The following is a 57671-nucleotide window of genomic DNA, read 5'->3' on the forward strand; positions in this document are numbered from 1 at the left end:
AAACTGATAAATCTTGTCGAGAAGTTGAAATACTTCGAGACTTTATCCAGGATTCTAATGCGTATTCTTTATCGGTTTGATATTTAACTGGTAATGGTAAATATTCTTCATTATATATTTTAATAATTTCTTTTATGCGGCCAGATATATTATTTATATTTAATTCTATTACAGGAATTTCTTTATCCATAAGTATAATTTCCATTTTATACCCTTAAAAATTAAAATTTCTTTATTAATCAAAAATTAAAAGATATCTATAAAAGTCATTGAGTATTATATACTCGCATATTTTTCATAGGATGTCCATAATGAACATCCTATTTTATATCACTCACCTCTAATACAATCATATTTCTATTAACTTAAGGAAGGAACTATTTTTTATGAAAGTTGCAATTTACGCAAGATATTCATCCAACAATCAAAGAGAAGAATCAATCACAGCTCAATTACGTGCGGCTAAAGCATATTGCTATAATAAGGGTTATAGTATCATTAATGAATATTGTGATGAAACCTTTAGCGGCACTAATGATCACAGGCCGGCTTTTCAAAAAACTTATAAAGATGCTAAGTCATGTATGTTTTCCGCAGTCATTTTTCATAAAATTGATCGTAATGCACGTAATGAATATGATTACTACTATAATAAGGCACAATTACAAAAATATGGAGTGCATTATGAATATGTCACTCAAAACATAGATAGCAGTCCAGAAGGTCAAATGATGGAAACTGTAATGGTCGGTATGGCTGCGTATTATAGCCGTAATCTAGCTAAGGAAGCATTGAAAGGGCAGAGGGAAAACGCATATAAGGCACGCCATAATGGTGGTACTCCACCTTTAGGTTATGACGTTGGGCCAGATCTTAAATATATTGTAAATGAAAAAGAAGCGCCTATTGTGCGCTTGATCTTTAAACTTCGAGCTGCCGGATTTGGATATAATCATATCCTTACAGAATTGAATCAAAATGGCTATTGAACTAAACGCGGTATCCATTTTGGCAAAAACAGTTTATATGACATTTTGCGTAATAAAAAATATATAGGAATATATACCTTTGGACGTGTTTCAGGTGGGAAATTGCATACAAGAAACAATCATATGAATGATTCAAGCGATATGATAGAAATTCCAAACGGTATGCCAGCTATTATTTCACAGGAAATATGGAATAAAGTTCAAACCCGCATGCTTACCGACAAACATGCAACGGCTAAATTTAAAGCTAAAATTCCTTATTATTTAACAGGTAAAGTATTTTGTGCAAAATGTGGATCACGAATGACTGGAGGTACATTTATATCAACCAAAGGAACTAAATATTCTTATTATCGCTGTTGCAATAACAATAAAACAATGAATGGATGCAAAGGAATAAGAATCAAAAAAGAGTGGCTTGAAACTGCCACTTTAAATTATATAAATATTCAATTATTAAATCCTAAACTAATCCCTCTGCTTACCACTGAAGTACAAAAACGAATCAATATAATATCTTCTGGAGATAATAGAGAAAAAAAATTACTCGAACAACAACGTAACGAAATAACAGGTAAAATTAACAATCTGCTTGATTTAGCTGAAGATGGACAAACCGGAGATATAATACGCGAGAGAATTTTAGCAAATAAAACGCGCCTTAATAATATTGACATGCAAATAAACAAATTTAAAAGTTCTGATAATTTTGTGCCAACAAAAAAACAAATAATTAATTTGGTAAGATCCTTTATTGAGAAAGGTAAAAAAGTTAGTCAGTTAAGAGAAATTATAGATACCTTTCTCGAGAGCATAATAGTATCAAAAAAAAATTTTATAATTAAAGGTTGATTGTAAAATGAAAATGAACAGTTAGCAAAAAGTCCACAGTGACTTTTCTTTAAATGGTAAAATGGAGTTCTCACAGCACCATTAACCAAAGAGGAGACAATCACTATGGACTGCCATAATTATATCACAGTATTCCCTGAACGAAAACGTGGTCAGCATTTGGGACGGGAAGAACGCGGAGCGATCCAGCAACTAAACAAGCAAGGATACTCTCTGCGGGCAATCGCCCGAGAAATCAATTGTTCGCCAAGTACTATCATGTATGAATTGCGCCGCGGTACACCGCTGCGCAAAAGCCATAGAGGACGTACACCAGAGTACAGCGCCAAACGAGGTCTTGCAGTATATGAAATGAATCGAATGAAGTGCAAAAGGCCGCATTATATCACACATTGCTCAGATTTTGTTAAGTGGGTGGTTGCGCAAGTTAGGGCAAAAAAGTGGTCGTTAGACGCTTGCGTCGGTCATGCGCGCCTGCACCAGCTCTTTGCTGATAAAGAAATGGTATGCACGAAGACCCTATATAACGAAATGGCTGCTGGTAATTTGCCGCTATCGCTGTTCGAGCTGCCTGAAATTCTAAAGCGAAAGCAAAACAAAAAAGGAACCCGAAAGCATAAACGTCTGAAAGGTCGCAGCATTGACGAACGTCCTGACATCGTAGATTTACGCACGGAATTCGGCCATTGGGAAGCTGACACGGTGATTGGCAGAAAAAAAGGCAGAGAAGCTGCTGTTTTAACTCTGATTGAGCGTGTTACAAACAATTACCTGGCTATTCGCATTCCTGGTAAAAACAGTGAGTCTGTCATGGCTGCGATGAAAGAACTACACGCTGAATATGGTGAGCGTTTCAGTTCTGTTTTCAAAACCATTACAACCGATAATGGCTCTGAATTCGAGGAATTTTCCAAGATTGAAGCCTGGGGTTCCAGTGTTTATTATGCACATCCTTACTCCTCTTGGGAGCGACCAGTAAATGAACGGCACAACGGCTTCTTGCGTCAATATATTCCAAAGGGCGTTTCGATTGAGAAATATACTTATGAAGATATATTACATTTTGCCGATGAATTGAATAGCCGTCCGCGCAAGCGACTTGCCTACCAGACACCGGAAGAATTGTTCGACGCTTTTCTCGATAAACTTTATATTGCCTGAGATCATCGGCATTTTACCAAAGTGTTCAATTTGCTATTGCAATTTACGTTTTATAATTAAAATACGCCTACCATACAGTAGAAATATTTGTCATACGACTGGTGGAGACGAGGAGAATCGAACTCCTGTCCGAAAACATTGTTGCACAAGTTTCTCCGAGCGCATTTTGTGTTTAATTTTCAGTCAACAAATCTACACAAACAAAGCTTCATTTTCCTATCTCGATAAAATTCCCCAACATCCTCCGAGAATTGGATACTGGGTATCTCGCAATTGTCCTCTTTTTGCTTCGCGCGAGAAAAGAAACAAAAGAGGTTAGCATTAAGCTGCTAAAGCGTAATCTTCGTTAGCTTTTATGTTTAATAAAAGTGTTCACCTTACTAACGGGTTGATGACCCCCCGGCTCGCTTCTTGTACATCATCTGCCCCCGTCGAAACCATTACGTCCCCGTTACATACTAGTACATTTATTACTATAGCATAAGATTTTTTGCTTGTCAAATAATACTGTTTTTTTAGTATAAATCATTATCTTCTATTGACCGCCTTATCGTTTCGGTAGATAACACCTGGGACATATTATAACATAATATGTTTATATTGTCCGTATACCTTGCAGTATTTGCAAGGATTTATTTTTTTGCCTATTTTTAAACACAAAAAACGCCCAACTACTTTACCATTTAATTGAACGGCGTCAATCTGCTGTTTAATTTCTTTATTTTACCATCTATTTTACCATCTATTTTTCCAAAAGATGGCAAGTGCAAATCATAGAAAATTACTGGAAGAAACCTACGGCCAACGCAATTTTTGATTCATGAGAAAGCATCAATCCTTTTGTTTCCCATCTTTCAATAAATCATAATGATATTTTATTACATCTTTTCTTGTTATAATTCCTATAAATTTTTCTCTGTCATCGATGACCGGAACAAAATTTTGATCCATAATACGCAGCAGAAGTTCATCCATGGTCGCATCAATTTTTACAGCAAGGTTCCATTTGCTTCGAAGTATATCTGAAATAAAATAGTTTTCCTGTGATTTCATAGCATAAGTTTCATTTACCAGGATATGCCATAAAAAATCCCCTTCGCTGACTGTTCCAACATAGGTTCCGTCTTTTTCAATGACGGGTATCGCTGAATACCCATGAAATCTCATTTTTTCAAGTCCCTGCCGCAAAGTACAATGAGCATCCAAAAGTGCCACAGATGCTTTAGGTATCAATAAATGAATGATACTTTTCCCCGTATTACATTTCAAGCTATCATTATTATCGGGATAGGAATCCCGATCTTTAAAAGAGTCTGAATCAAATGGCATACATCTGTCCCCCTGATAAATTTAAAATTTACATTAATTTTTATACGTCTGAAGCATCCATTGAATTTCCATCTGTATCATACGGTATGGCATTTTTCTCCGTAAATGGAGTGATCATTCCCAATTCTTATTATAATTTCTTTTTAATAAGAATAGTATAAAAATAAAATGGGCGGCATAAATATTACATCAAAATTAACCGGCCCCGCTGCCGCAGATATAAAAAGAAGCAACTTCATTTCGGTAAGCATATATTCTAGTATTTCATCATTCTTACAGCCATCCTAATGTAATCTTAACATTATTGATAAAGCCGTAATGCTATCCTAATTCTCTTTATGCTATACTTTTATATATAATCTTTATAAAAGAAGGGCGGATCTTTATGCCGATCAAACAAGCTGATTCGGAAGCATTGCCTGGACAGCCTGACGAAGCTTTTCCGGGGAAAAAACACGGCAGATTAAAGATATACCTGGGTTATGCCGCCGGAGTCGGAAAAACCTTTACTATGCTGAAAGATGCTCATGGGATAAAAAAGGATGGCATTGATATAATCGCCGGGTACATTGAACCCCATAGCCGTCCGGAAACTATGGCACTGTCAAATGAGTTAGAAATACTGCCTACCTTGCAAATATCCTATAAAGGCGTCACATTTAGGGAATTTGATCTGGATCGCGCTCTTGAGCGAAAACCTGATATCATTCTCGTTGATGAGCTGGCTCATACCAATGCGGAGGGATGCCGCCATAAAAAAAGATATCAGGATATTGACGAATTGCTGCGGGCAGGCATTGATGTTTTTACTACGATCAATATTCAGCATATTGAAAGCTTAAATGATATTGTAGCCTCTATTACCGGTATTTCCGTTCGGGAGACCATTCCTGACAATGTCTTCGACAGTGCTGATAAGATTGAACTTATAGATATCGAACCGGATGATCTGATAGACAGACTGCAAAGAGGAAAAATTTATCATAAGGAGCAGGCAAAGCGCGCGCTTGTTAATTTTTTCAAAAAGAACAATTTGATTGCCTTGCGTGAAATTGCTCTGCGCCGCACAGCAGATCAGGTCAATCGCACAGCAATACAAAACAGCGGACCTTTGAAAGACAGCAGTACCTATGTGCGTGAACACATTTTGGTTTGTCTGTCTTCAGCGCCTTCCAATGCCAAAGTCATCCGTACTGCGGCAAGAATGTCATCCGCTTTCCACGGTATATTTACAGCATTGTTTGTGGAAACATCCGGCACACAAAAATCAGGAAATAAAAACAAGGCTGCTTTGAGAAAAAATACCAGACTGGCTGAACAGCTGGGTGCGCAGATCGCAACAGTGTACGGAGATGATATTCCCGCTCATATTGCAGAATATGCCAAGGCAGGCCGGGTTTCAAAAATTGTCATGGGACGCTCCGGGCATCTGCAAAAATGGCTGAGAAAAACCAATTATGTGGACAGATTGACTTCTCTTGCTCCTGCGCTCGATATTTATATTATACCCGACACGCAGTCATCTTTCCGCATAAAATATCCCGGAATTGCAATGTCCATGAAAATATCATTTATTGATTCGGCTAAATCCGCCGCTGTTTTAATTTTTTGTACTTTAATAGGCTTATGGTTTGAATATCTTGGCTTCAGTAATGCAAATATCATCACAATTTATATTTTAGGTGTTCTGATCAATGCCATGATCACAAAAGGCCGTATATACAGTGTTTTATCATCGGTGTTTTGCGTACTTATATTTGATTTTCTATTTACTGAGCCTGTCTTTTCTTTCCAGGCTTATAGCTCCGGCTATCCTGTCACATTCATGGTTATGCTGTCAGCCGCCTTCATCACCGGTACACTGACCAAACGTGTAAAAAATCAGGCCCGCCAAGCCGCACAAAAAGCATATCGTACAGAGGTGCTTTTGGAAACAAGTAGGAAATTGCAACAGGCAAGAGATGAAACAGATATTTTACGTGAGACTGCATTGCAAATGTTAAAATTGCTGGACAGAACAGTGATCTTTTATTCTGTTCAGGGAAATATACTTTCAAAACCATTTGTTTTTCAAAAAGATGACTCATCGGATAACCCGCAGGTTTATTTCGGAGCTGATGAGCGTGCAGCGGCCGAATGGGTTTATAAAAACAACAAAAAAGCCGGTGCCACCACCGATACTTTTACCGCTGCAAAATGTCTGTACTTTGCAGTGCACGGAGATGACACAGTTCTTGCAGTGGTGGGAATAGCCATGGACAGTAAATTCCCCTTGGAGCCTTATGAAAATAATCTGATGATTGCCATGCTCGGAGAGTGCGCAATGGTTCTTGAGAAGGAACGGCTTAATGAAAAACAAAAACAAATCTCTATGCGGATACAGCAGGAACAGCTGCGTGCCAACCTGCTTCGGACCATTTCTCACGATTTGCGTACTCCGCTTACCAGTATTTCCGGTAATGCCGGCATTCTCATGAGAAACTCTGCAGTTCTGGCTGAAAGGCAGAAAAAAGCATTATATACCGATATATATGATGATTCAGCGTGGCTGATTAAGCTTGTGGAAAATATGCTTTCCATCACCAGAATTGACAATGATATGCTGAATTTAAATATGCAGCCGGAGCTTTTGGAAGAGGTTATCGCTGAAGCACTGCTCCATGTCAGCCGCAATAGTGCGGAGCATAATATCAAAATGATTTTGGATGATGAGCTGCTGATGGCAAAAATGGATTATCGCCTGATCATACAGGTTCTGATCAACATTATAGATAATGCCATTAAATATACACCGGCAGGATCTCACATTTTTATTTCCGCCAGACATGAAAAAGAAACAGCAGTCATAGAAGTTGCTGACGATGGCCCCGGCATACCCGATAAAGACAAAATCAATCTGTTTGACATGTTTTACACTGCCGGCAATATCCGCGGAGATGGTAGACGGGGACTGGGACTGGGGCTTTACCTCTGCAAATCCATCGTTGAAGCCCACAAAGGTGAGATTTTTGTAAAAAACAATATCCCGCAGGGTACTATATTCGGCTTTACTCTGCAGGTTGAGGAGGTGGATATGCATGAATAAACCTTTGATCCTTATTGTTGAGGATGACAGAGCCATCAGGAAACTGATATCTACAACGCTGAAAACACAGAATTATCAATACCATACAGCAGAAACAGGTGAGGGTGCTATTCTTGAAGCCGTTTCTAAAAAACCGGATATTATGATTTTGGATCTGGGACTTCCTGATATGGACGGCGTCAGTATTATCAAAAAAGTCAGGACATGGTCCAATATGCCTATTATCGTAGTCAGTGCCCGCAGCGAGGATCGGGATAAAATTGATGCGTTGGACGCCGGAGCAGATGACTATCTGACAAAACCCTTTAGCGTGGATGAATTTCTGGCAAGGCTGCGGGTCAGCCTTCGAAGGGTCCGCTATGATAATGAAAGACTGCAAAGCGATGCTTCATCCTTTATCAATGGGAATTTGAAAATTGATTATGCAGCAGGCTGCGTTTGGCTGGATAAAGAAGAAATACATTTGACTCCCATCGAGTATAAACTTATATGTTTGTTAGCCAAAAATATTGGAAAAGTACTGACACACAATTTCATTATAAATGAAATTTGGGGTAATTATGCCAATGATATTCCTGCCCTGCGTGTTTTCATGGCAACTTTGAGAAAAAAGATAGAAAAAGTACCATCCCAGCAGCCGAAGTATATTCAAACGCATATCGGTGTAGGGTACCGGATGCTGCGAGTTGGTGATGCCAACAGCCTTTCTGATTTCAATTCCTGAATTTCAGAATAAAATAGCTTGTTTTAAGGATGCTGACCTATGTCTCAAAAGGACAAAGGTCAGTATTTTTTTTGTCTAAATATATTGTAAAGGACAATCTTTATGTAATTTTAATCAGTCCACGAAAACCCTAACACTAAATCAACGTAAGAACTGGTAAACTAAGTAAACAATAAAGTAAAAGGAGGGTTTAAGTATGGATATTTTAATGGTCGGTATACTGGTAATCTGCTTTTTTTTGATCAAAATCTTTGCCGATTGGTGCGAACAGCAGGTCAGTAAATTATAAAGGAGACGGATAAAAAATGATAATTCTTGGAATTCTGATCGCAGGACTGGCTGTATACCTGTTTTATGCTTTGATCAATCCCGAAAAATTTTAGCAGGAAGGCGGAACGAAAAATGTTGCAGATACTCATATTTTTAGCAGTTTTTGTTGTTATTATTTTCCCGATGGGGAAATATATGTATCACATCACTGCCAGTCAGCATACTTTTGCCGATCCGATTTTTGACAGAGTGGATAACGTGATTTATCGGTTATGCAGTATCGACAGAAAAGGTATGCAATGGAAGCAGTATGCCATGGCCATGCTGACAACAAATGCAATCATGGTGTTGATCGGTTATCTGATTTTAAGAATACAAACCGTTCCTTTTTTCAACCCCAACAGCATTGGCGGCATGGAACCAGTTCTGTCGTTTAATACAGTAATCAGCTTTATTACAAATACTGATCTTCAGCATTATTCCGGAGAATCGGGACTTTCATATCTGAGTCAGATGCTGGTCATTACCTTCATGATGTTTACTTCCTCGGCTACCGGATTTTCTGTTGCCGCAGCCGTTATACGAGGCTTTGCCGCCAAAACAAAAACCGTGGGTAATTTTTATGCCGATATTATTCGCATCACTACACGTGTTTTTCTGCCGCTCTCTCTTGCAATTGGTTTGCTGCTGGTATCCCAGGGTGTTGTACAGAATCTGTCGCCCAATACAACTGTACAGACGATCGAAGGAAAATATCAGGACCTTTCAATGGGGCCTGTCGCTGCACTGGAGTCCATCAAGCATTTAGGAACCAACGGCGGCGGTTTTTTCGGTGCAAATTCAACGGCGCCTTTTGAAAATCCAAATGTATTGACAAATATGATAGAAATGCTTTCCATGATGATCCTGCCGGGAAGTGTCGTTGTAATGTTCGGTTTAATGGTCCGCAGCCGCGGAAAAAGCAGTGAAAAAGACATGGAAAGAAAGAGGTTGTTCAGCAGAGAGGCTAAGCCTGTTTTTGCGGTTATGTTCTTCCTCCTTGTCATAGGGATTGCCGTCTGTTTTTGGGCCGAACAGGCAGGCAACCCGGCATTACAGCAGGTGGGGCTAAATCAGAGCATGGGCAGCATGGAAGGCAAAGAAATGCGTTTTGGCATTGCCCAATCTGCCCTTTTTACTACTGTGACTACCGCTTTTACTACAGGCAGCATAAACAATATGCATGATACCCTGACGCCGATCGGCGGCATGGTAGCCTTGGTAAATATGATGCTTAATCTTGTGTTCGGCGGCAAAGGCGTAGGTCTGATAAATATGCTGATGTATGTAATTTTAACAGTATTCATCTGCGGGCTTATGGTCGGACGCACACCGGAATATCTGGCAAAAAAAATTGAGGGTCGGGAAATGAAGCTGACAGCTCTTGCTATCATTATCCATCCACTGCTGATTCTTTCCTTTTCTGCATTGGCCATAGCTCTGCCAGCCGGTCTGGCGGGTATCAGCAATCCCGGTCCCCATGGATTTACCCAGGTGCTGTATGAATTTTCTTCGGCGTCTGCCAACAACGGTTCAGGCTTTGAGGGCCTTGGTGACAATACCTATTTCTGGAATATTACAACAGGATTGGCTATGTTTTTCGGACGCTATCTGTCCATGATTATTATGCTGGCCGTCGCAGGCTCGCTGATGCTTAAGCGGCCTGTCAGTGAATCCATAGGTACTTTAAAGACTGATACCGGAACATTCACCATAGTTTTATTTATGGTCATTATCATCATTGCTGCATTGACATTTTTTCCGGCATTGATACTTGGCCCGATTACCGAGCATATGGTCTTGTGGAATTGAGGAGGATACTTTTATGAATAAAAAAACTAAAACAAATTTTATTACCGGAGATATTCTAAAAGCCTCTATTCTTGGGGCGTTTAAAAAACTGAATCCTCTATATATGATAAAAAATCCTGTCATGTTTGTAGTGGAATCAGGATTTATTATCACTCTGCTGCTTGGTTTTGTTCCCGATTTATTCGGCGATGAGGGAGCTGATCTTTATCTGTATAATTTTACTGTATCGGCCATTCTTTTGATTACAGTGCTGTTCGCCAATTTTGCAGAAGCAGTAGCTGAAGGGCGGGGAAAAGCACAGGCGCAAAGCCTGAAAAAAACACAGAAAGATATGCATGCCCGTATCCTGAAAGATAACGGAGAAGATGAAATCATAAGTGCCGATGGATTGAAAAAAGATGATATCGTTCTCGTGAAGTCAGGAGAACTCATCCCCAATGACGGCGAAGTGATCAAAGGGATTGCCTCGGTGGATGAATCTGCCATAACGGGAGAATCAGCTCCTGTGGTAAAGGAAAGCGGCGGTGATTTTGCCTCTGTCACAGGCGGAACAACAGTTGTCAGTGATTGGCTTAAAATACGGATCACATCTGATCCGGGGGAATCATTTCTTGATAAAATGATTTCTCTGGTAGAAGGGGCATCCCGCCAAAAGACACCAAACGAGATAGCCCTGAATACCCTGCTGGTCAGTCTGACTATTATTTTTTTAATCGTTATCGTCAGTCTCTACCCTATTGCTCTTTACAGCGGCATACATCTGCAAATCTCCACGCTGATTGCCCTGATCGTTTGCCTGATTCCCACAACCATCGGCGGATTGCTTTCGGCTATCGGAATTGCCGGTATGGACCGTGTTACACGTTTTAATGTTATAGCTATGTCGGGTAAAGCCGTAGAAGTTTGCGGAGACGTGGATACCATGATTCTTGATAAGACCGGCACTATTACTTACGGTAACCGCATGGCCGCAAAATTTATTCCTGTGGGGAATGCAAGTGAAGAAGAGCTTATTCGCTATTCTGTCATCAGCTCTTTAAAAGACGATACTCCTGAAGGGAAATCAATCGTAAGTCTGGGAGAAAGCCTGAGCGGAAAACGGCAACAGGAAATTCCCGGTATGAAATCAGTAGAGTTTACCGCCCAGACGCGCATGAGCGGTATCGACCTGCCTGACAGCATAAAAATACGCAAAGGAGCCTCCGATGCAATTCAGAAATATGTACGGGAACTTGGGAGTGTCATACCAACTGATCTGGAGGGCAGCGTCAATGAAGTTGCCAGACTCGGCGGTACGCCGCTTGTCGTATGTCTAAAGGAACAGATTCTGGGTGTCATCTACTTGAAAGATACCATCAAGCAAGGTCTGACAGAACGTTTTGCCAGACTCAGAGCCATTGGGATAAAAACTATCATGTGTACAGGCGACAATCCCCTGACCGCAGCAACCATCGCACAGGAAGCCGGCGTAGACAGCTTTATAGCTGAATGCAGACCGGAAGATAAAATTGCCGCTATCAAGGCAGAACAGGCAGAAGGCAAAATTGTTGCCATGACAGGAGACGGCACAAATGACGCACCTGCTCTTGCACAGGCCAATGTTGGTATTGCAATGAACAGCGGCACTGCTGCCGCAAAAGAAGCTGCAAATATGGTAGACCTTGACTCCGATCCCACCAAGATTCTGGATGTAGTTGAGATCGGCAAGCAGCTCCTTATCACGAGGGGGGCATTGACAACTTTCAGCATTGCAAACGACGTTGCCAAGTATTTTGCTATTATCCCCGCAATGTTTATGGCGGTTATACCACAAATGCAGATACTGAATATCATGGTATTATCCACTCCTTACAGTGCCATTCTCTCTGCTTTGATTTTTAATGCCATAATTATTCCGATACTGATTCCTCTGGCTATGAGAGGTGTAGAGTACAGACCAATGAGTGCAGAAAAAATGCTGACCCGCAATATGCTGATTTATGGTCTTGGCGGTATTATTGCACCATTTGCAGGTATTAAAATAATTGACTTGATCATAACTCCGCTGCTTACTGCCGCAGGATTATAATTACGTACTTGCTCTGCCGCTTTTGAATTAAAACAGGAGGCTAAATAATGAGTGCATTTTTAAAAGAAATAAAAACTCAATTCATGATAACAATAGTGCTGCTTTTGTTATGCGGTCTGGTCTATCCTTTGCTGCTCACTGGAATCAGCCAGCTTTTTTTCCCGAGTCAGGCAAATGGCAGCCTGATTGTCGAAAATGGCCATGCTGTCGGTTCTGAGCTTATAGGACAGGATTTTTCAGATCACCGGTTCATGAAAAATCGTCCTTCCGCCGTGAATTACAATACCTATACACAGGAGGAAAAAGACGGCGGTGATTACACAGGAGTCAGTTCAGGCTCCAAAAATTTTGCTCCGACCAATCCTGATCTCACCGAACGTGTGACAGCAGATATTATGAAATTTACGGCAGTCAATCCGACTATAAACAAAGAGGATATTCCCGCGGATCTGCTGACATCATCCGGTTCAGGCCTTGATCCGCATATCAGTCCGAAATCAGCTGCCATTCAGATACCGGCTTTAGTCCAATCGACCGGTTTATCCCGGGAAATATTGGAAAACATAGTCAAAAAAAACACTCAAAATAAATTATTGGGCATTTTCGGAGAAGAAACAGTCAACGTATTAAAAGTAAATCTGGAAATAGCTAAGGTTCTGAGGCTGTCCGGGCAGCATGCTGATTAAAACACGGTCATTTTTTACGGATAATATTGTATTATAAAATACAGAAACCGGATATCTGATTAAAGATGTCCGGTTTCTGTTTATTTCTGTCTATTTTTCTTTATTTGCCAGTATATATTTCTATTACGCTATATCATCCAAAAATTGTCATTGAATAATATATGGCGCCATTTTGTACAATCGAGCCACTTATTCCAAAAAGCAGCCTGATTTTTACCATCCGCATATTCTGCCCGGAATTTATCAAGTTCAGCCTGATCATTAACATTAATAGCAAAGCCGCGGGAGTCAATAAGCGGTGCGTTATACTGCACATCAAAACTATACTGTGCAAATGGCACAAAGTCTATTATTTTCCCGTTTCGTACACGGATAACTGCTTTTTCCGCAAAAGCAACAATATCTGTTTCTTTTGGATAGTTATAGGTTCTTCCCTTCAAGGGCAGTACATCGCCTATAGTGAATGTTTTATAATCTTTCTGAGCAGTATCTATTTTCATATCGCCCATATTATAATAATATTCATCAAAAAGAGTTGCCGATATTTTTGTATTGCCGCTGACAAAACTATAATCATCGTCAGTAACCTGCCGCGCTTTCCGGATAACACCGCATGCCGAGGTCATATTGCTCAGCCTGTCCACTAATATAAAACTGCCCAATACCGGATATGCAGTGAATTCAGCTGCCGTGATTCTGTCAGACAATGCGATCGTACAACTGGCAAGTTCATTTTTATGAAGAACAGAAGCAGTCAGCTCATTGCCCGTATTGACATCAGTTTTATAGTTTATTTCCTTTATCACGGCTATAGTGCTGCCAGAGCCAAGCTGGAATATATATTCGTGATCAAGGAGCAGCGGTTCATCATCCATCCAAAGGATATCAGATGTTATTGATTTTGTTATAACTGCTTTTATATCTTTAGTGATGACACAGCCGCGTGATACATCAATTTCTTTAGACAGCTCTATTGTCAACGCTTGACCGGCAGCAGCATTATCTGTTTTTGCACCGGCAGTATGAATGCTTTTCACATCAGCCGTTTCACCGCTTGGCAAAACAGTCACCGTATCGCCAGTATAAAGCTGCCCGCCTTCACACTGCCCCTGAAAACCGCGAAAGGTTCTGTCCGGTCGGCATACTCTCTGTACAGGCATATAAAAACCGCTGTCCTCAATATTGTCTTCTGCATCTACATTTTCCAGTGCAGGAAGCAGGGCATCGCCTTTATACCACGGCATATTCAATGATTTTACAGTTACATTGTCACCCTCGGTTGCAGATAACGGTATTATATCAACATTTTCCAAACCGATCTGCCCGACTAACTCATTTATCTGCGCTGTTATTTCCTGAAAACGCTTTTCGCTGTAATCAATAATATCCATTTTGTTGACAGCAAAAATAAAATGTTTTATTCCCATGAGATGACAAATGCGTGCATGACGTCTTGTTTGTACAAGAACACCTTTAGCAGCATCTGTTAAAATAACGGCAAGATCGGCGAATGACGCCCCTACCGCCATGTTTCTCGTATATTCTTCATGTCCCGGAGTATCCGCTACTATAAAGCTTCTTTTTTCGGTAGTAAAATATCTGTAAGCCACATCAATAGTTATACCTTGTTCATGTTCAGCCATAAGTCCGTCCAAAAGCAGAGAATAATCCAATTTGCCGCCGCGACTGCCAGCCTTGCTTTCAAGCTCCAGTGCTTTTTCCTGATCCGCATACAAAAGCTTGGAATCATATAATATATGGCCGATAAGTGTCGATTTGCCGTCATCAACACTGCCGCAGGTTATAAACTTCAATAGTCCGCTCATTAAAAATACCCCTCTCTCTTGCGCCGTTCCATGCTGCCAATTGAATCTTTATCTATAGCGCGGCTGGCTCTTTCGGAAGTGACTGCCTGCAAAGTTTCGGCAATTATTTTATCAAGAGTGTCTGCCTCAGAAGCAAAACCGCCGGTGAGCGGATAACAGCCGAGTGTGCGGAAGCGGACTTTCTCATTAATTATTTTTTCATCTGGGCGAAGCTTCAGCCTGTCATCATCAACCATGATGATCATGCCGTCCCGTTTTATGACAGGACGTACCTTTGCAAAATAGAGAGGAACTATTTCTATATTTTCCCGTTTTATGTACTGCCAGATATCCTTTTCTGTCCAATTGGAAATTGGAAAAACCCGCATGCTTTCCCCTTTTTTTATACGGGGATTGTACAGTTTCCACATTTCAGGTCTTTGGTTTTTCGGATCCCAGACCTGCGCCTCATTGCGGAAGGAAAATATTCGTTCCTTAGCCCGTGATTTTTCTTCATCTCGTCGTCCGCCGCCAAAGGCCGCCGTAAATTGATATTTTTTCAGAGCCTGTTTTAAAGCCTGTGTTTTCATTATATCAGTATAGGATGAACCGTGGTCAAATGGATTTATGCCGCGGGCGACACCATCCTTATTGGTATATTTAAGCATTGTTATGCCGTGTTCTTTGGCAACTCTATCACGAAAAGCAATCATATCGTGAAATTTCCAGGTTGTATCTATATGTAAAAAAGGAAAAGGCGGTTTTTCAGGATAAAAAGCCTTTAAGGCCAAATGCAGCATTACAGAGCTGTCCTTGCCTATAGAATAAAGCATCACCGGTTTTTCACAAACAGCAGCAACTTCACGTATAATATAAATTGCCTCTGCCTCAAGCTTATCCAAATGTGAAAGCATAAAAATCCTCCCTGTCGTGATCGAATTCATAATAAACCCGTCAACTATTTTTTTACGTAACTCAGTATTTATTTGCAGCCCTGCTGTCTGTTTCCAAAACGACAGGTATGCCGTCAGCTTTGGTGATGATCCATTGCGTTATACTGCCCGTTTTTTTTGCATGCATTACTGCACCGCGCCCGCCCATATCCGGTCCAAGAAAAAAACTGACCGCACCTGTCGGGCATTCCTTTAAGCAGGATGCGCAGCCCCAGCAGTCACGCGGATAAATCATAATCGCCTTATGCTGTTCAGTGAGCTCAATAAGTGTTCCCGGGCATATTTCACTGCAGCGCCCGCAGCCAATGCACAAATCCTTATTGATAGTTATGCTCATAGCGCACCCCTCTTTTTACGATTGGCCGATGAATGATCTTTATCTCTCCATCTTCTATACGGGAATTGATATACTCTTTAAAAACATCATCCTTATCCGGATAATCGGCATTTTCCGCAAAACTATGCCAGCGTGTCTCCTTACGAGCTTTCAGGTGCTCTATAAGGAAACGGCAGATATATAATCTGTCCTTAAGCTCGTGTATAAAGGTAAGCTCGTGCATGCTGCGGGCAGGAAGCTCATCCGTCAGCAGGCATAATTTGTCTATTTCTTTCCCTGCTATACTCAGACCGGCTTCATTATATTTATAGCCTGTTTTGATGCCGCCGGCATAATCGTCCATAATTTTTTGCATGGCTTCTTCCAAATCCTGGACGCAGAACTCTTTATCCGCAACATTAAGAAAATGTTCTTCCTGCTGCTTATATTGTTCTCCGTATTTATGATAGTCAATTTCTGTTTTATTATCGGCTGCCGATGAAAGATATTCCATAATTCCCATTGCTGCGATATCGGCCTCAGCCATAGCACCCGTCACATATTTCTGCGGACAGCCGCCCGCTGTGTCACCGGCAGCGAAAAGACCTCTTATTGTTGTGTGACGATCTGTCGATATCCAGAAACCGGCAGCAGCATGTCCGCCGACAATATAAGGCTCTGTTCCTTCTATCTCGACATTTCTTTCCTGAGGCGACCCCTGCTCGATCCATTTTAAGGTTTGTGAGGGAGCCATATTTAAATACGCTTTTTTCAGATCCAATTCCTGTTCATCGCTGATACCGACAGTTTTCAGGAAGCATGGACCTTTTCCCGCAGCGTTTTCTACCACTGTGCCATAGAGTCGATTCGGCGTGGATATACCATATTTCGTTTCATATACTTCGCCGTAAGAATTTATCTGCTTTGCTCCTACGCCTTGAGCTATAGTGCCTGTCGGCGCGATGGTATCCTTGCAGCGCAGGGCGATAAACCGCATTTCAAGTGTAGTCATTTCCGCTCCGTTACGCATACCCGCAGCCATGCCGGCACCGGTATTAAAAGGCGGATACCACATTTTATGCCGGGAAAAACCGGGATTGTTTGGTCTGTATAAGCCGGCTGCTCCGCCAGTAGCGCATAATACGGCGGAAGCTTTTATTATATAGAGAATTGGTTTATGGACATCGACAGCCGCCGCACCATAAATTCTATTGCCCACCACTATAAAATCTATAATATTTACATGATTATAAACTTTGATATTAGGCCGTTCATATACGGCAACAGCCAAAATAGGCTTTATATTTTCGCCGTTGATTTTTATGTTGCGTGTACCGCGTTCAGCATAGCTGCCGTCAGCGTTTTTTAAAATCACCAGTCCCAATTTTTCCAGATCTGCAGCACATTCATTAAGTCTTTCCGACATAGTCAGGAGAAGATCGCCTCTGGCAATACCCTCAGCATCACGTTCAGCGTAATCAACATAAAAATCCGGAGTCCGCCCTTTTGTTATATAAGCATTGAGAGCGTTGACTCCGGCGGCAAGGCAGCCGCTGCGCTTGATATTCGCCTTTTCGACGATCATAATATGCTTCGTTGCTTTTTCAGCGAGCTTCAGCGCGGCATAACAACCCGCTGTCCCTCCGCCGGCAATCAAAATATCCGTACTGAGATATTTTATCTCTAAATTTTCCATTGTGCCCGTCCTTAAATTATTACCGAATTATCTGCGATAAGTGCCTCGTTTTCTATTTCCCTGATATTGCCCCCATCTATCAAATACATTTTTTTCACAAGCACACCCACTTTTTCCTGGGAAATCAAAAGCTCTCTGTCCGTAGGCCATACAGCCTTCAATTCTATACCATGCAAGATGACAACTATCTCAAGATGAGAGCCGCGGAAGGTAACTGTTTTTACAACACCCGGTTCGGCAGTATAAGAATTTTGGTATTGTTCATTTTCCTTGAAAATAGAAATAAACTCAGGACGGATGACAGCCGTAGAAAATCCTTCCTGGCGGTAAAATCCTTTTAATTTGTCGTAATTATTTATCAGAGAATTTTCCCCGATAAATTGCGCTACAAACGGTGTGACCGGTTTTTTATAAACAGCCAGAGGAGAACCGCTCTGTTCAACACGCCCCTTATTGATAATCAGGATTTCATCAGCCACTTCACTGGCCTCGTCCTGATCATGCGTGACGAAAATACTGGTTATATTCAATTTTTTTATGGTATCCTTCAGCCATTGCCGAAGTTCTTTGCGTATTTTTGCATCTATTGCCGCAAACGGTTCATCAAGCAGGAGTACCTTTGGTTCAGGAGCTATGGCGCGGGCAAAAGCCACACGCTGTTTCTGTCCGCCGGAAAGCTGAGCGGGATACCTATTTTCTAGACCCTTTAATCCAATAAGTTCTGTAAGTTCCCCCACTCTTTTCTTAATTCTGTCGGCAGAGATTTTTTTTATTTTCATGCCAAAAGCAATATTATCAAAAACCGTCATATATCTGAAAAGTGCATAATTCTGAAAAACAAAACCTATGCCGCGTTTTGCGGGAGTAATATCATTGACACGCTGCCCATCAATAATAATATCACCGCTGTCAGGTGTTTCCAATCCCGCGAGAATGCGCAGAATAGTCGTTTTTCCACTGCCCGACGGACCCAAAAATGCAGAAAGAGAGCCAGCCGGCAGAGCAAAACTCACATCGTCTGAAGCCTTATATGTACCAAAACTCTTATTGATATTCTTCAATTCTATATACATTATACTACTCCTTTGCACTGTGCCATTTATATTCGACAATATTTTTCAAAATCAGCAATACCAGCGCAAGCAGTACAAGGATTGTAGAAACAGCAAAGGCATCCGCCATTTTAAAATCATTATACAGTATTTCCACCAGCAAAGGCAATGTATCCGTTTTTCCTCTTAAGTGACCTGATATTACCGACACAGCGCCAAATTCTCCCATTGCCCGTGCTGTACAAAGTATGATGCCATATAACAGGGCCCATTTGATATGAGGAAAAGTTATTTTGCGGAAAATAGTAAAACCGCCCGCGCCCATCAAAGCTGCCGCTTCCTCTTCCTCAGTACCGCGTGCATGTAATACTGGCATTACTGTTCTGGCTATGAAAGGCAGTGTAACAAAGATAGTTACTAAAACAATGCCTGTCACAGCAAAAACTATTTTCAGATGAAAATAGTTCAGGATCGGCTGGGCCCAGCCGATCCTGCCAAAAGTCAGCGAAAAAATAAGACCAGCGATGACGGGTGATATGGCGAAAGGAATATCGATAATTGTAGTCAGAATTTTACTGCGCTTATAATGAAAACGTGTTAAAGCCCACGCGGCAAACAGACCAAAAACCGTATTGCAGACAACTGCCGCAAAAGTAGCAAAAAGCGTCAGCTGCAAAGCATGCAGAGTAAAGCTGTCACTGAGCACATTCGCGTAGGCAGAAAATCCATTCTTGAAAGCTTCACTGAGTATAACGGCAAGCGGCATAATAAGCATGACGAAAACAAAAATGCTGCTGAGAGCTATCAAAAAATATTTGACGGGTGATTTCTTCCCCATTTATTTTGTACCTCCCTGCACAATTCGCTGCTGATATACCTGCAATGAATTTATAGCAAACATAATCAAGAAAGAAAACAAAAGCATGATAATAGCTATAGAAGTCGCTTCAGCATAATTGAACTGCTGGAGCTTTACCATTATGAGCAGCGGTACTATTTCACTCTTATAGGGCATGTTGCCTGCTATGAAAATTACGCTGCCGTATTCACCGATAGCTCGGGCAAAGGCAAGTCCGCCGCCGAGCAGCAAAGATGGTACGAGCTCTGGCAGAATGATCTGTCGGAATATCATAAACCTGCTGGCTCCGAGGGTATAGGCTGCTTCTTCAAACACAGGATCCATATTTTTTAATACAGGTTCAACGGTGCGTACTACAAACGGTATTGTAACAAAAATCAACGCTATAGTTATACCAATTTGCGAATAAGCTATCTTGATACCAAAAGGATCGAAAATCTGTCCTATAAAACCGGTAGGAGAATAAAGAGAAGCCAGAGATATACCCGCAACAGCTGTAGGAATAGCAAAAGGCAATTCGATAAGACCGTCGATAATCCCCTTGCCGGGGAACTCGTAACGAACCAATACCCATGCCAGCATGGTGCCAAAAAGACAGTTAACTGCTGCTGCTATAAAAGAGCAGAAAAAGCTTACCTTATATCCTGCCATAATACGACTGTCCAAGACCGTGTCCAAAAATCCCTGCCATGTTATACCGCTTGTAACCACTGCTATAGATATCAGAGGCAGCAGAATAATGAAACTGATATAAAAGATAGTTATTCCCATGGATAAATTAAATCCGGGTATAATACTGTTCGACTTTATTCTGCTCATTGCCTGCCCCCGCTTTTTCGATATTATATTTATCAATTTTTCTGATAGATTTGGTCAAAAATGCCGCCATCCTTAAAATGGGTTTCGTGAACCTTATTCCAGCCACCAAATAAAGGATCATTGATATTCGCCAATTTTATATTCAAATCAAATTTATCGGCATATTGTTTTAAAATATTTTCATCTGTCGGTCTGTAAAAGTTTTCTGCGGCTACTTTCTGTGCTTCCGGTGAATAAAGATAATTCAAATATTCACTAGCCAACTTGCTTGTACCCCGTTCTTCGGCTATCTTGTCAACGACGGCGACGGAAGGCTGTGCCAAAATACTGATAGACGGAGAAACTATTTCAAATTCATCAGGATGTTCTTTTAAGGATAAGTAAGCTTCATTTTCCCATGCCAGCAGGACATCTCCCTGCCCATTTTCTACAAATGTCGTTGTCGCACCGCGAGCTCCCGAATCAAGGACAAGAACATTGGCAAATAACTTTTTCATATAATCCTTCATCTGGTCTTCATTGCTCTGATATTTTTCGTTGGCATATGCCCAGGCTGCAAGATAATTCCAGCGTGCACCGCCTGATGTTTTAGGATTTGGCGTGATGATGCCAACACCCGGCTGAATCAAATCATTCCAATCTCTTATATTTTTCGGATTTCCCTTGCGTACAAGAAATACTATAGTCGAAGTGTAAGGAGCACTGTCATGAGGAAACTTATTCTGCCAGCCTTTATTGATAAGTCCGGCATTTTCAATGGCAGTCACATCATATTCCAATGCCAGCGTTACAACATCCGCGTCATTGCCTTCAATTACTGAGCGAGCCTGTGCACCGGAACCGCCATGCGATTGAGTAATAGTGACATCCTGCCCGGTCTGTTCTTTCCAATGTTTTGCAAATAACTCATTGTAATTCTTATAAAGTTCACGGGTCGGATCATAAGATACATTTACAAGCTGATTTGATGATGCTGATTCATTGTCATTTTTACAGCCTGTTATAACCGATAATGCAATAAGTGCGACAGCAAATAAAATAATTTTTTTGTTCATAACACAGCCTCCTGTTTCAAAATAAAAAAGGTCAGAGAGACAATTGCAGAATCACAATCAACCCTCTGACCTTTAGTTTTCTAATTAGCCAGCAAAATATCGAATATTTTTGCACTGCATGCTTTGCCATAAGGCAATACTTCGTGCTTGCAATAATTATTATGAAATTTATAATAACACATCAAAATTATATCGTCAATAAATAAAATAAAAAGGTATATATATTTCTTACTGCGAAAAAGATATTATAGATAAAAAAAACCGTTTTTTATAATATTTTTGAAAGGGAAATATATGAATCTTAAAAATTTTGATAAGCAGATAGAACCAGTAATCTTAAAAAGAGGAAAAGCATATTATCTTGAGGGCCGTGTTCAATCCCTGACAGAAACGGAGAACAATTATTACACCGCTGTCGTAAAAGGAACCGATACTTACAGGGTTCATGCGCACATTGATCGTTCAATATATATAGAAAATATAACATGCGATTGTCCATATACATATGCTCCATACTGCAAGCATATCGCTGCCGTATTATATGCATTGAGAGACCGTCTGCAAACGGGACAAGAGGATAATAAATTTTTAGTTCCCGCACAGAATGACGCCCCTGTATCTGACAAATACGACGACAAAAAAACTTGGATAAATTTAATGAGAGAAAATATACGCGATGCCAAGGGAAGAGATAACTTCATAAAATGGAATGAATGCTTCTCCGCGCTTAAGGGGACTTATAAAGTCCTCGAACGTATCGAAATCGCTATTGATTGCAAGGACTTTCTTCTGGCTGCAGACCTCATTTTATCGGTAATAAATGAAATGCTGAAAATGACCCAATTTACGGATGATTCAGATGGCGGAATCACAGACATACTGGAAAATGCCAAAGCACTGCTGACGATTAATATTCAGTCCGTAAAGGATAAAAGAGAGCGTAAACTGTTATTTAATAAAATCCTGACCGAATCAAAAAAGAAAATATACGATGGCTGGCCGGATGAACGTATAGCATTGCTCAAATCCTGCATTGATCTTGCCGATTCTCCAAGACAGGGCCATACGGTGGAAACCAACTTATTCATGCAGACTTGCCAAAGTGAAGAACCAGATATATTCAATAAATACGTATATGAAAAAGAATTGCTCTTAAAATATCAACTGCTGCAAAAATTTGACATGAAAAATACTGATTCTTTTCTGAAAGAAAATAAAGCCTTCGCAGAAATCAGAGAAATTCTTTTCAATAAGCTCCTATGCGCAAAAAAATATGATGAAGCGGAAAGCTTGGTCCTGGAAGGAGAAAAAAGTGATGCAAAATTCCTCGGTCTTGTCATAAAATGGAAACAGCTGCGCTTTAAAATTTATGAAACTGAAAAAATTACTGCCAAAATGCGTTTACTCGCATACGAATTGTTGATTGAGTATGATTGTTTTGAATATTATTCTAAGCTGAAATTGCTGTATGCACAAAAAGAATGGCAGAAAAAATATGTGCAAATCATTGCTGAAATAGAAAAAAGAGGCTACGCGGGACAGACATATTGTCAAATAGTTATCCAGGAGAATGACTGGCAAAGTCTTTTGAAATATACAAAGCATTTTCCTTATAGAATAATTGATTATCACAAATATTTGTTGAAAATATACCCTCGGGAAGTCCATGCCATATTTATGGACTTTATCATGCAATCAGCCGCCAGCAGCATCGGACGAAGCGATTATAAAAAACTCTGCCGCTATTTACAAATGCTTTGCAAAGCAGACGGCAGAGACACTGCATCATTGATCAAAAAACAGCTTTCTCTGAAATACCCCAGACGAAAAGCGCTTTTAGAAGAACTGGAAAACTTATCATCTATATAAATAAATGGTAAGAAAAATAAACTGGGAGGCGGTAAGACTTAATTCGAATAAGAGCTCAGCTGGATATCTATCTTGAAGAACGTCTTTCAGACAGATATATTGACTTTTAGCATTTATACAAAACTTGAAGAATTCTCCTCCAGATAACAGAAATACAAATAGAAAAAACTATACCCCATACTTTACCTTTAAATCCTTAATCCAAAATACATTCTTTTCATAATTGATCAAGCCATCTTTTTTCATTTTACTTAACTCGTTAGACATTGCACTTCTATCAACGCACAGATAATCGGCCAATTGTTGACGATTGAAGTTAATTTTAAAGCAAAAACTTTTTTGTTCAGTAGCTTGGAAAGAGAGAAAAGAAATAATTCGTTGACGCAATGATCTTGACGTTGTGTGACTAATTTTTCTTTTAAGTTTAATATTTTCAGTACCTAGAGACAAAAACATATTACGAATAACTTTTGAATGATAGGCACAAATTGCATGACAAGGATACAGTAACTTCTCAGTATATAGAAATAAAATTGTACTTGTTTCAGCAGCTACTGCATTTGTAAATAATATTTCATCACTACAGGCATTATTTTCAGCAAACATCTGTCCTCTTGTAACACGATTGAGTATATTCTCATTTCCCCAAGCATCATTGTAGACAATATGCACACCACCTAATAAAACAATGCAAATAGTATCAATTTTATTTCCTGAATGATATATATACTCTCCCTTTTGATAGTTTTTTATTTTAGCTTGAGAACAACTTAATACATGTTCTGTTTCAACTGCTGTCAAGCCAATAAACAGCTCAGTTTTTGAAATAAAAGAAAAATCCATTAATATCACCTTTTTGTTGTCAAAACAACATTATTATTTTGACAATTTTATTATAATGAATTTTGTAAGTCAAGAAATAATTTTATAAAAAGCTTATTCTAATAGAGGAGACAGATATTCAATGATTGTTAATAAAAATACCGCCCTTAATGATATCTTGTAATTATAAAAAAATATATATTACACGCTTCAGCAGAAAAAAAAGAATGAAATGCTCGTTGCTTTATTTACAGAAAATCTTTTAGAAATAAAATATAAGGAGAAAGTTATGATACACTACTTACCTGGATGCGATGTACAAAAAAATCATCCTAAAGCTATTTCAAAAATGAAGAATTATATGAAGACTAAAGAAATAATTATTGAACCTTGTTGCCGTGTAAAAAATAAATTTCTCAAATCTGGAGATACAATTATAAATAATTGTACTTTATGTAATCTTATAAATATGAGAGGTAAAAAGCTGCCACAATATAAGTAGAACAGGTTCTTAAAAAAACAACGGCTACCATTTGGCCATCCCCAATAAGGATGCACCAAATGATAGCCGTTATTCAGCGAAGATTTCTTTACGCTATTTTCTTGTAAGGCGGACACCCATCTCAAATGCTTTCTGGCAATCAATCGGAAACTGCTCTGCTTTTACATGAGCTTTCCACTTTTCATCGAACATGTTAGCTTCATATTTGGAATAGTCATCAAATTGATATGTGTCGTTGCTGATAAGAATTTCGGAAGGATCTCCCAATAATTTTTCCAACCAAGATTTATAATGATTAAATAGCACCTTGTATCCAAATTCCTTCATGACATCAAAGGAAACATTCATTGTATAGACAACTCCAGATGAAAGCTTTCCCTTAAAGGTAGAGGGAGTTCCAGTGTTATAGGTCATATTTGAAAACAGCAGTCGTTCAAGAAATGATAGCATTTCCCCCGTAATGTTTGAAAAATAGATTGGTGTTCCCAATAGAAGTACATCACAACAAGTGACCTTATTCAAGACTTCAGTCAAATCGTCTTTCATTGCACAGTGCCCCCAGTGTACCGTCTTTTCTTTTACAAGCAAAACAACTTGTGCAACCTCTATATTTCAAGTCGTATAAGTGAATTAACTCCGTTTGTGCCCCGACGGAAGCTGCACCGTCCAACGCTCGCTGTAACAAAACCGCGGTATTCCACTTCTTCCTCGGGCTTCCATTCAAAGCAAGCACCTTCATAAAATATCCTTCTTTCCAATCATTCTTTAATTAGCAATGCTTATATTTGCGTTCTTATTGATTTTTATTCATAGGTCGATAGAAATCACCTTGCCCGACGAGTAGAAAAGATTAAGTTTTGGTATAAATTCTTTGAAAGGATAAAAATTCATGAATTTTGTATTGCTGGTCAATGTTGGATGAGTCGTATGATTTTTGATATCACCAACAGATCCTCTGGAGGTACGGTAAAAATCATAGAACTCCTTCGCAATTGGCGATGTCGCTTCAGCAGCAGTACCCGGCGTACCGCTTACATATACCCGCTGACCGCCTGAGAATTCGATATCACGCTGATGGGACGCATCTTATCTAACTCAGGCGGCTGCTCCAGGGCTCTCCTTACAACTGTTTTATTTCAAATGCTCTTTAAAGAACTGTTCGAATTTATCAAAGGGGATTTTCTGGACATTATCATATAAATCTGTGTGGTTCGCACCGGGAACGATATATAACTCCTTATCCTTCGAACCTATTGCCTTATAGGCATCTTCGCTGAAATAACGGGAGTGAGCTTTTTCACCCGCCACAATCAGGGCAGGAGTACGCATTTCCCTGGCATATTCCATGATGGGCATATTGATGAAGGAAAGCGGCGTGGTATTCGCCCATGAACTGTTCGGATTGGAATTTACCGAACGCGGATGATAGCCGCGTTTTGTCCGATAGAAATCAGCATATTCAGCGATAAATTTCGGCGTTTCAGGCGTAATATCTTTTTCCGGGTCCAGATTATTGGCCGGGGCTAAGGCAGCATAATCCTGTTTTGAGCTTTCCCAGCGGGCATTATTCAGCTGCTCTTTCATCTTGTAACGTGCATCTGCACTTTGCGGTGCCACACGATCATATTGTCCTTTGGGATCCATTTTGATTTCATACCCATTCGCCATCACACGGGTCATATTATACATCGTACTGGTAGCCACCGCTTTGACGCGGGTATCCTGGATGGCATCATTCAAGGCAAAGCCACCCCAGCCGCAGATACCCAAGATGCCAATCTCGTCACGGTTTACCATATCCAGGGATCCTAAATAGTCTACAGCGGCACTGAAATCCTCCGTGTTGATATCCGGCGAGGCTGTGTTGTGCGGGTAGCCTGAACTTTCACCTGTAAACGACGGATCAAAGGCAAGGGTCACAAAGCCGCGTTCCGCTAAGGTCTGCGCATACAGCCCACTGGACTGTTCTTTCACAGCGCCGAACGGGCCGCTTACGGCAATAGCCGCTAATTTGCCTTGTGCATTTTTGGGCGCATATAAATCCCCCGCCAGGGTGAACCCGTAACGGTTTTTGAACGTTACTTTACGGTGATCTACTTTATCAGATTGAGGAAATATTTTATCCCATTTCTGTTCCAGCTGAATGGTTTGACCCGGTACAGAAATAGATGTGGCATTTTCAGGTAAAGCAGCAAAAGCAGTTGTGGCGAGTGTCGCAACAAAAAGTGCCGCAATAGAAGTAGTTTGAATGACCTTTTTCAGCATAGTATTATCTCCTTCATCGTACTAAATTATATTCATACTTATTTATTTTTCAAATGAGTATCCAAAAAATCAACGATAACCTTTTCGACCTCCGGCTTCTTTCCTTGTCGGTTTTACGAGTGATAAAAAAGAGTTGCGAAGTTCATCGGTTTTTCCACTTTTGGGACGCTCAATGCTAATAATGTTGACGGTGGTGGTTGTTGCTGTGTTCTCAATATTTTGTGCATTGTCTTTTGCTTCTGAGGAAACGGAAATCAATTTCCCAAAATGCGCATCATTTTTCCCATCCAAATAAACCATCAGCTTTACTCACAAAATCCTTTAAGTAGGGCTTTTAAAAATATTATAAAATGTAACTTTTTGCCCATCTACATTGTTGCTCTTGTAAAAGTTGTCTGCGTCACGAAACATATCGCCTGCTGGCAGGCTCTTATTCGCTTCAATCTGAGGTTGTTCCACATGCAGTGCCGCCGAAGCAGTCCCAGCGCCACTGCTCACGATAGTAAGTGCAACTACCACCATAGCAGCTTTTGCTAATTTATGATTGAAAAACTTCATTTTCACAATCTCCTCTTTCTTTTGTTAATTATTCTTTATTTTATGATTTATTATAATGTAGTTACTTAACTATTTAAAATACTTAAAACGAATACTTTATAATGCTTAGAAAGCATCATTTTAACTCAAGTAACTCGTATTTCCGACTTCCCATGCCAATCATTTCGGCAGAATAAAATATAACTTAGAAACTCCTTCTGCCGGTTGACTAAATCACAGCTTGTCTAAGCCAACAGACATTTCATATTTTTCAAAATTCATCCCGCTGATAAGTACACAAAAAATAATTCCAACTGTTATCAATACCTTCTTTCTCATTATGAACCTTCATTATAATTCTCAATATCTGTTAATCTGAAGCCGTCATCTAATACATTCTCTATATTCATAAAAGCCTTTCCGAATTTATGTTGCACCATCTTAAAGTCTAAATTTACATTTACTTCAATTTAGGATTTTTCTTAGACAACAATGATACCGCATAATGAGTTATTCCTGCATAACATCCCAAGAGTGCTGAATAATCTAAAAAAAATTTTAGCGCAGATGGAGGCGGCCCCCATCCAAAACCATGTTCCATAACTATCATGGACCAAATATGATTAGCAAAAGATGCATAAAAACCATAAAGAATAATACCGACTGCTAAAATATTGCCCAAAATTGAACATTCTTTATGGAAACGCTCCATTCCAAGCCGATTTTGCAAGCGAACCCATAACATCTTCCAATGAAGACCCAAATGAATTCCTATAAAAATAAAGCACACATAAGAGCTGCTTTGATGAACTTCATGAAGCCAAAGTGTATTTGTTCCCCGCAGTGCAATAAATGGCACTATTGATTGTGAAATCAATAAACCAGACAGCATTGATATACAAAAACTGATGGCAAACAAAAAATTTATTATCGCTATCAATGCACGCTGAAAATCCTGTTTTCCTTTGAAAAAGGATGTATACCAATGCAGATTTAGGCTATTATGCCAAAGCACTAATAAAAAAAGTATTACACCCAAAACCTCATGCGGCTTATTACCAGTAAAACGATAATTCATCACCAACAGAAAGACAATTGTCATTCCGATATTTAAAATATTTCTTTTCAACATTTTGCTCCTAAAAAGATTAAATAATTTTCTTTACTTCATGGGCTTTTTGTAATATAGGGCTGGTATTAATCCCTGCTTCCTGTGTTAAACCCATATCTGTCAGAACTCCTTTAAGTTCAGGTTCCCTAAATAGCCTCCATCAGACTTCAAGCCCATATAATTTATCATCGACGGCACATTCATAGAATCAGCTGCTGCAACTGGCAAATACATCCCATTAAAAATTTTTATTGTCCAAAGTAATTTTCTATTTCCTGCATGCGATCTTCGATATTAACATGAAATGGGCACCGTGGTTCACATTCGCCGCAACGCGCACAATCACGAGCTGTACGATTCAATTTAAAATAATGATCCTTTGCTAAGGCATCACCGGATTTTGCAAGATCATAATATTTACTGACAGAGGCAATATCTATGCCATATGGACATGGCTGGCAATGGTCACAATATATGCATACACCTTCCATATCCTGTTTACTCGCCGCAAAAACAGCTGAATAATCGCGCTCCTCGCGTGACGTGTTGTAAAAAGCCAGCGCTGCGTTGATGTCAGACATATTCCGCACACCAGGTATGCAGGATATTACTGCAGGACGATCCAGGGCATACTGAATGCATTGTGCCGTTGTCATGGCTTTGCCAAAAGGTGAACTGCTATCCGACAAAAGCCGTCCGCCACCATAAACCTTCATGACCGTAATTACTGCGCCGCGTTTTTGTGCTTCCTCATAAAGATTCTTGCGATCAGCAGCCAGTTTCAACACACCATTCTCTGGTACGAAATCGTAAGCCGGATTTAGACTAAACATAAAGACATCAATCAAGCCTGTCTCAAGAAATTTTTTACTGATATCTACAGAATGCGAAGAAAACCCAATATAGCGGATGGTGCCATCCTTTTTTAATTTTTGTGCATAATCTAAAAGTCCATTATCTATAACTTTCTGAAAATCTTCTGCTGTATCAACATAATGGATCATCCCTATATCACTATAATCAGTACCAAATCCCTTAAGCTGCTGCTCAAAACCGCTCTGAACCTGCTTCATATCGCGCGTTCTTGTATATGTTTCATTTGGATAATAAACACCAATATGCATTTGCGTAAGCATTTTGTCACGTCGACCTTTGATCCCCGCAGCCATTGCCTCCGACGGGCCAAAATTTGACATTACAGTATCCATGAGATTAATGCCATGCTCTGCTGCATAGGCAATCATGCGTTCGATATTTTTTGCTGAAGATTCATGAAGCGCACTTGCCCCAATAGCAAGCGTACTGATTTTTTCTCCTGAATGTGGAATTTGCCTATATTCAACAGTTCCGCTGAATTCAAAAGCATCAGCCTCTTGTTTTTGCTCTTCTTTCGTTGTAAACGGATCTTCAAAATCGCAGCCGCCAAGCATCAGACCTATAGCACCTAGTCCCAGTCCTCGTATAAAGCTCCTTCTTCTCACTTATTCCATCTCCCAATATAAATAGAAACTCACTTAATACCTTATAAAGGCCACTTGCACATCGCCTTTTCCCACAGACTCTTTCAATCCGTCAACGTCTGCAATATAATCTATCCTTACATAGCCGCTATAAGAATTACTGCACGTCGTATAAAAAGGTACTAAATAATTACTGGACCAATGCCTTTCTTTCATACAAACTCAAAATTCGTCTACAAGACAGTATTCTTTTTCTTTTTTTTCAGTATAATCCCTGGACTTGACTCCAATTCAAGTACTTTTTTCAAATTTAAACTATTTTTTTCTGTCAAACAGTTAATCTGAGCAAAAATTACTAATCCTGCAAGCGCAATAAAAGACAGTCCAACAAGAACAACATAAGGAGTACCCCATTCTGCAATAAATATTCCACCGGTGACAGTTCCCAAAGTTGTCCCTAAATTTGCCGAAGTCAAAAAAACCCCATTAGCCAAATCTGGAGCCTCAGGTGCTGCATGAGAAATCCAATACTGCGTGACATTTGCATTGATACCACCTAAAAGGCCCCAGAGAATCGTTAGTATTATCATTGGTATCAGGAACTGCCCTCCCAGAAATAACAAACTATACATGCCAAACAAAGTAATTATAAAAAAACGAACCGTATGCAAAGCGTTACGGGTAAGCAATTCCCCTGCCAGCATGCTGCCAAAAATATTCATCGCACCATAAATAAATAACATTACACTCGCTGTCGATAAAGATACCGTTGTGACACGCTCCAAATACTCTGCCAGATAATTAAATACACCAAAGACAGCTCCATTCATAAGAATGACCGCTAAAATTGATATCAGCAGCATCGGTTTTTTCAATACACTGATCTGTGATCCATAGGATAACCGCTGTTTCACCGGCATTGAAGGAACAAAAATCAGTGTCACCAAAAATACAAAAACGTTAATAAATGCAAAAAAACTTAATGCCATTTTCAAAGAAAATGCTCCTGCAATAAAATTACTGATTGGCACACCGATAACCATTCCAGCAGACACGCCAATCACAATCTTCGTTACAGCTTTCGGTGCCAACTCCGGTTTCACAGATGCCGCTGCTACGCTAAAGGCCAAAGAACAGTATATTGGATGAAAAAAGGCCGGGATGACTCTAGCAATTAATAAAATTGTAAAATTTGGTGCGAAAATTGATACAATATTTCCCAAAATAAAAATACCTAAAACCATCAACATAACCAATTTTCTATTAATACCGGAAAACAGCAGGGGCATTGTCGGACCGGCAATTGCAACTCCCAGCGCGAACAAACTCACGAGAGTTCCAGCCTCCATGATACTGACATCAAACTGCGAAGCAATAAATGGCAAGATACCGACAAACCCCATCTCCGTATTTAGGATACCAAATACACCAACCGCCAAAATATAAACCAACATATTATTTTTTTTTAACATAACACTCCCCATTCCGCAAACAATTAAAAAAATTTCAAGCTCCTTCGTCTATATATCTCCTTATGTTTCATTATAAAATCACTCTGGTATGATAACAAATGCCTATATTAAATGATAATTTATGCTTCAAAAGCATTATTTTAAATGTTATACTACAAATAAAACAGGTGTTAATCATGGAATTTAGAGTTTTATCCTATTTTTTAACCGTTGCTAAGGAAGAAAATATCTCCAAGGCTGCCGAGGCCCTCCATATTACTCAACCGACGTTATCCCGTCAACTTTCTGAACTTGAAGAAGAATTGGGCGTGCAGCTGCTTAACCGTGGCAAACGAAAAACTACTCTCACAGATGCAGGGCTTCTGCTACGTAAACGTGCTGAAGAAATCACCTCATTGACAGAGAAAACAAAACGGGAATTTCGCCAGTCAGATGCAATAGTTAATGGTGACATATACATTGGCTGCGGTGAAACGAACGCTATGCATCGTATGGCCCTGACCGCTAAAAAGCTCCAGACTGATTACCCGCATATACGCTATCACCTATTCAGCGCAAAAGCGGATGATGTAACCGAACGGTTAGATAAAGGATTACTTGATTTTGGCCTGCTCATTGAACCAGCCAACATCCGAAAATATCATTCTTTCGAACTACCAGATACTGATTTTTGGGGACTGCTGATGCGCAGGGATTCTTCGTTGTGCTGCAAGACACGAATTACTCCACACGATCTCTGGGATATTCCATTGCTGATTTCTCAACAATCACTGGATACCCATGAACTTTACCATTGGCTGCAAAAAGAACAAGGGGAACTAAATATTATTTCCACTTACAACTTGATTTTCAATGCTTCACTCATGGTAGAAGCTGGACTTGGTTATGCGTTATGTTTGGATAAACTAGTCCATACCGGACCAGATAGTTTATTACGTTTCCGCCCGCTACAACCGCAGCTTCCTGCACATGTTTATTTGATCTGGAAAAAACAACAACTTTTCTCCAAAGCAGCCGCATTATTTCTCGATAAACTGAAAGAACAAATTGATATACATTTAAGAAATTGATTACCATTTTTTCGATTATATAACCCAGCTACCAGAATTTCATGAACACTCGAGTAACTAATTTATTATATTGTTGATTTGAAGATTTCATTAATGCATTATTGTCAAGATTTTTATCGTAATATACTATCCATTTTTAACTGAATAACATTTCACAGAAAAATTAATATCTATTTAACATAAAGGTCCAATGTCTGTTATTTCGAAACAGGCATTGGACCTTTATTATAGAATGATATTTCTTAAATATGGCACGAATAAAAAATCAGCTTTAGCAAAGCACTAAGCATGATAATATTTGCCCAGGCTCATCCTAGTCAATGTAATTGAATGATTTTCTACCGCTCATTTTTTAAAGACCTCTTTCGCTCGCATCATATTCTGCCGCACTGGAACATGAAATGGACAGCGCTTCTCACAAGCACCGCAGTCAATGCATTCAAAAGCTGTATGTTTCAAGATGGCATAATGTTCACGCACAGTTTCTGGTATTTTTTCTTGCGCTTCAGCAAGATTGAGAAGTTTAGTGACCATAGCAACGTCAATACCTTTCGGACAAGGTGCGCAGTGACCGCAGTACATGCAGTGTCCTTTCCAATTGATTCGCGGGAAAGAAGTAAAGGCTGCTGCATAATCTTTTTCCTCCATAGAAGCGGTCTCATAGTGTACACTTATTTCTAATTCCTCTACAGTATGCGCTCCTGCTAAAACTGTTGCTACTGCCGGGCGTGTTAAAGCGTAGTGAAGGCACTGAACCGGAGCAAGTGCCATGCCCGCAGGAGACAATTTTGCATTTAAAAGATCACCACCGCCAAATGCTTTCATGACAGTAATGCCGACGCCACGGCGTTGACAGACTTCATAAAGTTTTTCTCGATCTGGATTCATATTGAGCAGCGACTTCTCGTAGCTTTTTCCGTTCCAAAGATCATCGCAATCCTCACTGGCCGGCTGAAGATCATAACAGGGGTTAATACTAAACATCAGCACGTCAATAAGTCCGCTTTCCACTGCCTCCAGAGCGACAATAGGATTATGGCTGCTAAGACCAAGATGACGTATTTTACCTGCTGCTTGCAATTCCTTCGCATACCGTATAATTGGACCGTTGGCAACCTGCCGCCAGTCATCAAGCGAATCTACATAATGGACCATGCCGACTTCTACTGAATCAATATTCAGGCGCCACAGCATATCCTCAAAACTCGGCCTAACTTCATCAATTTTACGTGTACGCTCATACTGCCCATTTTTCCAAACTGCGCAAAGATGTACCTGCAAAATAAATTTATTTCTCCTACCGGCAAGTGCCTGCCCCAGCCGGCTGCGCCAAACAGGATTTGGTGCGTAGAAATCAATATAATTAACGCCCACCCGTTCCGCAGTATCTAAAAAATCATCCATATATACACCGTTATGATCAATAAGACCTTCGCATCCAATACCAATTTCACTTACCTTAAGACCCGTTTGTCCAAGTTCACGATACTGCATTCCATGATTTCCTCCTATTTAGGCTTAAAATATTGTCACTTATTTTCTTATTATCGTACTCTATGGTCCAGACTCAAAGTCAAGTTGAATTTTTTAAAGAAAAAATTTTCCTGAACCATATTCACCTCGACTCAATTTAAAGTGTTAAACTCTAAGTGAATACAAATCATTTTCTGTTCTTAAATAAAAGAAAAATTATTTATAAATTGGAATGACAATTCCTTATCACGTCGTCTGCGCTTGCGATGCTCATAGTGCACTATCTACTTATAATGATATTGTTTTGGCATCAACATAATTGATATACCCATCAGGCATAAAAATCATCGTTACATAAAGCCTTTACCGCAGTTCCCTATGCTTTTCGTATTTCTTACGAGACCTACCTATTTTATCCCGTTTTTCTTTAACCAAGCTTCGACATCGCTGTCTTTAACTGAGCTGCCATAACTGGAGAACATGGAAAGTACCGTCGATTTTTTACAGGCCAGCTTTACATTTTTCTCAATATAGCCGGAGCCCCCACCGCCATGTGTGCAGAATGGAATAACTGTCTTGCTCGCTAAATCATATTCTGCAAGGAAGGTGGCAATAGGTGGTGCCATGGTACTCCACCAATTCGGAGTGCCCACGAAAACGCTGTCAAAGTCAGCAATGTTCTTAATTTTTGTCTTAAGCGGCGGGTGGTATCCAGCTTCAATTTCCTTTTTTGCCTGATCTACAACCGCAGTGTAATCACCTGGATAAGCTCTTTCCGGTTCTAATTCGTAGAGCATACCAGCGGTTTTTGCTGAAATCAGCTTTGCAAGCTTACGCGTGTTGGAAGAATGCGAATAGTAAACAATCAAAATTTTTCTACTCATTTTTAAAATTCCTCTCATTATAAATTGATTTATACTTTATACTGATCAGCAAAACTCACGCACATACCTAAAACAGCACCTGTCTTAACATACTCATAGGTCGGCATTTCAAAGAGAACTGGTTTTAAAACGTGATAATCAATTTTCCCTTCCTCATTCAGAATAGATTCTTCTGCATAGGTGTGTTCTATTTTCAACACAAAACTTTCGAATCCTTCTGTATCATAAACATCAACAACACTGCATTCCATCGTAAGCGGAGATGCATTCACAAGTGGTGCACCCAATTCACCAATGGAATGAGCAAATACTGTAGATTTATCAACCTTGCTGCCACTTACTTTACCAACATACGATGCCTCAGACAGCAATTTTTCATTTACAATATTTACTGAGAGAACTTTATTTTCCTTAATGCCTTTATTTGTATAATGAGGTTTTGCCAGACTTACCATAATTCGATCATGACCGATAATACCGACATGTCCGGCAATCAGCCAGTTGGGTTTATCTTGCACCATTGCACCTATAATCACCAACGGTGTTGGGTATAATCCTAAAACTGAACCAATATCTTTTTTCATATGAAAATTCTCCTATATATTTTTTTAAATGTAAGTGTATATTCTACATATTATCTGAGGTTCTTTTCTTTGCAATATCTGTAAGCGTTCTACCGCCAATTCCCCAATTATCCGCATAATTTTCTTTAATGAGCACATAAAATCCTGACGCTGGAATTCCTAATATTTTGCTCGCATCTTGCGTGATATCTGCAATAAGCTGTTTTTTCTGTTCGGTACTCACATGAGGACCTGCTTCTATCTGAATATATGGCATAAAAATCATCCTCTCTACTTTAAATTTGATATTATTATAAAACCTGAAGTCAGCTTAAGGTCAATACCATTTTTCTTTAAATATAATAATTTATTTATCACTAAGCTTGTTTTTTGTATGAAAAAGGGCACGTAATTTTTTAGTACACATCTGTTTATTAACCAAAATAAAGTAGCAGTATCTTCTTTTATTTCAGTTTATCATATTTATGTATTCTTTAAATCTATACTGTTAACGATAAGCACTGTTCTCTGTTTTTCCCAATATAGCGAAAGTTTCAAAATGCAGTATCGCTTACTATTCACTTGTTTGTTGCGCATTATCTTTACATGTGTGACAATATCCCAAAAAAATACGGGCTGCCTTGGAAAGGGCTTGTTGCTTTTTCCAAGCAAGAACTGCACCCACAGCTCCAATTCCCTTTAGCGGTATGAATCGCAGTCCTGGAGTCATCTGCTGATGAAAATCATAGCAAATTGCAACACCCAGCCCGCTCCTCACCATATAAACCGTATTTAACAAAAGATTATATGTCGCGACTTGATGAAGATTCTCGTACGTCTCACCAAACCAATGTTTCAGATGGGATTGTACCGATATACGTTCTGGCAAAATCAAAGGTACTTCCAAAAGATCGTCCGGATGTATATTTTCTTTTTCTGCTAATGCACTACTTTCCCGAACCAGAATCCCCCACCGCTCCAGCAATGGCATACGCAGGACTTCATATTTCATAACATCCACCGGTTCCATCAGCAGCCCAATATCCACCAGACCATTTTCAATTTGTTCTTGGACGACATCTGCCGTCTTACTTTGCACCCGGAACGTAATCAATGGATACTGCCTATGAAACTCCGCCATCCAAGCAGCCAGCACTGCCATATTCTGTGTATCACCACACCCGATGCGGATGTCTCCAGCCAACGTTCTACTGCCGATAAACTCCTGCTTCATTTTCTCTGCAAGATCCAGAATATCCTGTGCATGACGGCGTAACAATAAGCCATCCTCGGTTAGCCTGACATAATGACTATACCGTTCCAAAAGCTTAACATTTAGTTCCTCCTCCAAGGCACGAATCTGCCTGGACAGGGTTGGCTGCGTCATATGCAGCAGATTCGCTGCCTTGGTAATATTCTCTTCTCTGGCTACTGTCAAAAAATAGTGCAAAACGCGAAGTTCCAAGACAATCCCCCCTTTCGCTTTGGTGGTTACCCTTTCGTATCATCCAAGTCTTTTTTCATCTCATATTTCAAATAATCTATACGGGATATCATCTGTTCTTTCTTATGGATTTCTTCCAGCATATCATTTCGCTTTTCGTTCAGCAAATCCATACAATGACAGTATTTGCTGTCCTTTTTCATTTTCATATAGCTCATAATTTCGTCCCAAGAAAATCCGAAGTCTAATAAGCTCATGATAAAGCTCAGTTCCTTAAGTGCATAATCATCATATATGGTTGCAGCTCCTTCTGACTGTACTTTAGCGATTGAACTGCTTTCGTATTTTTTTAGCACCTCAAAAGGAATGCTGTACTTTTTATGAACTGCTTCGCGATTCATAATTACACCACCTTTATTTTGTAATGTATCAAAGATTTGCGCCAATTTTATATGCCTGATCGCCGAATTCAGATCTTTCTACCAGAGAACGAGCACCGCATCCAATTCCCAAAACCTTCCCAACATCATTCCATTCCATATATCGCACCAGGGTATCATAATGATCAACCAACGCACTCATCGTCCAATCGGCACTATTATAGGCAGTTGCCATCAATACAGATTTCTTGCCATGAAGTTTTCCTGTACGGGAGTAGAAGCGGTCTACTATAGTTTTAAGCTGTGCAGACATGCCGAAATAGTACAGCGGTGTTACCAATACCAATAAATCCGCATCCAGTATTTTGGGCATAAGTGTCTGTTCGATGGCATCCGACCAGATACAAGGTCCATCCATATGACACTTGTCACAGCCGCGACAGGGATGCGTTTCTTCATTAGCCGCATCAAAGGTGAATACTTCATGTCCGGCACTTTTTGCACCTTCCGTGAATTTCTCCGATAAATAAATCGATGTAGATTCATTTTTCGGATGCGGGCTGCTATTAATGACTACAATTTTCATATTCTTACCTCCTGATACGCTTCCTTTTTCCGGGATTTTACTTTTGTTCTCCGTTTCTCCAGCCAGTGCAGACAGTCCACAGCCGCTCAAAAAGAGCGTCAATGTGCCCATGCCGCTGACTTTCAGGAACTCCCGTCTGTTCATACAACCCCTCCCGTCTACTCCTTAGAAATAACCTCAACTTTTGCATCGAAATCACCGTTCATTCCAGCCAGATCTTCAAGCCCACTGATGAAATGCCCCATGGGGATAAGTCCCTTGGAATATCTGAAGTCTTTATAAAAAACAGAGATATTGCCCCACGGACCATAAACCGCCAGATCACCTGGCTTTGGCACAAATCCGTCCGGAGCATTTTCTTTCGACAGCGACTTCGGTGGATCAGCGATTTTTTCCGTTTCATTATAATCCTTGAAGTGAAGCGTCATTGGCATAGATTGGCGAAAATCCCGGCTGGTCGAGTTGTCTTCCAATTCTGCGATTGATTCCTTGCCATCAAAGGTAAATTTTACACGAACCTGCTTGGATTCCTTTGATTGCAACATCGTCTCATGTTCCTTTATGGTCTCGGCCTGTACATCTTCCCTGCTTCCATAGGCAGCTCCGACAACAGCAACAACGAATAAGAAGCCAATCCCTAAAAAGCACATCTTCTTCATGTTCATAATTCTGGTCTCCTTTACTTTTTTTGCCAGCTCTGCTCAACAATTTCCTGTGACATGCGAGCATAATCTTCTTGAGAAACATTATTTTGTTTTGCTATACAAGCCAGACAAAGCCAAGAATAAAATAAAACAGTGACTGTTACTACCGCGAAAATACTGATTAATTTACTTTTCATCTCCATCGCCCAATTCATTTGCCTGATTGGATATGATGACTTGAAAACCACTGCTCCAGTTCCTGTTTGGAGGTGTCTTTCGAGAAACGTTTGCCATCTACCCAGTCGGCAGAGGCAGAGCACAGATTATGAAGCGCGTCTGCACTAGAGCCTATATCGCTGCTGGCTGATGTGCAAAGCGGTATGATTTTCTTATCCGAAAAATCATAGCTTTCCAAGAAAGTATCAATAATACGCGGTGCCTGTCCCCACCAAATCGGGTAAGCAATTACGATTGTATCGTATTTTTCAAAAGAAGATATCTTCCCGTTAATGGCCGGGCGTGTACTGTTATCCTTCTGTTCCACTGTGGCACGCGTAGACTCATCATTATAGTTTAGATCTTCACTGGTATATTTTTTCTCTGGTACGATTTCATAAAGGTCTGCTTTGAGAACATCAGCTGTATTCTCTGCCAATGTTTTTGTATTGCCCGTACAGGAAAAATATACGACCAGTATTTTACTGTTTCCATCTGCCTTTTGCTCTTCTGCTTCCGGTGCAGATTTTTCTGCCACTCCATTTTGTGACTGCGGCGGGGAAGATGTCGTTGCCTCAGTACTGCCACATGCGGTAAGTGTCAACATCATACATACGGATAATAAGAAGAGTGTCACAAATTTTTTCATCTCAATTTCCCCTTTCTTTAGTACAAAATTCAACTTTGATTCAATCGTCCATGCTATGTTTTTACAAATGTCTTGTACTCCTTTTGATCATAAAACCCACTACAGCATACAAGCCAATGATACTCAGAAGCATCAATATGAACATCCCGAAAGAAGCCTTCGTTGCTGCCGTGGCAAAGATATGCTTCAGCTGTAACCGATCGCCAATCTGATTCATAAAAGAACCATAGATGCCGCCGGCAATCAACAGGGCCAGCATAAAATAGCATCCAACCCGATATTTCAACGATTGCAGATTCCAATGATTCCAGTTCGTAAAACGATGCCATAAAGGCGGCCAATGCAATCCCAGATGAAGTCCAATCAAAACGAGAAGAAAATAAGGCAAGGAAACATGCAATTGATGGACCATTATGTTTCTTTGCAAGTATATTCCAAAAATTTCCTTGAACAAATGATTCGAGATCATCATGCCTGTCGCTATAATACTTACCGCATTAATAATCAACAGGCAGTTAATCATTACAGACAAACTTCGTATGAAATACCACTTTCCTCTAAATAGCGAGGAAAACCATAGACGATTCCCAATAAGATGAAAAACGATTGCCAACAGCATAAGGATACCTAACACCTCATGCAGTATTTTAGGCAAAAATTGGAAACTGATTATTAAAAGGAACAGCACCAGCAAAACAATGTCTAGGAAAATCTGTTTCATATACAATTATTCCATCCTTTCCTAACAATAATGACCTATAGGAAGGATCTCCGCTTTACTTTTCTTCATAGACCTCTTTTGCCATACGAAATGCTGCCCAGGCTTTCGGCCAGCCTGCATAAAAACCAAGCTGCGTAAGCATCTCTACCATTTCATCTTTGGTCACGCCATTCTGTTTTGCTGTCTGGATATGGTATTTCAGTGAACTGTCCGTGACACCGCTTCCTATTAATGCGGATATCGTAATTAAACTACGGTCATGAAGTGAGAGCTTGTCATTGCGTGACCACACTTCACCAAACAGGATATCATCATTATATCGTGCAAAATCTGGAGCAAAATCTCCTAATACATCGTGTCCTGCCGTTTGTACAATCTTCTTTGCTGCTGGTTTTGTTGTTTCTTTTTCATTATTTGCCATATTTGCTGCCTCCACGCTTAAAAAATTTGTCATTATAATCCCTGTTGTCAAACCTAACACAATTAACTTTTTCCATGCCATTGCAATCCCCTCCTCAAACAGTAGCTGAATTAATTTCATCTATTGTTTTATTGTAAGTTGTAAAAACAAATTAAGCCAATGCTTAAAAATATGTACCGTCGATGCTTAAAAGGCATTTCATTTTTTGTTTTAAAAAAATTTTGATATTCTCCTACAATCTGCTCCTATGGCAAACATTTTTTTACAAAAGTTATCAAATTGATCCTGCATGCTCAATGCACCTTTTTCCTTCAGTAAGAAACCGCTGTCCGTATTGCCCATATTAATTTTTCATCCGCAGAAAATCGTTATTTTTTCTCTATAAAAACAGTTTTATTTCTCCAGATCTGCTTTTGCTGTAAAAATAGTAATAATCATCGCTATTGCCACAACCATGCCGTATCCGATAGAAATTTCATAGTATTCGCTGTTTCAAGTTGATCCAATGCAATAGAGAAACTAAAAGCTTGATAATTCTCATAAATCCCACCTTCCTCTATATAACTAAAACAATTAAAACTTGCCGTTTTGGTAAATTGAATCAAAATTTAATGTTAAATAAAAATAAACCACATCAAAATTACCAATTAATTGGAAATCTTGATATAGTTTATTTTTACTACTCATCTTTTTAACGTTAAAGCATAACTATGTTCTATCATCTCAAACAGTTCTTTTTCAGACACGTCTCCGTTTACTTTTACAGTATTCCAATACCTTTTATTCATATGAAATCCCGGTAAAATATCTTTATTGGATTCTCTTATTTCATCAATGTATTGAGGCTCACATTTCAGATTAATATATAAATTATCATCCCGTTCAAAAATCAGCGCAAAATTTTTTTATTCTTTTTATGTCGTATTGTAGTCCACAAAAGACTAGATTGTTTTCTACTAAAAGGATAATCTTCATAACTATTATCAAAACTCAAACATAAAGAAATATATGAATCCCATATGCTTATATGTGTCACGCATGGTAAATGTGTACAATGGGTCTATTTCGCACCTGTCACCTGTAATCCAGGGACCTTTCTACCCCTCCGTCCTGGTCAAGCTCACAATTTTGGACATGATGAAAACTGGGACGGCTGGATTATTTTATGTTGACCAAAATTTCTTCTCCCCACTTTATCGCCATCCAGCTTGGCTGCACAGAAAAAAGCCTGACTCGTGCAGCCACAGCGACAATAAGCATAAGTGCAGAAGACTTTATCTCTGGCCGCATCACTCTCGAAACAAAGCGTTTGCTAGCGCATACAGACTTCTCTATTGGCATTATTGCGGAGAAGCTCCACTCACTTCAGCAAATTCTTCAAGCGTGAAACAGATTCTACTCCGGCTCAGTTCCGACGACAAGAAATTGCTTTTGATATTGTCAAATAGACTAGCTGGAAAAGGACAAAACACATAAACAATTTCTCCCTCTCTGGCACACTTTACTTCCAGCTTTTAGCATTTTTTTATGATAATTTCGATCTTTTCCCCATCAAATTTCAAACTCAAAACACCTGCAATTATTCCAAAAATGTTAGCTGATTTGTAATTTTTTTGTTGTAAGTATATAATACGATTTTAGAAATGATAGTGAACTAAGCACATTATTAAGGAGCACGGATAATAGCATGGAAAAAACATTACCTGACTGCCCTGTAGAAACGACATTGATGTTAATCAGTGATAAATGGAAATTATTAATAATAAGAGATCTGTTGGATGGTAAAAAAAGGTTTGGCGAATTAAAAAAATCGGTTGGAAAAATATCGCAGAAAATTTTGACAGCTGATTTAAGATCAATGGAAAAAGATGGCCTGCTCAGCAGAAAGGTTTTTGCAGAAATGCCCCCACGTGTTGAATATACACTGACTCCGGCGGGACTTAGTCTAAAATCAGTGATTGAGGCAATGAGCAACTGGGGGCAATACTATCAAAAAAATCTATCAGCAAATAAATCTGGAAAATAGTTCATATTTTATTTTATTTGCCCATTTTCCCACAAGCCATTACTGAGATCATCAGCTATTTTTTTATATTTATTATCTGACAAACCATAAAAAATACTTATAATTACAGCAGCTATACCTAAAGCTACGCCTGGATACAATGTCATGGCAGCCTTTATCCCAGTCAGCGTTTCAGCTGACTGGACAGTATTTGATACATACCCTGTCAGCACAAGGATGCCAGAACTTACGATTGCGGCAAGGGCCTGTGCCATTTTGCGGGAAAAATTGAAAGCGGCATAAGTTATCCCTTCTTTTCTTATTCCATTATGCCATTCGCCATAATCAATAACATCGGATACAAAAGCCCACGTAATTCCATTAGGGATTGCCAGAGCAACATAACCTATTGTGACTAGGACAATAAAAGTGTAAATATTAGTGGCAATAACAAAATTCAGAATATTGGCGACAAATCCTATTAAAAGACCGCCTACAGCAGTTCTCTTTTTACCGAATAATTTAACCAACTTTGGAATCATAAGAATCCCCAGCACAGAACACCCCATCATAATTCCATTTACCAATGGCTGTAATCCCATATTGCCTAAATTATACTGACAAAAGAAAATCATCATCTGATTATTGGTGTTCATTGCTGAAATAGTAAATAAGGTCATCAGAATTATACAAAGCAGTGGCTTATTTGTAAATACTACTTTGAGATAATCCTTGAATCCTGCCTTTTTTTCTGCCTGTGTATTGCGCATGACCGGAACATTTTCTTTAGTATTTCTATAGCAAATATAAAAACCGACAATACCGATCACAGCCATGATCGCGGCAGCTATAAAAAAACCGTGATGCGGATTATCAAAAACAAGTACGATCGGTACAAACCCGATGCCTGTGATGAGCTGCGCTCCTATGGACCCTGCCTGCCTTGTAGTGGCCAGCTGGCTGCGTTCGTTTACATCGCGCGTCATGACACTGGCCAGTGAACCATAAGGTATATTTGTAAAGGAATAGACCAGCCCCCATGCCATATAAGCAGCATAAGCGAAAAGAATTTTTCCCGACAGTGATAATTCAGGCATTGTAAATGTGACCACTGTAAGTAAAGCCAGTAAAATACTGGATATCATCATCACGGGACGAAATTTTCCTCTGCTGCCGATATTTTTTCTTCTGTCTATCAGAGAACCCGCTATAGGGTCCATAAATGCATCAAAGATCTTTGTAAAAGCAAATATGCCCGCTACAGCAGCTGCCGGTATGGCACAAATATCAATCCAGTACTTCGTTAAATACGCCTGTCCTAAATCAAACATAAATCCATTGCCAAAATCACCAAATCCGTAAGAAATTTTTTCTTTCCAAGACAGCCTTTGAAAATGATTTATTTGATTATTGATATTTTGCGTGCCAGTAGGTTTTTTTGACGGCGCAGTGATAGGACCGGTAACATATTCCTGCATATATTTTCTCTCCTTTATAAAAAAACAAATTTTTAAAATATTCTATATATAATACGAATCATACTTTTTCAAATATTAAAAGGCAATCTGCATTAATTGCTAAATAACTGCAGTATCTTTCTTATCTCAGTGCCGCAGTTATTTAGCTGTATGCCTATGTTTAAAATAAATGACTATGCAGTAATTTTATTTCAGCTATCAAATTTAAAATACTCTTTAGCATTATTATAAGATATGTTTTGTACCAGTTTGCCCAAATATTGTATATCATTTGGGTACTCGCCGTTTTCTACCAAAGACCCAATAAAATTACAAAGGATGCGCCGATAATATTCATGGCGCGGATAAGAAAGAAATGATCTGGAATCTGTGACCATTCCCAAAATATTTCCCAGTACTGAAAGATTGGCAATATTTGTCAGCTGATCGATTATACCGGCCTTTGTGTCATTGAACCACCATGCACACCCCTGCTGAACTTTGCCTGCTATTCCTTTATCCTGAAAAGAACCGATAATAGAGGCAATCAATATATTATCCGCAGGATTAAGCGAATAAAAAATAGTTTTAGGCAATATGCCTTTAAATGTCAGTGCATCTAAAAATGCCGTTATTCCTTCTGCACAATTATATGTGGCAATGCAGTCGAAGCCGGTATCCGGTCCGAGAATTTTATACATTTTTGTATTATTATTGCGCAAAGCTGAGTAGTGAATCTGCATTGTCCAATCACGTTTACTATATTCTTCGGCAAGAAATACCAAAAGTGCAGTTTTATATTCTTCCACTTCCTGAATACTTATCGGTTCTTTTTGCAGCGCTTTAGTGATTATTTTATCTATTTCGGCATCATCGGCAGGACGGTAAAAAATATATTCAAGTGCATGATCAGTCAAGCGGCAGCCCATTTTTTCAAAAAAGTCCATTCTTTTATGCAAGGCCTGCCGTATATCATCTATCGTTCTTATGCTGATACCCGTATTTTCTCCCAATCGTGCAATGTACGTCTTATATCCTTCTGCATCGATGCGCATCACAGCATCAGGCCGCATAGCCGGGATTACTTTTGCTGTACAGGAGGAATCTGCTTTAATTTTCTGATGCCATTCAAGAGAATCTGCCGGATCATCAGTAGTGCAGATAACTTCTACATTGGATTTTGTAATAATTCCCTGAACAGCCATTTCAGGCTGTTTCAGCCGAAGATTGCAAGTATTCCATATTTCTTCGGCAGTGTCTTCGTTCAATGTCAGGTCACAATCAAAAAAACGTTTCAATTCCAAATGCGTCCAATGATACAGTGGATTGCCAACGGATTTTGGAAGTGCTTTCGCAAATTCTTGGAATTTTTCGCGGTCAGAAGAATTATTACCTGTAATTTTTTCTTCGGGTGTTCCGTTCGCGCGGATAAGCCGCCATTTATAGTGATCTCCGCCGAGCCAAGCCTGTGCCAAGTTTTCAAATTGGTAATTCTCAGCTATTTCTTTAGGCTGTATATGGCAATGGTAGTCTATGACAGGCATGCTTTTTGCATAATCGTAGAATAATATTTCTGCTGTTTTGGAATCAAGCAGAAAATTTTCGTCCATAAATTTTTTCATTTTTTCTACCTTCTTATATTTTCTTTTTTTATGTAAGCTCTTACATTTTATAGGAATAAAATACCACATGTTTAGCCACTTGTCAATATATATTTATTTTTCAATAAATTCAGTATATTTATGGCGCATAAAAATTTCACAGCTCACTCAATATTTTTCTATGCTATAATGTATTATATTTGGCAGGAAAAAGCCAACCAGATCTGGAGGCCCAACATATGACAATATACGACATCGCAGAAAAATGCGGCGTTTCAATAGCCACTGTTTCGCGCGTGCTAAACGGAAGCAGCAGAGTAAGCGCAAAAACTAAAGAAAAAATATTGCTGGTAATGAAAGAGCAAAACTATCAGCCCAATCCCTTTGCGCGCGGATTAGGCTTGAATAGCATGAAAATGATCGGTGTCCTATGCGAAGATGTTTCCGATTCCTTTTACGCCACAGCTATATCATTGATAGAAAGCTATTTAAGACTGATCGACTGGAATGTTATCCTTGGCTGTACAGGCAGAGGCTCCGGTCTCAAATACAAACACCTTCAATTTCTAATGGAAAAACATGTAGATGCCATTATAATTATCGGTACGCCGTTCAATCATACCAAGGATCTGGACTATCTGAAAAATGTTGCAAAAAAACGGCCTGTGATTATGGTAAACAGCTATATAAAGCATAATAATATTTATGGAATAATTTGTGATGAAGAAACAGGTATGAGTGATATTGTGGGAAAACTGGCAGAAAAAGGCTGCAAAAGTGTTCTTTATTTGTATGATTCACTGACCTATAGCGGCAGACAAAAATTGACAGGTTATAAAAAGGGAATAGCAACTCACAAATTAGATGAAAACCCGCTATTGCAGAACAAAATCAACAGATCCTTGGAAGATGTTGAACAAACAGTAAAAAAACTTATTGAGCAGAATGTTTATTTTGATGCGGTAGTGACCTCGGAAGACCTTTTGGCCATTGGTGCACAACGAGCCATATTGCAAATGGGAAAAAATATGCCAATTGTCGGCTGCAATAATTCACTTTTAGCCCAATGTGCCACTCCGATGATTACAAGTTTGGATAATCAGCTGGAAATTCTTTGCCGGGAAGCTGTCGAACTGCTTACTAAACTGATGAATGACAAAGAAGTTCCTTCAAAAATGATTTTCCCGGCAAAATTGTATCAAAGAGAAAGCTTCATATATGCTTAGACAAATGATGCCGATCAGCTGACTTTAGACATTTCCGTGAGATAGGGCCAGTATTTTTCCGGCATAAATGATCGCTGTAATTTAGGATTTCTTCTTTCCTCTATTGAAATATGTCTGTAGTATTGGCACCACATGCTGCGAAATTTCTTTTCAGTCGGACTGTATTTAATATTTTTTTCCTGTTCCGTGACATTGGCTGTGAGTATGCGCTCTTTATCATAATATACCACAATATGTCTGCCGAGATCGTGGACCGCCCACTCCTCCTCCGCCATACGTTTGGCAAAATGACCTGCTATGAGAGGTGCAATATTATGATCAGGGCGTATTTCCGCATAGAGAATTTTTTCTTCTAGTTCACTGAATCTCAGCAAACCAAGCATACGGTGGCACTCATTACTCGTCTTCAGAGACCAGCTTTCCACTTGTCCTATCCATGGATCTGCTTTTCCTTTTGCCAATGTGTCCGGATCGCGAAAAGCTGCACATATAAAATAGAAAAGCAGCATTTCCCGTTCCGGCTGCTCAGCCATAAAGGCATAGTAAAGAGTGTGTGCCGTCTGGGCTCCACATTTATGGTAAAGCCCGGTTAAAACCTTATCTGCTTTATCCAAATTTGCAGAAATTATTTTTTCTTCGTCAAAAAGATTTGTACCTGCACTTATATTTTCTATTCCCTCTACGTGGCTTGTACCATCATGATATGCTTCATAGATAACAGATAAGAAACCTGTAAAAGATCCATCATATTGGTAATACATGTTTTCATGCCTGCCCTTCAAATAGACTCATCTGCCGGAACATCTTTTGATATTTTGAAGAAATCAGCGACTTTTTTATGCGGTCAGGATTATCCAATCCCAAACCATAATAGTGTCCTCCGCAGGTAATGAAATGTCTGGCTCGTTTTAAAACAACGCCTGTGCGGCAAAGGCTGTCATAAGACAATGGAATAAAACGACGTGTTCTAATTATTCGTCTGGCAGATTGGATCCCTATTCCCGGTACGCGTAAAAGCATTTCATATTCTGCTTTGTTTATTTCTATAGGAAAAACACGCCAATTTTGCAGCGCCCAATTTGTTTTCGGGTCCACTTCCAAATCAAAATCAGGGTGTTGTTCAGGTAAAATCTCATCGGCAGAAAAATGATAATACCGAAGGAGCCAGTCCGCCTGATAAAGGCGATTTTCTCTTAAAAGAGGCGGCTGTTTTATTGCAGGGAGATTTTTTCCCGTCATCACCGGTACATACGCAGAATAATAAACACGCTTCAATGCCACTTTTTGGTAAAGAGCTTCGCTTAGTTTTAAAATATGCCTATCATGTTCCTTACTCGCACCCACGATCATTTGTGTCGTTTGCCCTGCAGGAATAAAGGGCTGCATATATTTTACCAGACGTTTTTCTTCACGGCGTTCGGTAAATTGTTCATGAATGAACTTCATAGGCGTTAGGATAGCTGTTCGTGTTTTCTGCGGCGCAAGAAGCTGCAGCGACTGTTCAGACGGCAGCTCCATATTTACGCTGAGACGGTCCACATAACGTCCAAGTTCTTTCAGCAGAACAGTATCCGTGCCGGGAATTCCTTTCATGTGTATATAACCGTTGAAATTTTCACGTATACGCAATAATTTTGCTATTTTTATCAAAAACTCCGTAGTGTGATCAGGCGAACCAATTATTCCCGAACTTAAAAAAAGCCCTTCTATATAATTTCTCCGATAAAATTGAATGGTAAGTGCAACAAGCTCTTCCGGGGTTAAAAAAACTCTTTTTATATCATTGCTGCGCCGATTCGCACAGTATTCACAATCATATATACAATTGTTCGTCATAAGAATTTTCAGCAGGGAAATGCAACGTCCGTCTGCCGACCAGCTATGGCAGATTCCGCTGCGAGCGCCATTACCGATACCGCCCGGTTTATTTTCCCTGCCGGAGCCGCTTGATGAACATGATACATCATATTTGGCCGCATCGGCCAGAACACCTAATTTACTCATCAAATCCATACACATCACCATATAAATAAATTTTATCGACAAAAATTATTAAGTAACCGCAGCTTTTCTTACTCTTGTCAGTAATAAAGTATATCATTTCGGTTCATAATTGTAAATATTATAGTTCGATTTACTGAACGAAAATATTATCAAATAAAAAAGGAAGTATAAATTATGCGCATATTGAAAGCAGCATTTCATATTGATGAAATAAATAAATGGCAGATGCTCTGTAATAATATTCGTAATCTCATCAGTGATATAAATACTCATAACTATGAAATCAAAGTTGTAGTGAACGGAGATGCTGTCAATATATTCAGCCAAAAGGACAGCAGCGATCTATTGCACGAACTGGAAAAACTCGTTCATGAAAAAGTCGAATTTCTTCTTTGCCGCAATGCTCTGCACGGCAATAATATCAATGAAGCCGCTCTGCCTCAAAGTGTAAAAGTAATTCCCGCCGGTGTAACAAAATTAGTGGAATTGCAAGTTAATGGATATGCTTACATAAAACCATAAAAAATATTTATGTAATTATAATCAAATTATTGACAATACCAGTTTTATATGCAATACTATTGTTTGTTATAATGTAATTTAATAATTGAGACAGGTGCTTTAGCTGAAAAGAGAAGTCCGGTATAAGCCGGCGCGGTCCCGCCACTGTAAGGGGAGTTACTCACAATTTATGTCACTGGATATAAAAATTATATCTGGGAAGGCGTGAGCTGACTATGAACCTGAGCCAGGAGAACTGCCTGTCTGACAATCACCGTTTTTTTACCTACGAATGATAGGGAGGCGATTTGCAAATTTTTTTTGCGATCTGCCTCCTTTTCTTTTTGAAAAGGAGGTTTTTATTATGTATGAATTATTGTAGCGGCAGCGGAAGCATATAAGGTTTTGAACAGAAAAATCTAAGATAAAAAGGAGCATCAATATTCATGAAGAAAAAAATTAAAATTACAACCGCTGTTTTCGCATATACTTTCATGCAGAGTATCAATTGTACGGCGTCCTATGCGGCTGATGATCCGAACAATACATATACACTGGAGGATAAAGATATTTATGCTGAAAGAGATAAAACAATCGTAAATCCTTATATAACCGGGGGCGATTTTAATATCATCAGCAGACAGGATATAGAAAATCATCATTACAGCAGTATACAGGATGCATTGAAGACTATCCCGGGAATACAGATATCGACTCCTGGTTATAGAGGCGGAGAATACGGGTACAGCAGTTATAATACGGAATTGAGCATAAACGGTGAAAACAGTATAGTAATACTCGTTGACGGGCGGCGTATCGATAATGACGCCAATTCCTACGGCGGTAACAAATCACGTGTTAATCTCAGCACATTGCCCGGAATGGATAATGTGGAGCAGATAGATATCATAAAGGGAGCCGGTGCTGCCATATACGGATCTGATGCAGCAGGCGGCGTAATAAATATCATTACGCGCAGGGGAACGATAAAACCCAAAACGACCGTCGATATCGCAACAGGTTCATGGCAGAGACACAACTATGCTTTGACACACACCGGTGCTTCAAATGACGGCAGTTTAAAATACGCATTGTCGCTGAGCAGACAATTAAGCGGTAACGCAAAATATAAAGATTCGTTCACGGGCAGTACAAAATCATTCGAAAACACGGGCTATCGTGAAGAAAACGCGTCATTCAACATTACAAAAGATTTTGATAAAAAACACAGCCTGACTGTTACATATGATCATTCCTATGAAAAAGCATATTATCCGATAACTGCACCTGATTTTCGTTACATAGAGTCATTTTATAACGGTACCATGGCATCAATAAACCCCGTAACCCACAGATATATAGGGTTGAACAGTTCCGCCGACGGCTATCGGAATATTTTTCTATATGATGCATGGCTCGGATCATATGATGAAACCCAGACAAATAATGCGGATTTAAAATATGTTTTTGATAAAACAGATGAAAATGCGGAAAGCTTTATACGTGTTTATAAAAATTATACCCGCTATAATATGAAAGATTTTTCTGATATATGGAATGTTCCTTATCCATATCTGGACGAATTTTGGAATACTGCCAGAAATTCCCTAAACGGGCATACTGATATTGAAAAGGCTGCGGGTACGGCAGTACAGTTCTCAAAACACGTAAAAAATCATAGTATGACCACAGGATTCAATTATCGCAAGAGCAGTTACGAAGGCTGGGACAATGATGACAGCTATGCATCGGTCCGCCGGTCATATAGTCTGTATTTGCAGGATAAAATCAAACTGGGCAATAAATTTACAATAACACCCGGAGTAAATTATTCATATTACAGCAGCGGCCATTATAACGATACCGATTTTGGCTCAACGGGAAAAACGACATTTTCCATTTATAGCAATTATGATTTCGACACAAAGACCAATATATATTTTTCAGCCAGCCAAATATTCAGACCTGTTACCGGGCTTGATTTTTCCAGGGCTTTCAGCAACGATCCGTTAAAAGATGAAAAAGGATATAATTATAATTTAGGGGTAGACAGAAAAATAACCAGTAAAGATCAAATTGGCATAAACTACGCTAATACATATATGGATAATGCCCTCGGGCGCTACAGCATTCTTAATACAGCTAAAGAAAAATGGGAAACAAAAACTGTCAACGCAGAAAGAAAAAAACAGGCATTGAATATTTCCTATACACATGCATTCAGTGATATATGGAAACTGTCATCTTCTTACAGCTGGGTAAATGAAAATTTTCATGCAAAAAATGTTTTCCTTAATCCTGACGGCAGTACTCCCGACAGTCTTATAAATGCCTACCGGCCTCGTAATATTTATAGGACAAGTCTGACCTATGAGAAGAAAAATTGGTTTGGTGATCTAGCTTATACGATTTATTCCGGTAATGACACACAATATTTTACAGACAGCAGATTCGGCGTACTGGATCTTGCATTAAATTACAAATTAAATGAATCGGCACAAATATATCTCAACATCAACAATATAACGAATGAGGCATATCAGACACGGGCTCTGTCCGGGTATGATGCCGGAGCGCTGCCCGAAAGCGGACGCAGTTTCATGCTGGGAGTAAAATATACTTTCTGAGTTTAAAAATATATTTGTTAATGAAGAATATTTCAGGATGGGGGAATAAAAATAAAATATGCCGCCATAGGAATACTGCTGTTTTTTATCTTTCTGGAAATAATAAAGCCGCCACCCGCGCAGTATCAGGATAATGTTGTATCCCCATTTTCTGCAGTAGATAATTATGATACGGAAATGCGGACGATGCAGCTGATCTTTGAACATCCGCCGCGGCGGGTGATCACTTTTTGGCAGAATTCAACGGAAACTTTACTGGCCCTGGGATTGCAGGATCGGATCGTTGCCGCTGTCGGTATTCCTTACCGCGGCTGCATAAAAGAAGAATATCAACAGGCATATGACAGTATTCCAATAAAACAAATGCAGATATTGGATAAGGAAAATATATTGATGCTCAGACCGGATTTCATACTGGGCTGGGGTTCTACCTTTAGACCTGAATATATTGGAACAACCGAGTTCTGGCGCAGCAGAGAAATAAATACTTATATTGCATCTTCGACTACGCGCAGCGCAAAAGCCAAAACCATTGAAGATGAATATAAATATATAATGGATATGGGCACTATTTTCGGCCGCAGAAAAAGAGCATCTGCTCTGGTAAAGCAGATGGAAAGAGAGCTGGCTTTTGTTGAAAACCGCACAGCGGGGCATAAAAAGCCACGGACCATCATTATGGAAAAACAGAAAGATATATTGAGATTATATGGCAGGAATACTCTGGCCGGAGATATATTGACAAAAGTGAACGGCGATATTATTGATATAGGCGCTACTATAAGCTATGAACAGCTCATTGCTGAAAATCCGGAAGTCATATTTCTGATTGTGAGTGAAAATGATTACCGCAATGCCTCTGTCATTACACAGCAAATTTATGAAAATCCAGCTTTGCAGGATATTATTGCTGTACGGGAGCACCGAATATATACGCTGCCGTTATTCATGGTATACAGCAGCGCGGTACGCACTTATGACGGGATACGCGAAATGGCACAGGACCTTTATCCTGAATTGTATGAAGAGGTGCCGCAAAATTGAAAAAGTTAAACAGTTATTCCTGGGTAATGATTTTCACAGGTATTCTGCTTGCAGAAATTTTTTTTGCCTTGGGTATGGGATCTGTAAAATTATCTGGTAACGAAATTTATGAAACTTTATTTCAGGGTATACAAAGTAATATGCCTGTTACTGCTCCCCGTCAGGGACCCGTACACGATATTGTCTGGCTGCTTCGCTTCCCGCGGCTGCTACTGGCCGCGGCCACCGGTGCAGGTCTTGCTGTATGCGGGACAGTGATACAGGCAGTGGTAAAAAACCCTTTAGCCGATCCATATATTCTAGGTATTTCCTCCGGGGCCTCTCTAGGAGCGGTATTATCGATTTTTCTTGGTGCAGGAATATTCTTTGGCCCGGATTTTATAGGCATATGCTCATTTGCAGGAGCTTTTTCCATATCCTTATTGGTGCTTATCATTTCTCAGATGGACGGTAAACCGGACACGACAAAGCTTCTTCTCACGGGCATGGCCGTAAATATGGCTTGTTCCTCAATATCCAGTTTTATAGTATATTTTGCCAATGACAAAGATGGTATCCAAACAATACTATTCTGGCTGATGGGCAGTTTTGCCGGTGCTCAATGGAGTACTCTGCAGATCATTATTCCTGTGGTATGTTTCGGTATAATATTTTTTTGGACTCAAAATCGCACTTTAGATATAATGCTGCTTGGTGATCATACGGCTGTCACTCTGGGAACAGATCTGAGTAAATACCGGCATGTATATCTTCTGATGAGTGCATTTATCGTCGGTTTCCTTGTATACTCGGCAGGTATGATAGGCTTTGTCGGTCTGATAATACCGCATATTGTACGAATTTTTACCGGAACAGGGCATAGATATTTACTGCCTTTGGCAGCATTGCTGGGAGCAGTGTTGCTGGTTGCAGCCGATGTTATCAGCAGAATTTTGATAACCGGTACAGATATTCCCGTCGGGATCATAGTATCTCTCCTCGGAGCGCCGGGATTTGTTTTTCTTACAGCAAAAAAATCATATTCTTTTGGAGGAAAAAATTGATGGATATATCAGTAAAAAATATTTCGTTTTCTATAAAAAATACTGTTATACTGTCAGACATTTCTGCGTCGATAGCCTCAATGGAATGTGTCGGCATCGTGGGCCCAAACGGAAGCGGCAAATCCACACTTTTAAAATGTATATACAGAGTTTTGCAGCCTGATGCCGGAGAAATATTTTTCGACGGCAGCAACATAAAAAATATGACTCTCAAGGAATCCGCACGTGCTGTCAGTGTTATGGCTCAGGATAATAGTTATGCTTTTGATTTTCTTGTGGAAGATATCGTCCTGCTGGGAAGAACGCCATACAAAAAAATGCTCCAATTTGATAATGAAGCTGACTATAAAATCGTCAAAAATGCTCTGAAAACCGTCGGATTGGCAGGCTTTGAAAAAAGAAATTTTTCTGCTATCTCAGGGGGTGAAAAACAGCGGGTTATCCTGGCAAGAGCCCTGGCTCAGAATACTTCCTGTCTGATAATGGATGAACCGACAAATCATTTAGATATAAAATACCAAATGCAAACTATGGAGATCGTAAAAAAACACAAATTCACCAGTATCATAGCCATACATGATCTCAATATCGCGGCTCTGTACTGTGATAGAATAATCGCATTAAAAGATGGGCAAATAGTTGGCAATGATGTTCCGGAAAAATTGCTGACGCCAGAGTTCATTTATTATCTATATGAAGTACTGTCCGAAGTTCACATGAATAAAAAAACAGGAAAAGTCAACATCATCTATATGCCCTCAGATTCAAATATTTGCAAATGATTTATACTAAAAAAATTATTTCTTATTTATACTCTTGCATGATAAAAACACAGCCAAAATAAAAGATGCCATGACTGGAATATGAATTTCAGTTATGGCATCTTTATCGATTATTCATTCTTATCAGCAGTTATCATTTTCTATCAATCCGGCAGCCAGCAAACTCATCCCATGGAAACACAGGCGTTCGAAGCTTATCGTATTAAATATAACATGAGCTTCTTTCATAGCTGTTTTTTGTTTTCTGCTCATATGCGTAAATGGGTATATCCCAAAGACATATATAAAAAATTCTGAACGAAAAGCTTTTTTGGTACGCATAGGTGTCGAAGGAAAAAATTTATCGATGCCCTGATAGAAAATTTTAAATATAACAGCTGCATTTTTCTTAAACTCTATTAATTTCTCAATGCGGCAATTATTTTCTATAGCAGTGAGATGGATAGACAAAAGACGCAGCATTTTTTCACGTTTTACTAAAGACCCTGTAAGAAACTGACAAAAATCATTTTTTGTCATTGACTCGGTATTTTCGAACTTCGTTTTTACCTCATCATACCAATCCATATATTCCTGCTGCATGAGATCCAAGAAAATTTCTTCTTTTGTTTTGTAATAATTATAAATGGATGAGCGGGTAAATGATGTTAATTCGGAAATAGCTTTGATAGTAACACTGTCAAAATTTGATTTGCCATAAAGTGCATCGCAGGCATCTATTATTTCTTTTTGACGATGTGTGATTTGTTCCTCCGTACGTGCTCTTTGAAAATCCATACTTTTCTCCTATTCCTATTATTTACTATTATACCGCAGCCTACAGTATATTTCTAACTTAAATTTCCTTTTATAGTTGACACCGCGTCAACTATTTGCTATATTTTAATTATTGACACTGTGTCAGCAATTTGTCAATCAAGTTTAAGGAGGAAATATAATGGATAAAATTGTCGATAAGAGCTATAGTTTATGGATTGACGGGAAGTGGACTCCTGCCAGGGATAATAAAACATACGAAACTATATCACCTGCCACCGGTGAAGTTTTAGCCGCTTGTGCAGAGGCCTCAAAAGAAGATGTTGACAAGGCTGTAAAAGCCGCATGGAAAGCTTTTCCCGAATGGAAAAAAACAAGTCCGGCGCAGCGTTCCGCTATTTTGTTGAAAATTGCTGATCTGATAGATGCAAATAAAGAAAAGCTGGCTTTGACAGAAAGCATGGACAACGGTAAACCTGTCCGTGAAACTCTCAACATCGATATTCCCGCGGCCAGCGATCATTTTCGCTATTTTGCAGGCGTACTCAGAGCAGAAGAAGGAACTGCAACATTTTTGGACAACGATACATTAAGCATCGTTACGGAAGAACCTCTCGGTGTAGTGGCGCAGATAGTGCCTTGGAATTTTCCTTTTCTGATGGCTGCATGGAAATTGGCACCTGCTTTGGCTGCGGGAAATTGTATAGTTTTCAAACCATCCAGCGAAACCTCGCTTAGTGTTCTGGAGCTTGCGAAAATTATTTCTGCTGAAAATATTTTACCGGCGGGTGTTTTAAATATTTTAACGGGAAAAGGATCGACCACCGGTAATTATATAATTCAACATCCTGATATCAAAAAACTTGCCTTTACGGGATCTACGGAAGTTGGTTATGACGTAGCTAAAGCAGCTGCCGACAAGCTTATTCCTGCTACGCTTGAACTTGGCGGAAAATCAGCTAATATTTTCTTTGATGACATGCCGTGGGATAAAGCTGTAGACGGTGTATGCCTGGGCATTTTATTTAATCAAGGACAGGTTTGCTGCGCAGGATCACGAGTATTTGTGCAGGATACTGTATATGATAAATTCGTTGCGGCGGTCAAGAAAAAATTTGAGACTGTAAAAATAGGTCTTCCCTGGGAAAAAGATACCATGCTCGGCAGTCAAATAAGTCAGCGACAATTGAAAAAGATCCTTTCATATATTGATATAGCTAAAGATGAAGGTGCCAGTATCGTCACCGGTGGCAAAAAAGTCAGTCTCCCGGGACTTGAAAACGGAGCTTATATGCAGCCTACAATACTTGGCAATGTGACCAATGATATGCGTGTTGCCCGTGAGGAAATCTTCGGACCTGTGGTATGCTTCATAAAATTCCATACAGAAGATGAAGTCATACGTCTGGCAAATGCAAATGAATATGGCTTAGGCGGAGCCGTATGGACGAAAGATATCAATAAAGCTTTCCGTGTGGCGCGGGCAGTTGAAACCGGAAGGATGTGGGTCAATGATTACAATAACTTACCGGCTCATGCGCCTTTTGGCGGATATAAAAAATCCGGTATTGGCAGAGAAACACATAAAATGATTTTAAAAAATTACACCCAGGTGAAAAATATCTTTATAAGTATGAAAGAAACACCATCCGGACTGTATTAAGATGCATTAAAAAAGCTGACAATCGGATTAAATCCTCAAACTGACTAATATAAAATCAGTTTGAGGGTTTTATTTTATGAGCAGGAAAAATAAAAGTTTATATAAAAGCAGCAATCCTTAAAACGCTGTTAAAAATATCATGAAGAATATGTGGATGTCTGTTTTATTGGAAGGTGCTTTTGACGGTAAATTGGATGAATTTCTTGTCTACAGTAAATATGACTATAAAAACAAAGCAACTGGCAAATTCGGAAATTTTATGTTTACAGAATTGCAGTTGGCTTGATATAATCGAATAGATAC

58 protein-coding genes, 1 other RNA gene and 1 riboswitch are annotated in these 57671 nt (G+C 39.4%); of the genes, 21 read left to right on the forward strand and 38 right to left on the reverse strand.

Translation table 11 applies throughout. From position 1 onward, the window contains the following. Nucleotides 1-190, reverse strand: a 190-nt coding sequence (locus I6758_RS07025) for a hypothetical protein (RefSeq protein WP_196604508.1), incomplete at its 3' end; no start/stop codon positions are given. A 196-nt stretch (nucleotides 191-386) separates the two neighbouring features. Between I6758_RS07025 and I6758_RS07030 the strand changes: the two genes are divergently transcribed. The 3 genes from I6758_RS07030 (at nucleotide 387) to I6758_RS07040 (ending at nucleotide 3002) form a co-directional block, all read left to right on the forward strand. Further along, nucleotides 387-989 carry a recombinase family protein gene (locus I6758_RS07030; RefSeq protein ID WP_196604509.1) on the forward strand — a complete coding sequence of 201 codons (603 nt, stop codon included), beginning with the start codon at nucleotides 387-389 and terminating at the stop codon, nucleotides 987-989. Between the two features lie 12 nt (nucleotides 990-1001). Then, nucleotides 1002-1841: a recombinase family protein gene (locus I6758_RS07035; protein ID WP_330998016.1), complete on the forward strand. Its 840-nt coding sequence runs from the start codon at nucleotides 1002-1004 to the stop codon at nucleotides 1839-1841. Between the two features lie 105 nt (nucleotides 1842-1946). After that, nucleotides 1947-3002 (forward strand): IS30 family transposase, encoded by a 1056-nt coding sequence (locus I6758_RS07040; RefSeq protein ID WP_196603708.1) that lies wholly within the window; start codon nucleotides 1947-1949, stop codon nucleotides 3000-3002. A 99-nt stretch (nucleotides 3003-3101) separates the two neighbouring features. On the opposite strand, the gene ssrA is transcribed toward I6758_RS07040, so the two are convergent. Continuing rightward, nucleotides 3102-3452: a transfer-messenger RNA gene (ssrA, locus tag I6758_RS07045) on the reverse strand. A gap of 381 nt (nucleotides 3453-3833) precedes the next feature. Then, complete coding sequence (locus I6758_RS07050) at nucleotides 3834-4331, reverse strand: CBS domain-containing protein (RefSeq protein WP_196604510.1); 498 nt, start codon at nucleotides 4329-4331, stop codon at nucleotides 3834-3836. Between the two features lie 385 nt (nucleotides 4332-4716). Between I6758_RS07050 and I6758_RS07055 the strand changes: the two genes are divergently transcribed. From I6758_RS07055 to I6758_RS07080, 6 genes are all read left to right on the forward strand, one after another. Further along, a complete protein-coding gene (locus I6758_RS07055; RefSeq protein WP_196604511.1) occupies nucleotides 4717-7416 on the forward strand; it encodes a sensor histidine kinase in 2700 nt (899 codons plus the stop codon). Further along, the gene (locus I6758_RS07060) at nucleotides 7409-8140 is read left to right on the forward strand and encodes a response regulator (protein WP_196604512.1); all 732 of its coding nucleotides are present in this window, start codon (nucleotides 7409-7411) and stop codon (nucleotides 8138-8140) included. The genes I6758_RS07055 and I6758_RS07060 overlap by 8 nt, the downstream gene beginning before the upstream one ends. A 305-nt stretch (nucleotides 8141-8445) precedes the next feature. Then, nucleotides 8446-8523, forward strand: coding sequence for a K(+)-transporting ATPase subunit F (gene kdpF, locus I6758_RS15205; protein WP_196604583.1), 78 nt, complete (start codon nucleotides 8446-8448; stop codon nucleotides 8521-8523). A 19-nt stretch (nucleotides 8524-8542) separates the two neighbouring features. Further along, entirely contained in the window at nucleotides 8543-10261 is a 1719-nt protein-coding gene (kdpA, locus tag I6758_RS07070; RefSeq protein ID WP_196604513.1) for a potassium-transporting ATPase subunit KdpA, read from the forward strand. A gap of 13 nt (nucleotides 10262-10274) precedes the next feature. Further along, a complete protein-coding gene (gene kdpB, locus I6758_RS07075) occupies nucleotides 10275-12329 on the forward strand; it encodes a potassium-transporting ATPase subunit KdpB (RefSeq protein WP_196604514.1) in 2055 nt (684 codons plus the stop codon). A 47-nt stretch (nucleotides 12330-12376) separates the two neighbouring features. Next, nucleotides 12377-13015 carry a K(+)-transporting ATPase subunit C gene (locus I6758_RS07080; protein WP_196604515.1) on the forward strand — a complete coding sequence of 213 codons (639 nt, stop codon included), beginning with the start codon at nucleotides 12377-12379 and terminating at the stop codon, nucleotides 13013-13015. A gap of 128 nt (nucleotides 13016-13143) precedes the next feature. Here the strand turns inward: I6758_RS07080 and I6758_RS07085 are convergent, their stop codons facing one another. Genes I6758_RS07085 through I6758_RS07120 form a run of 8 tightly spaced genes read right to left on the reverse strand, consistent with a single transcriptional unit; the run spans nucleotide 13144 to nucleotide 21570 of the window. Beyond that, nucleotides 13144-14841, reverse strand: a complete 1698-nt coding sequence (locus tag I6758_RS07085) for a sulfate adenylyltransferase subunit 1 (RefSeq protein WP_196604516.1) — start codon at nucleotides 14839-14841, stop codon at nucleotides 13144-13146. Continuing rightward, nucleotides 14841-15764, reverse strand: coding sequence for a sulfate adenylyltransferase subunit CysD (cysD, locus tag I6758_RS07090; protein WP_196604517.1), 924 nt, complete (start codon nucleotides 15762-15764; stop codon nucleotides 14841-14843). The genes I6758_RS07085 and cysD overlap by 1 nt, the downstream gene beginning before the upstream one ends. A gap of 31 nt (nucleotides 15765-15795) precedes the next feature. After that, complete coding sequence (locus tag I6758_RS07095; RefSeq protein ID WP_196604518.1) at nucleotides 15796-16110, reverse strand: 4Fe-4S dicluster domain-containing protein; 315 nt, start codon at nucleotides 16108-16110, stop codon at nucleotides 15796-15798. Further along, the gene (locus I6758_RS07100; protein WP_196604519.1) at nucleotides 16091-17785 is read right to left on the reverse strand and encodes an adenylyl-sulfate reductase subunit alpha; all 1695 of its coding nucleotides are present in this window, start codon (nucleotides 17783-17785) and stop codon (nucleotides 16091-16093) included. Before I6758_RS07100 ends, I6758_RS07095 begins: the two co-directional genes overlap by 20 nt. 11 nt (nucleotides 17786-17796) lie before the next feature. After that, nucleotides 17797-18858, reverse strand: a complete 1062-nt coding sequence (locus I6758_RS07105) for a sulfate/molybdate ABC transporter ATP-binding protein (RefSeq protein WP_196604520.1) — start codon at nucleotides 18856-18858, stop codon at nucleotides 17797-17799. 4 nt (nucleotides 18859-18862) lie between these two features. After that, nucleotides 18863-19675: a sulfate ABC transporter permease subunit CysW gene (cysW, locus tag I6758_RS07110; RefSeq protein ID WP_196604521.1), complete on the reverse strand. Its 813-nt coding sequence runs from the start codon at nucleotides 19673-19675 to the stop codon at nucleotides 18863-18865. Then, nucleotides 19676-20515, reverse strand: coding sequence for a sulfate ABC transporter permease subunit CysT (cysT, locus tag I6758_RS07115; protein ID WP_196604522.1), 840 nt, complete (start codon nucleotides 20513-20515; stop codon nucleotides 19676-19678). It lies immediately after the preceding gene. Nucleotides 20516-20547: 32 nt separating this feature from the next. After that, nucleotides 20548-21570 (reverse strand): sulfate ABC transporter substrate-binding protein, encoded by a 1023-nt coding sequence (locus I6758_RS07120; protein WP_196604523.1) that lies wholly within the window; start codon nucleotides 21568-21570, stop codon nucleotides 20548-20550. 294 nt (nucleotides 21571-21864) lie between these two features. Here I6758_RS07120 and I6758_RS07125 point away from each other — a divergent pair, with 294 nt between their 5' ends. Further along, nucleotides 21865-23439: an SWIM zinc finger family protein gene (locus I6758_RS07125; protein WP_196604524.1), complete on the forward strand. Its 1575-nt coding sequence runs from the start codon at nucleotides 21865-21867 to the stop codon at nucleotides 23437-23439. 168 nt (nucleotides 23440-23607) lie between these two features. Here I6758_RS07125 and I6758_RS07130 read toward each other — a convergent pair whose 3' ends face one another. The 9 genes from I6758_RS07130 to I6758_RS07165 form a co-directional block, all read right to left on the reverse strand. Next, entirely contained in the window at nucleotides 23608-24282 is a 675-nt protein-coding gene (locus tag I6758_RS07130; RefSeq protein ID WP_196604525.1) for a Crp/Fnr family transcriptional regulator, read from the reverse strand. Nucleotides 24283-24856: 574 nt separating this feature from the next. After that, complete coding sequence (locus I6758_RS07135) at nucleotides 24857-25309, reverse strand: NAD(P)H-dependent oxidoreductase (RefSeq protein ID WP_330998028.1); 453 nt, start codon at nucleotides 25307-25309, stop codon at nucleotides 24857-24859. Continuing rightward, entirely contained in the window at nucleotides 25290-25502 is a 213-nt protein-coding gene (locus tag I6758_RS15140; RefSeq protein ID WP_307225415.1) for a flavodoxin family protein, read from the reverse strand. Before I6758_RS15140 ends, I6758_RS07135 begins: the two co-directional genes overlap by 20 nt. A 392-nt stretch (nucleotides 25503-25894) precedes the next feature. After that, complete coding sequence (locus tag I6758_RS07140) at nucleotides 25895-27028, reverse strand: alpha/beta hydrolase (RefSeq protein WP_231038577.1); 1134 nt, start codon at nucleotides 27026-27028, stop codon at nucleotides 25895-25897. Between the two features lie 69 nt (nucleotides 27029-27097). Then, a complete protein-coding gene (locus tag I6758_RS07145) occupies nucleotides 27098-27328 on the reverse strand; it encodes a hypothetical protein (protein WP_196604526.1) in 231 nt (76 codons plus the stop codon). A 21-nt stretch (nucleotides 27329-27349) separates the two neighbouring features. Beyond that, nucleotides 27350-27586 (reverse strand): hypothetical protein, encoded by a 237-nt coding sequence (locus I6758_RS07150; protein WP_196604527.1) that lies wholly within the window; start codon nucleotides 27584-27586, stop codon nucleotides 27350-27352. 439 nt (nucleotides 27587-28025) lie between these two features. After that, entirely contained in the window at nucleotides 28026-28694 is a 669-nt protein-coding gene (locus tag I6758_RS07155; RefSeq protein WP_196604528.1) for a DUF4405 domain-containing protein, read from the reverse strand. Nucleotides 28695-28924: 230 nt separating this feature from the next. Beyond that, nucleotides 28925-30157: an aldo/keto reductase gene (locus tag I6758_RS07160; RefSeq protein WP_196604529.1), complete on the reverse strand. Its 1233-nt coding sequence runs from the start codon at nucleotides 30155-30157 to the stop codon at nucleotides 28925-28927. 212 nt (nucleotides 30158-30369) lie between these two features. Further along, on the reverse strand, nucleotides 30370-31608 hold the full coding sequence (locus tag I6758_RS07165) for an MFS transporter (protein ID WP_196604530.1): 1239 nt from the start codon (nucleotides 31606-31608) through the stop codon (nucleotides 30370-30372). 176 nt (nucleotides 31609-31784) lie between these two features. Here I6758_RS07165 and I6758_RS07170 point away from each other — a divergent pair, with 176 nt between their 5' ends. Continuing rightward, nucleotides 31785-32678 (forward strand): LysR family transcriptional regulator, encoded by an 894-nt coding sequence (locus I6758_RS07170; RefSeq protein WP_196604531.1) that lies wholly within the window; start codon nucleotides 31785-31787, stop codon nucleotides 32676-32678. Nucleotides 32679-33023: 345 nt separating this feature from the next. Here the strand turns inward: I6758_RS07170 and I6758_RS07175 are convergent, their stop codons facing one another. The 13 genes from I6758_RS07175 to I6758_RS15210 form a co-directional block, all read right to left on the reverse strand. Next, complete coding sequence (locus I6758_RS07175; RefSeq protein WP_196604532.1) at nucleotides 33024-34172, reverse strand: aldo/keto reductase; 1149 nt, start codon at nucleotides 34170-34172, stop codon at nucleotides 33024-33026. A gap of 386 nt (nucleotides 34173-34558) precedes the next feature. Further along, complete coding sequence (locus I6758_RS07180) at nucleotides 34559-35035, reverse strand: flavodoxin (RefSeq protein ID WP_196604533.1); 477 nt, start codon at nucleotides 35033-35035, stop codon at nucleotides 34559-34561. A 29-nt stretch (nucleotides 35036-35064) separates the two neighbouring features. After that, complete coding sequence (locus tag I6758_RS07185; protein WP_196604534.1) at nucleotides 35065-35619, reverse strand: flavin reductase family protein; 555 nt, start codon at nucleotides 35617-35619, stop codon at nucleotides 35065-35067. 43 nt (nucleotides 35620-35662) lie between these two features. Beyond that, nucleotides 35663-35905, reverse strand: coding sequence for a 4-oxalocrotonate tautomerase DmpI (gene dmpI / locus I6758_RS07190; protein WP_307225079.1), 243 nt, complete (start codon nucleotides 35903-35905; stop codon nucleotides 35663-35665). A 267-nt stretch (nucleotides 35906-36172) separates the two neighbouring features. Beyond that, complete coding sequence (locus I6758_RS07195) at nucleotides 36173-37063, reverse strand: LysR family transcriptional regulator (RefSeq protein WP_196604536.1); 891 nt, start codon at nucleotides 37061-37063, stop codon at nucleotides 36173-36175. Between the two features lie 26 nt (nucleotides 37064-37089). Continuing rightward, nucleotides 37090-37443: a MerR family transcriptional regulator gene (locus tag I6758_RS07200; RefSeq protein WP_196604537.1), complete on the reverse strand. Its 354-nt coding sequence runs from the start codon at nucleotides 37441-37443 to the stop codon at nucleotides 37090-37092. Nucleotides 37444-37471: 28 nt separating this feature from the next. Then, a complete protein-coding gene (locus I6758_RS07205) occupies nucleotides 37472-38152 on the reverse strand; it encodes a flavodoxin family protein (protein WP_196604538.1) in 681 nt (226 codons plus the stop codon). 14 nt (nucleotides 38153-38166) lie between these two features. Further along, nucleotides 38167-38667 (reverse strand): cyclophilin-like fold protein, encoded by a 501-nt coding sequence (locus I6758_RS07210; protein ID WP_196604539.1) that lies wholly within the window; start codon nucleotides 38665-38667, stop codon nucleotides 38167-38169. 20 nt (nucleotides 38668-38687) lie between these two features. Further along, complete coding sequence (locus I6758_RS07215) at nucleotides 38688-38849, reverse strand: hypothetical protein (RefSeq protein ID WP_196604540.1); 162 nt, start codon at nucleotides 38847-38849, stop codon at nucleotides 38688-38690. A gap of 14 nt (nucleotides 38850-38863) precedes the next feature. Further along, nucleotides 38864-39517: a flavodoxin gene (locus tag I6758_RS07220; protein ID WP_196604541.1), complete on the reverse strand. Its 654-nt coding sequence runs from the start codon at nucleotides 39515-39517 to the stop codon at nucleotides 38864-38866. Nucleotides 39518-39578: 61 nt separating this feature from the next. Beyond that, complete coding sequence (locus I6758_RS07225) at nucleotides 39579-40238, reverse strand: DUF4405 domain-containing protein (RefSeq protein ID WP_196604542.1); 660 nt, start codon at nucleotides 40236-40238, stop codon at nucleotides 39579-39581. A 55-nt stretch (nucleotides 40239-40293) separates the two neighbouring features. Then, on the reverse strand, nucleotides 40294-40740 hold the full coding sequence (locus tag I6758_RS07230; protein WP_196604543.1) for a carboxymuconolactone decarboxylase family protein: 447 nt from the start codon (nucleotides 40738-40740) through the stop codon (nucleotides 40294-40296). 602 nt (nucleotides 40741-41342) lie between these two features. Continuing rightward, on the reverse strand, nucleotides 41343-41552 hold the full coding sequence (locus tag I6758_RS15210; RefSeq protein ID WP_196604585.1) for an MmcQ/YjbR family DNA-binding protein: 210 nt from the start codon (nucleotides 41550-41552) through the stop codon (nucleotides 41343-41345). Between the two features lie 272 nt (nucleotides 41553-41824). Between I6758_RS15210 and I6758_RS07240 the strand changes: the two genes are divergently transcribed. Both I6758_RS07240 and I6758_RS07245 read left to right on the forward strand, forming a co-directional pair. Continuing rightward, complete coding sequence (locus tag I6758_RS07240) at nucleotides 41825-42046, forward strand: hypothetical protein (protein ID WP_196604544.1); 222 nt, start codon at nucleotides 41825-41827, stop codon at nucleotides 42044-42046. Between the two features lie 300 nt (nucleotides 42047-42346). Then, nucleotides 42347-42685 (forward strand): winged helix-turn-helix transcriptional regulator, encoded by a 339-nt coding sequence (locus I6758_RS07245; protein WP_196604545.1) that lies wholly within the window; start codon nucleotides 42347-42349, stop codon nucleotides 42683-42685. A gap of 8 nt (nucleotides 42686-42693) precedes the next feature. Here I6758_RS07245 and I6758_RS07250 read toward each other — a convergent pair whose 3' ends face one another. Both I6758_RS07250 and uxaC read right to left on the reverse strand, forming a co-directional pair. Next, the gene (locus tag I6758_RS07250) at nucleotides 42694-44142 is read right to left on the reverse strand and encodes a glycoside-pentoside-hexuronide (GPH):cation symporter (protein ID WP_196604546.1); all 1449 of its coding nucleotides are present in this window, start codon (nucleotides 44140-44142) and stop codon (nucleotides 42694-42696) included. A gap of 191 nt (nucleotides 44143-44333) precedes the next feature. Further along, nucleotides 44334-45743: a glucuronate isomerase gene (gene uxaC / locus I6758_RS07255; protein ID WP_196604547.1), complete on the reverse strand. Its 1410-nt coding sequence runs from the start codon at nucleotides 45741-45743 to the stop codon at nucleotides 44334-44336. Between the two features lie 218 nt (nucleotides 45744-45961). Here uxaC and I6758_RS07260 point away from each other — a divergent pair, with 218 nt between their 5' ends. Beyond that, complete coding sequence (locus I6758_RS07260; RefSeq protein ID WP_196604548.1) at nucleotides 45962-46948, forward strand: LacI family DNA-binding transcriptional regulator; 987 nt, start codon at nucleotides 45962-45964, stop codon at nucleotides 46946-46948. Between the two features lie 14 nt (nucleotides 46949-46962). Here the strand turns inward: I6758_RS07260 and I6758_RS07265 are convergent, their stop codons facing one another. Beyond that, complete coding sequence (locus I6758_RS07265; protein WP_196604549.1) at nucleotides 46963-47709, reverse strand: TIGR03915 family putative DNA repair protein; 747 nt, start codon at nucleotides 47707-47709, stop codon at nucleotides 46963-46965. Between the two features lie 4 nt (nucleotides 47710-47713). After that, nucleotides 47714-48961: a putative DNA modification/repair radical SAM protein gene (locus I6758_RS07270; protein WP_196604550.1), complete on the reverse strand. Its 1248-nt coding sequence runs from the start codon at nucleotides 48959-48961 to the stop codon at nucleotides 47714-47716. Nucleotides 48962-49126: 165 nt separating this feature from the next. Here I6758_RS07270 and I6758_RS07275 point away from each other — a divergent pair, with 165 nt between their 5' ends. The 5 genes from I6758_RS07275 to I6758_RS07295 all read left to right on the forward strand — a co-directional run bounded on the left by I6758_RS07275 (nucleotide 49127) and on the right by I6758_RS07295 (nucleotide 54949). Further along, a complete protein-coding gene (locus tag I6758_RS07275; protein ID WP_196604551.1) occupies nucleotides 49127-49474 on the forward strand; it encodes a DsrE family protein in 348 nt (115 codons plus the stop codon). A 75-nt stretch (nucleotides 49475-49549) separates the two neighbouring features. Further along, nucleotides 49550-49731: riboswitch (cobalamin riboswitch) on the forward strand. A 168-nt stretch (nucleotides 49732-49899) separates the two neighbouring features. Beyond that, on the forward strand, nucleotides 49900-52080 hold the full coding sequence (locus tag I6758_RS07280; protein WP_196604552.1) for a TonB-dependent receptor: 2181 nt from the start codon (nucleotides 49900-49902) through the stop codon (nucleotides 52078-52080). A gap of 186 nt (nucleotides 52081-52266) precedes the next feature. Next, entirely contained in the window at nucleotides 52267-53124 is an 858-nt protein-coding gene (locus I6758_RS07285; RefSeq protein ID WP_196604553.1) for an ABC transporter substrate-binding protein, read from the forward strand. Nucleotides 53125-53150: 26 nt separating this feature from the next. Next, nucleotides 53151-54167, forward strand: coding sequence for a FecCD family ABC transporter permease (locus I6758_RS07290; RefSeq protein WP_196604586.1), 1017 nt, complete (start codon nucleotides 53151-53153; stop codon nucleotides 54165-54167). Beyond that, a complete protein-coding gene (locus I6758_RS07295) occupies nucleotides 54167-54949 on the forward strand; it encodes an ABC transporter ATP-binding protein (protein WP_196604554.1) in 783 nt (260 codons plus the stop codon). Before I6758_RS07290 ends, I6758_RS07295 begins: the two co-directional genes overlap by 1 nt. A gap of 123 nt (nucleotides 54950-55072) precedes the next feature. On the opposite strand, the gene I6758_RS07300 is transcribed toward I6758_RS07295, so the two are convergent. Next, a complete protein-coding gene (locus I6758_RS07300; RefSeq protein ID WP_196604555.1) occupies nucleotides 55073-55726 on the reverse strand; it encodes a TetR family transcriptional regulator in 654 nt (217 codons plus the stop codon). A gap of 160 nt (nucleotides 55727-55886) precedes the next feature. Here I6758_RS07300 and I6758_RS07305 point away from each other — a divergent pair, with 160 nt between their 5' ends. Beyond that, nucleotides 55887-57368 carry an aldehyde dehydrogenase family protein gene (locus I6758_RS07305; protein ID WP_196604556.1) on the forward strand — a complete coding sequence of 494 codons (1482 nt, stop codon included), beginning with the start codon at nucleotides 55887-55889 and terminating at the stop codon, nucleotides 57366-57368. A 154-nt stretch (nucleotides 57369-57522) separates the two neighbouring features. Then, on the forward strand, nucleotides 57523-57654 hold the full coding sequence (locus I6758_RS15070; protein WP_269140337.1) for a hypothetical protein: 132 nt from the start codon (nucleotides 57523-57525) through the stop codon (nucleotides 57652-57654). Nucleotides 57655-57671: the final 17 nt, after the last annotated feature.

Source organism: Pectinatus haikarae (genome assembly GCF_015732185.1).
Taxonomy (GTDB): Bacteria; Bacillota; Negativicutes; order Selenomonadales; family Selenomonadaceae; genus Pectinatus; species Pectinatus haikarae.

Bases quoted from the DNA above. Each gene is read 5' to 3' on its own strand.
- I6758_RS07105 (WP_196604520.1), bottom strand. From the start codon at position 18,858: ATGTATATAGAATTGAAGAATATCAATAAGAGTTTTGGTACATATAAG.
- I6758_RS07305 (WP_196604556.1), top strand. From the start codon at position 55,887: ATGGATAAAATTGTCGATAAGAGCTATAGTTTATGGATTGACGGGAAG.
- I6758_RS07060 (WP_196604512.1), top strand. From the start codon at position 7,409: ATGAATAAACCTTTGATCCTTATTGTTGAGGATGACAGAGCCATCAGG.
- I6758_RS15070 (WP_269140337.1), top strand. From the start codon at position 57,523: ATGTCTGTTTTATTGGAAGGTGCTTTTGACGGTAAATTGGATGAATTT.
- I6758_RS07125 (WP_196604524.1), top strand. From the start codon at position 21,865: ATGAATCTTAAAAATTTTGATAAGCAGATAGAACCAGTAATCTTAAAA.
- I6758_RS07130 (WP_196604525.1), bottom strand. From the start codon at position 24,282: ATGGATTTTTCTTTTATTTCAAAAACTGAGCTGTTTATTGGCTTGACA.
- I6758_RS07240 (WP_196604544.1), top strand. From the start codon at position 41,825: ATGTTGACCAAAATTTCTTCTCCCCACTTTATCGCCATCCAGCTTGGC.
- I6758_RS07135 (WP_330998028.1), bottom strand. From the start codon at position 25,309: ATGAAAGACGATTTGACTGAAGTCTTGAATAAGGTCACTTGTTGTGAT.
- I6758_RS07270 (WP_196604550.1), bottom strand. From the start codon at position 48,961: ATGGATTTGATGAGTAAATTAGGTGTTCTGGCCGATGCGGCCAAATAT.
- I6758_RS07085 (WP_196604516.1), bottom strand. From the start codon at position 14,841: ATGAGCGGACTATTGAAGTTTATAACCTGCGGCAGTGTTGATGACGGC.
- I6758_RS07080 (WP_196604515.1), top strand. From the start codon at position 12,377: ATGAGTGCATTTTTAAAAGAAATAAAAACTCAATTCATGATAACAATA.
- I6758_RS07175 (WP_196604532.1), bottom strand. From the start codon at position 34,172: ATGCAGTATCGTGAACTTGGACAAACGGGTCTTAAGGTAAGTGAAATT.
- I6758_RS07250 (WP_196604546.1), bottom strand. From the start codon at position 44,142: ATGCAGGAATATGTTACCGGTCCTATCACTGCGCCGTCAAAAAAACCT.
- cysD (WP_196604517.1), bottom strand. From the start codon at position 15,764: ATGAATTCGATCACGACAGGGAGGATTTTTATGCTTTCACATTTGGAT.
- I6758_RS07170 (WP_196604531.1), top strand. From the start codon at position 31,785: ATGGAATTTAGAGTTTTATCCTATTTTTTAACCGTTGCTAAGGAAGAA.
- I6758_RS07140 (WP_231038577.1), bottom strand. From the start codon at position 27,028: ATGCTGAAAAAGGTCATTCAAACTACTTCTATTGCGGCACTTTTTGTT.
- I6758_RS07300 (WP_196604555.1), bottom strand. From the start codon at position 55,726: ATGGATTTTCAAAGAGCACGTACGGAGGAACAAATCACACATCGTCAA.
- I6758_RS07225 (WP_196604542.1), bottom strand. From the start codon at position 40,238: ATGAAACAGATTTTCCTAGACATTGTTTTGCTGGTGCTGTTCCTTTTA.
- I6758_RS07210 (WP_196604539.1), bottom strand. From the start codon at position 38,667: ATGAAGAAGATGTGCTTTTTAGGGATTGGCTTCTTATTCGTTGTTGCT.
- I6758_RS07050 (WP_196604510.1), bottom strand. From the start codon at position 4,331: ATGCCATTTGATTCAGACTCTTTTAAAGATCGGGATTCCTATCCCGAT.
- I6758_RS07145 (WP_196604526.1), bottom strand. From the start codon at position 27,328: ATGGTTTATTTGGATGGGAAAAATGATGCGCATTTTGGGAAATTGATT.
- kdpB (WP_196604514.1), top strand. From the start codon at position 10,275: ATGAATAAAAAAACTAAAACAAATTTTATTACCGGAGATATTCTAAAA.
- I6758_RS07100 (WP_196604519.1), bottom strand. From the start codon at position 17,785: ATGGAAAATTTAGAGATAAAATATCTCAGTACGGATATTTTGATTGCC.
- I6758_RS07180 (WP_196604533.1), bottom strand. From the start codon at position 35,035: ATGAGTAGAAAAATTTTGATTGTTTACTATTCGCATTCTTCCAACACG.
- I6758_RS07200 (WP_196604537.1), bottom strand. From the start codon at position 37,443: ATGAATCGCGAAGCAGTTCATAAAAAGTACAGCATTCCTTTTGAGGTG.
- I6758_RS07055 (WP_196604511.1), top strand. From the start codon at position 4,717: ATGCCGATCAAACAAGCTGATTCGGAAGCATTGCCTGGACAGCCTGAC.
- kdpA (WP_196604513.1), top strand. From the start codon at position 8,543: ATGTTGCAGATACTCATATTTTTAGCAGTTTTTGTTGTTATTATTTTC.
- I6758_RS07030 (WP_196604509.1), top strand. From the start codon at position 387: ATGAAAGTTGCAATTTACGCAAGATATTCATCCAACAATCAAAGAGAA.
- I6758_RS07205 (WP_196604538.1), bottom strand. From the start codon at position 38,152: ATGAACAGACGGGAGTTCCTGAAAGTCAGCGGCATGGGCACATTGACG.
- kdpF (WP_196604583.1), top strand. From the start codon at position 8,446: ATGATAATTCTTGGAATTCTGATCGCAGGACTGGCTGTATACCTGTTT.
- I6758_RS07095 (WP_196604518.1), bottom strand. From the start codon at position 16,110: ATGAGCATAACTATCAATAAGGATTTGTGCATTGGCTGCGGGCGCTGC.
- I6758_RS07285 (WP_196604553.1), top strand. From the start codon at position 52,267: ATGCAGCTGATCTTTGAACATCCGCCGCGGCGGGTGATCACTTTTTGG.
- I6758_RS07290 (WP_196604586.1), top strand. From the start codon at position 53,151: ATGATTTTCACAGGTATTCTGCTTGCAGAAATTTTTTTTGCCTTGGGT.
- cysT (WP_196604522.1), bottom strand. From the start codon at position 20,515: ATGAGCAGAATAAAGTCGAACAGTATTATACCCGGATTTAATTTATCC.
- I6758_RS07185 (WP_196604534.1), bottom strand. From the start codon at position 35,619: ATGAAAAAAGATATTGGTTCAGTTTTAGGATTATACCCAACACCGTTG.
- I6758_RS07165 (WP_196604530.1), bottom strand. From the start codon at position 31,608: ATGTTAAAAAAAAATAATATGTTGGTTTATATTTTGGCGGTTGGTGTA.
- I6758_RS07230 (WP_196604543.1), bottom strand. From the start codon at position 40,740: ATGGCATGGAAAAAGTTAATTGTGTTAGGTTTGACAACAGGGATTATA.
- cysW (WP_196604521.1), bottom strand. From the start codon at position 19,675: ATGGGGAAGAAATCACCCGTCAAATATTTTTTGATAGCTCTCAGCAGC.
- I6758_RS07220 (WP_196604541.1), bottom strand. From the start codon at position 39,517: ATGAAAAAATTTGTGACACTCTTCTTATTATCCGTATGTATGATGTTG.
- I6758_RS07295 (WP_196604554.1), top strand. From the start codon at position 54,167: ATGGATATATCAGTAAAAAATATTTCGTTTTCTATAAAAAATACTGTT.
- I6758_RS07040 (WP_196603708.1), top strand. From the start codon at position 1,947: ATGGACTGCCATAATTATATCACAGTATTCCCTGAACGAAAACGTGGT.
- I6758_RS07215 (WP_196604540.1), bottom strand. From the start codon at position 38,849: ATGAAAAGTAAATTAATCAGTATTTTCGCGGTAGTAACAGTCACTGTT.
- I6758_RS07280 (WP_196604552.1), top strand. From the start codon at position 49,900: ATGAAGAAAAAAATTAAAATTACAACCGCTGTTTTCGCATATACTTTC.
- I6758_RS07150 (WP_196604527.1), bottom strand. From the start codon at position 27,586: ATGAAGTTTTTCAATCATAAATTAGCAAAAGCTGCTATGGTGGTAGTT.
- uxaC (WP_196604547.1), bottom strand. From the start codon at position 45,743: ATGAAAAAATTTATGGACGAAAATTTTCTGCTTGATTCCAAAACAGCA.
- I6758_RS07260 (WP_196604548.1), top strand. From the start codon at position 45,962: ATGACAATATACGACATCGCAGAAAAATGCGGCGTTTCAATAGCCACT.
- I6758_RS07245 (WP_196604545.1), top strand. From the start codon at position 42,347: ATGGAAAAAACATTACCTGACTGCCCTGTAGAAACGACATTGATGTTA.
- I6758_RS15140 (WP_307225415.1), bottom strand. From the start codon at position 25,502: ATGAAGGTGCTTGCTTTGAATGGAAGCCCGAGGAAGAAGTGGAATACC.
- I6758_RS07275 (WP_196604551.1), top strand. From the start codon at position 49,127: ATGCGCATATTGAAAGCAGCATTTCATATTGATGAAATAAATAAATGG.
- I6758_RS07265 (WP_196604549.1), bottom strand. From the start codon at position 47,709: ATGTATTACCAATATGATGGATCTTTTACAGGTTTCTTATCTGTTATC.
- I6758_RS07120 (WP_196604523.1), bottom strand. From the start codon at position 21,570: ATGAACAAAAAAATTATTTTATTTGCTGTCGCACTTATTGCATTATCG.